Consider the following 56,029-nt stretch of genomic DNA (forward strand, 5'->3'; position numbering starts at 1 on the left):
ATCGGGCAAGGCATGGCTGGCCTGATCCTCACGTACACCCGCACGCTGCGGGCCGGCGAGTTCGTGCGCATCGCCGACCATGAGGGCACGGTGATGGAAGTCGGCATGTTCACGACCACCATTCGCACAGGCCTTGGGGAGGTGCTGACCTTGCCCAACTCGATGATCACCGGCGCGGTGACCAAGAACTACTCGCGCATCGTCCAGGGCCAGGGCTATGTGGTCGATACGGTGGTCACCATCGGCTATGACACGCCTTGGCGTCAGGTCCACGCCATGTTGATCGAGGCCGCGCGGCGCACGCCGGGCATCGTCGAGCAGCCCAGCCCGCAGGTGTTCCAGACGGCGCTGAGCGACTTTTATCCCGAGTATCGCCTGGTCGCCCAGGCGATCCCCAGCGAACCCAGACCTCGGGCCGAACTGCTGAGCATGCTGCACGCCAATATCCAGGACGTGTTCAACGAGTACGGCGTACAGATCATGTCGCCGCACTACCTGGCGGACCCAGAGCAGGCCAAGTTCGTCCCCCCGGAGCGCTGGCATGCCGCACCTGCGACGCCCAGGCAGGATGAATAAAGCAGCAACGCGTATTGCCTTCACACACCTCATCACACGCATGAGTAAGGACGCCACGTGTATCTTCGCCTTCTGCTGTTATCGCTGTACCTGCTGGTGATCGGCCCCATGGCGGCCTGGGCCCAAGCTCCGGATACCGTTCCAGGGCTGGCCAAGGACCGGGAAGGTTATGCCGATGCGTCCAGTTGCAAGGGTTGCCATGCCCCACAGGCCGCGCAGTGGAAGGACTCCGATCACGCCTGGGCGATGCGCGAGGCCACCCCGGGCAATGTGCTTGGTGCTTTCGATGGCCGCAGCTTCGACGAGGCGGGGGTCAAGGCGCGCTTCTTGCGCAAGGGCGAGCATTACTACGTCAACACTGAGGGCGCTGACGGCAAGTCGGCGGACTTTCGTGTGCGCTACACCTTCGGCTATCGGCCTTTGCAGCAGTATCTGGTCGAGTTTCCCGGTGGGCGGCTGCAGGCCTTGACCCTTGCCTGGGACAGCCGCAGCAAACAGGACGGTGGACAGCGATGGTTCTCGCTCTACCCGGGCCAGCGCTTTGCGCCGGACGACGCCCTGCACTGGACCGGGCGCTACCAGAACTGGAACGGTATGTGCGCCGATTGCCACTCCACGCGCCTGCTCAAACACTACGATGACCAGCACGACCGCTACGCCACCACCTGGCAGGAGCAGACCGTGGGCTGCCAGGGCTGCCACGGCCCGGGGCAGGCCCATGTGGACTGGGCAAAGCAGGCGAACACCGACAAGCCCTACGCCACGGCAAGCGACATGCAACTGAGCGTGGACTTCAAGGCCCTGGATAGCAAAGGTCTGATCGAGCAATGCGCGTTCTGCCATAGCCGCAGGCAGTCCCTCGGCACAGGCCAACAACCGGGCAAGCCACAGCTCGACGCCTCGCTACCGGCGACCTTGCGTGAAGGGTTGTACCACGCCGATGGCCAGATCGATGGCGAGGTGTATGTCTATGGCTCCTTCACCCAAAGCAAGATGTACGCGGCCGGGGTCAGTTGCACCGACTGCCACGACCCTCACACCACCCGGGTGAAGCTTGAGGGCAACACGCTGTGCCAGCAATGCCACAACCCCCATCCGCCCACCAACCGCTTTCCCAGCCTGCAGGCTCGCAACTACGACACCCCCGAGCACCATCACCATGCCCAAGGCTCCCCAGGCGCCCAATGCGTCAACTGTCATATGCCCAGCAAGACCTACATGGTCGTAGACCCGCGTCGCGATCACAGCTTCCGCGTGCCGCGCCCGGACCTTGCGCAAAAGACGGCAAGCCCCGATGCCTGTACCGCCTGTCACACCGACAAGCAGCCGCAATGGGCCGCGACGGCCATCGAGGGCTGGTTCGGCACGCCAAAGCGCCCGGCCCATTACGGTGAGGCCTTCCATGCCGTCAGGGCCGGGCAGGGTGACCGGCTCAACCTGCTGACCGCCGTGATTGCCGACATCGGCAAACCTCCGATTGTCCGTGCCACCGCCGCCCAACAGCTCGCCGAGCTCGGGCCGCCTGCCATCACCCCGCTGGGGTGGGCGCTCAACGCCAAGGATGGGGCTGTGCGGGCCTATGCCGCCGCAGGTTTTGCCCGTCTCGACCCTCAAGCACGGGTCAGGCAGTTGCTGCCTTTGCTGGACGACCCGCTGCTGGCCGTGCGCGACGAGGCGCTGCGCGCGCTGGCCGACGTCCCCCTCGACGCGTTGCCTGCCGAGCGACGCGAAGGCTTCCAGACGCAGTTGGCCGATTACGAGCGGCGTCTGCGCGAGAATGCCGATTTGCCGGGCGGGCGGCTCAACCTGGCCGTGCTGCTGCAGCGCGAGGGCCGGGAGCAGGAAGCGATCGCCCAGTACCAACAGGCCCTGCGCCTGGATGCCCATTTCACGCCTGCCCGGGTGAACCTGGTGACGCTCTACTCCAACACAGGACAGCTCGATGCCGCCCAGCGACAACTGCGCGAGGGCCTGGCACTTGAGGGAACACCTGCGGGCGATCATGGCAACCTCGCCTACATGCTGGCCTTGCTGCTGGTCGAGCAAGGCCAGGCCCAGGAAAGCGTGAAATGGCTGAACGTGGCGGCCAGGGAAATGCCGGGCAACGCGCGGGTTTTCTACAACCAGGGGCTGTTGTTGGCGCAGTTGGATCGCCGTGATGAAGCCTTGCAGGCGTTGCATCAGGGGCTGGCCTCGTCACCGGACAATGCCGACCTGCTCTATGCCTTGATCTACCTGCACTCCAAAGCAGGAGAACTGGATCAGGTCGAACAGTATGTGGAGCGCATGCGCAAGGCGGTGCCGGACGACCCAAGGCTGCCGCCGGTCCGGCAGTGAAGGGGTGGCATAGGCTTTACGCGACAGGCATTGGCAGGCTTTTCAATGGCGAACAATGGCCCGTGGACTAGAGTTACCAGCGATTCACTGGAGTGATTGCCAGGGCGTCAAGGAGAGCGACCGTGACCATGCGTGACGAGATTGCCGAGCTGCAGGCTCGGGTCGGCCAGCAAGTACTCGGCCAGGAGCAGACCATCGGCCATATCATGCTGGCGTTGCTGGCCAACGGGCACGTGCTGCTCGAGAGCCTGCCCGGGCTTGCCAAGACGCGCACGGTGAAGGCCCTGGCCACCCATCTGGATGCGCGCATGAGCCGTATCCAGTTCACACCGGACTTGCTGCCGTCCGATATCACCGGTGGCGAGATCCTCCAGCAGACCGACAGCGGCAACCAGCTTCGCTTCCAGCCAGGGCCTCTGTTTGGCAATGTGATTCTGGCGGACGAGATCAACCGGGCGCCGGCCAAGGTGCAGGCGGCTTTGCTGGAGGCCATGGAGGAGCGCCAGATCACTGTTTCTGGCCAGACCCACCCGATGTCCGGGCTGTTCATGGTGCTGGCGACCCAGAACCCCATCGAGCAGGAAGGCACGTATCCATTGCCGGAGGCGCAGATGGACCGCTTCCTGATGAAGCTGCTGATCGACTACCCCAAGGTAGAGGATGAAGCCCAGGTGCTACGCATGGTGCGTGGCGAGGATTCGCACAGCGGCTCCCCGGGCGAGGCGGCACCGATGGCCCAGGAGACGATCTTCGCCGCACGCCGCGAGGTCGGTGGCGTGCATGTGTCCGAGGCCATCGACCGGTATGTGGTGGACCTGATCAATGCCACCCGCCATCCCGCCGACTATGACAGCGACCTGGCGCGCTGGATCAAGGTCGGGGCCAGTCCGCGGGGAGGCATCAGCCTGGACCGGGTCTCACGGGCGCATGCCTGGCTGCAAGGCAACGACTACGTGACGCCGGACGATGTGCGCACAGTGCTGCACCCGGTGTTGCGTCACCGGCTGCTGCTCTCCTATGACGCCGTGGCCGATGGCATTGGCGCTGACCAGGTACTGGACCGCTTGCTGGACAAGGTCGCGGTCCCGGCGTGACAGGAGGCTGACATGGCTGGGCCGGTGGTCGCCGAGGGTTCGGTGTATGTATCGCTCGAACAGCTGATGCTGTTGGAACATCGCGTGCGCGACCTGAGTTTTCTCTCGCGACAGCCGTTGTCCAGCGTGCTGTCCGGCAGCCATGCAGCGCGCTTGCGCGGGCGTGGGCTGAGCTTCGACGAGCTGCGTCAATACACGCCTGGGGACGACCTGCGCCATCTCGATTGGCGGGCGTCGCTGCGCTACAGCAAGCCGTTCGTACGCAGTTACACCGAAGAGCGCGACCGTCCGACACTGCTGCTGGTCGACCAGCGCATGAGCATGTATTTCGGCTCGCGACAGTGCTTCAAATCCGTCACTGCCGCGCAATTGGGGGCGATTGGCGCGTGGATGGCGTTTCATGCCGGGGACCGGGTGGGCGGGTTGGTGTTCAACGACCAGCAGATCGAAACGATTCGTCCTTTGCGCAGTCGAGCCCGTGTCGAGGCGCTGTGTTCGGCCGTGGTTCGTCACAACCAGGCACTGCATGCCAGCCACGTCGACGACGAGCAGCCGGAGCAGCTCGATCGCGTGTTGCGTCAGTGCCTGGGCATTGCCGGGCACGATCACCTGATCGTGATCATCAGCGATTTTTCCGGCGTGACTGACCACACCTTGCAGCTGCTGCGCCAGCTGCGTGCCCATAACGACGTGCTGGCCTTGCAGGTGTTCGACCCCATTGCCTTGCAACTGCCTGAACAAGGCAGGGTGATGGTGACCCAGGGAGAGTTGCAGGTAGAGCTGGAAATCGCTCGTCGCCAGGTTCATCGGCCCTTGGGTGAGTTCCTCAGTGCAAGGCTCAAGGCGGTAGCCGCCTTGCTGCGCCGCAGTCAGGTCCCCTTGATGATGTTCAGCACCGGTCGCGACAGCCTGGTGCAACTCAGGGCGGAGCTGGGCCGGTTATCGGCGGTGCCGCGATGAGCCGCGCACCGAGCCCCAGCATCGACCAGTTGCGCGAGCTTGCGCTGCCGGCCGTGCCCATCAGCTATTGGCCCCAGACCTGGGGTTGGTTGGCGCTGCTGGGGGGGATGTTGCTGTTGCTCGGCGCCTTGGCCATCTGGCGTTACCGGCGGTGGCGGCGCAATCGCTACCGGCGTGAAGCGCTGGCCCGCCTGGCGGCCTTGGCGCTGAACCTGGAAGACCCGGCGCAGCGCCTGGCGGCCTTGCGCGAGGTCCCTGAACTGCTCAAACGGGTTGCGTTGTCGATGCCTGATGGGGCGCGCGCTGCCAGTTTGCGCGACGCCCAATGGCAGGCATTTTTGCAACGGCACAGCGCCACGCCACTGCCTGCGACCTTCGCCCAACACCTGGCACTGCTGGCCTATGCGCCGGCCGATCGCCTGATGGCCTTGGCTGACGAAGAGGTCCAGGCGTTGCTCAAGACCTGCCGTCAGTGGATCGAGGTGCACCATGTGGCAGCTTGAATACCCCTGGCTGTTGCTGTTGCTGCCGGCGCCCTGGCTGGCCTACCGCTACCTGCCGGCCTACCGTGAGTCGCGCAGCGCGATGCGGGTGCCGTTCTTCGCCGCCATGAGCCGTGCCGTGGGCCAGGAACCCGGGCGCGTCACCGCCGGTAGCGGGCGCTGGCAGTTGCTCATGGCCTGGTTGGTCTGGGCCCTGGTGTTGCTGGCCTGTACCCGACCCGTCTGGGTGGAAAAGCCCATCGTGCGAGAGCAGCCGGTCCGCGATCTGATGCTCGCGATCGACATTTCCCAGTCCATGGCAACCACCGACTACAGCACCCCAGAGGGACAACGGGTCGACCGTCTTCACGCGGTGAAGGACGTGGTGCGCGACTTCATCCAGCGCCGCAAGGACGATCGCATCGGGCTGATCGTCTTCGGCACTGGGGCCTACCCTCAGGCCCCGCTGACCCTCGATCATGCCAGCCTTGGCATTCTGCTCGACGAGGTGGGCATCGGCATGGCCGGCCCCAATACCGCCTTGGGCGATGCCATCGGTCTTTCCATCAAGTTGTTCGACGGCGCCACGGAACAGGAAAAAGTGCTGATCCTGCTGACCGACGGCAATGACACCAGTAGCGCAATCACCCCGGGCCACGCCGCAGCCATGGCCCACGACCGGGGTATCGTGGTGCACACCATCGGCATTGGCGATCCTGAGGCCAGCGGTGAGGCCAAGGTCGACCTGCAGGCCCTGCAGGACATTGCCCGGGTGACCGGTGGGCAGTTCTTCCGCGCCGACGACAGCGATGCGTTGCGACAGGTGTATGCCACGCTCGATCGCATCACTGCGCATCGGGTCAAGACCTTGAGTCATCAACCCAAGCGTGATCTGTTCTGGCTACCGCTGGGGGCTGCGCTGCTGCTCTTGCTGCTCACGCACGGCGTGTCGGCATTGGCGGGCGTGCGCGGCGCCGGTCACCGATCCGATGCACAGGCGCAAGGCTGACATGAACATCGACCTGGCAGCCTTCCATTTTCTGCGCCCGCTGTGGCTGCTGTTGATCATCCCAGGCGTGGCACTGCCTGTGCTGTGGGCGCGACGCCATGACCTTGCCCGGCAGCTTGACGGCATCATCGCAGCGCATTTGGTTGAGCACTTGGTGATCACACCGCAGGAGCGTCATCGCCTGCACCCGATCCATCTGCTCGGTGCGATGCTGGTGCTCGGCGCGGTGGCGGCCGCCGGGCCGACTTGGGAGCAGGATACGCCGGCATTCCTGGACAACCGCGCACCGCTCATCCTGGCGGTGGACCTGTCGCCTTCGATGGCGGCGAACGATGTGCCGCCGTCGCGTCTGGCGGCGGCCCGGCACACCTTGCACGATCTGATCCAGCGCCGTGCTGGCAGTCGCGTGGCGTTGATCGCCTACGCCGGCAGCGCCCACCTGGTGCTGCCACCGACCGATGATCCGGCATTGCTCGACAGCTTTCTCCAGGCATTGTCGAGTGGCTTGATCGAGCGCTCGGGCAAGGATGCCCTCGGGGCGATCGTGCTGGCCAAGCGCTTGCTGGCTGCTGAGCAAGTACCCGGGACACTGGTGTTGGTGACCGATGGCGCCGATGCGACTCAGTTCGACGCCATCGGCAAAGCGTTGCAAGGCAGCGATTTGCAGGTATTGGTGCTCGCGGTGGGCAGCCAGGACGGGGGGGTGGTGCAGGATGCCCAGGGCCGGCCATTGACCGACGCGCATGGCCAGACCCTGCGGGCGTCGTTCGACCGCGAAGGCCTCGAAGGCCTGGCCAAGGCGGCGGATGCGCCGCTGGGTAGCCTGACCCTGAGCGATGAGGATCTGGACTGGATCGAGTTGCACGCCCAGCGACATTTCCAGGCCGTGCAAGAGGCCGGGCAGCCGCCGCATTGGAAAGACGCCGGCTACTGGCTGTGCTGGCCGCTGCTGGTACTGGCGTTGCTGAGTGTGCGCCGCGGTTGGCGGGTTCACTGGCTGGGCGGGTGGCTGTTGGCGCTGCTGATCGGCTCGGCCGGCCAAACCGCGCAGGCCGGCCCCCTGGCCGACGCGTTCTTCACACCCGACCAGCAGGGGCGTTGGGCCTTCGAGCACGGCCACTATCCCGACGCTGCTCGCCATTTCAGCGACCCCTACTGGAAAGGCCTGGCGGCCTACCGCGCGGCGCAGTTCGATGTCGCGCTGGCGCAGTTCGCCCGGTTGGACACAGCGCCTGCGTATTTCTATCTGGGCAATACCTATGTGCGCCTGTCCCGGTTCGACCAGGCGATTGCCGCCTACCAGCAGGCGCTGAAACGTCAGGCGACGTTTCCCGAGGCCAGCGCCAACCTTGCCCTGGCCCAGGCCCTGTTGAAGGACCGCGACGAGCAACAGCAAGCCGGGCCGCCGGACGAGAAGGCAGACAAGATCGACTTCGACAACCCCTCCGGCAAGGGCAAGACGATCCAGCGCAGCGCCGGGCAGGCCAGCGCCGATCAAGTGTGGTTGAACAACCTCACGACCTCGCCCGCCCAATTTCTCAGGCGCAAGTTCCTTCTGCAGGAGGCCGCCAGGGAGGCCACACCATGAAGTACCTGTTGCTGGTCATGTTGTTGCCCCTGCTGGTCCACGCCACTGAGCCGCAGGTCAAGGTTCGCAGCCAACTGCTCCCGTCGGAAAAGGTGCTGGTTGGCGGCACGGTGGTCCTGCAGATCGACTTGCTGGTCGATACCTGGTTCAACGCAGCCCCTCGCTTGCCGACGCTGACGTTGGACGGGGCGGTGGTTTCCGCCCCCAGTGGTGAAGCCACGCATTTGAACGAGCAGATCGATGGCAAGGCATTCTTCGGCCTGCGCCTCAATTACCAGATCATCCCCGCGCAGGCGCGGGGGTATGACATCCCGCCCTTGGCCATCGAAGTGCAACCCGGACAGGGCAGTGGGCCGCTCACGGTCCATAGCCAGGCGTTGCACTTGGGGCGAATAGAGAAAACGGAAAAAATCGTACGCTAAGGTTTTCCGGGCAGCCTTAGCGGCCGAAACTTCCCGTCCTCCAGCCTGCGGCTCTGCCGCCAGACATAATCGCCGGTCAGATTGATGTGCTCCCACCCCAGCGGCGACAGGTATTGCAGCAGCTCACCATCCACCGACTTCCCCGCATCGCCCATCGCCTGGGTGGCGCGCTCCAAGTACACCGTGTTCCACAACACGATGGCGGCCGTCACCAGGTTGAGGCCACTGGCCCGGTAGCGCTGCTGCTCGAAGCTCCGATCCCTGATCTCGCCGAGGCGGTTGAAGAACACCGCCCTGGCCAGGGAGTTGCGGGCTTCGCCCTTGTTCAGTCCAGCATGCACGCGCCGGCGCAGCTCGACGCTTTGCAACCAATCGAGGATGAAAAGCGTGCGCTCGATCCGGCCCAGCTCGCGCAGGGCCACGGCCAGGCCGTTCTGGCGCGGATAGCTGCCGAGCTTGCGCAGCATCAGCGAGGCGGTGACCGTGCCCTGCTTGATCGAGCTGGCCAGGCGCAGGATGTCGTCCCAATGGGCGCGGACGTGCTTGATGTTCAGGGTGCCGCCAACCATTGGGCGCAATGTCGGGTAGTCCTGGACGCTATTCGGAACATACAGCTTGGTTTCTCCGAGGTCGCGGATGCGCGGTGCGAAGCGGAAGCCCAGCAGGTGCATCAGGGCGAAGACATGATCGGTGAAGCCAGCCGTGTCAGTGTAGTGCTCCTCGATCCGCAAGTCGGACTCGTGGTACAGCAGACCGTCGAGCACATAGGTAGAGTCGCGCACGCCGACATTCACCACGCGGGTGCTGAACGGTGCGTACTGGTCGGAGATGTGGGTGTAGAACAGCCGCCCCGGCTCGCTGCCGTACTTCGGGTTGACGTGGCCGGTGCTTTCGCCTCGACCACCCGCCCGGAAGCGCTGGCCATCGGAAGAAGAGGTCGTGCCGTCGCCCCAGTGAGCGGCGAAGGTATGACGGTACTGGTGGTTGACCAGCTCGGCCAGGGCCGCCGAGTAGGTTTCGTCTCGGATGTGCCAGGCTTGCAGCCAGGACAGCTTGGCGTAGGTCAGGCCGGGGCTCGACTCGGCCATCTTGGTCAGCCCGAGGTTGATTGCATCGCCCAGGATCGCTGACAGCAGCAATGTCCGGTCTTTGGCCTCGGCACCGTCCTTCAGGTGTGTGAAGTGGCGGCTGAAGCCCGTCCAGTCGTCCACGTCCATCAGCAGTTCGGTGATCTTGATGCGCGGCAGCAAATGGCTGGTCTGGTCGATCAGCGCCTGCGCGGTATTGGGCACCGCGGAATCCAGCGGGGTGATCTTCAGCCCGGACTCGGTGAGGATGGCATCGGGCAGCTCGTTGTCCTTGGCCAGGCGGGTGACGGTGGCCAGCTGCTCGTCCAGCAGCTGCAAGCGCTCTTCCAGGTACTGGTTGCTGTTCGGGTTGATCGCCAGGGGCAGAGCCTGCGCATGCTTGAGCGCGGCGAACCTCTCTGCCGGCAGCAGGTAGTCGTCGAAGTCGCGGAACTGCCGCGAGCCCTTGACCCAGATGTCACCGGAGCGCAGCGCGTTCTTCAGCTCGGACAGGGCGCAGATTTCGTAGAAGCGCCGGTCGAGGCCTTCCGGGGTTATCACTAGCGGCTTCCAGCGCGGCTTGATGAAGGCGGTGGGCGCATCGGCCGGCACCTTGCGCAGGTTGTAGGCGTTCATCTCGCTCAGGGTCTGCACGGCTGCCAGCACGCCTTGCGCAGCCGGGGCAGCGCGCAGTTCCAGCACCTCCAGCAAGGCCGGCGTGTAACGGCGCAGAGTGGCGAAGTTCTCGCCGACCAGGTGCAGATGGTCGAAGCCTTCCGGCCGGGCCAGCAGCTCGGCCTCGCTGACGCTCTCGGTGAACTCGTCCCAGGGAATCACCGCCTCAATGGCGGCATAGGGATCGCTACCGCTTTCCTTGGCTTCCAGCAGAGCCTGGCCGATCTTCGAGTACAGGCGCACCTTGTCGTTGATCGCCTTGCCCTGCTTCTGGAACTGCTGCTGATGCTTGTGCTTCGCGCTGCTGAACAGCTTGACCAGGATACGGTCGTGCAGATCGACCAACTCATCAATCACCGTCGCGGTGCTCTCCAGCACCACGGCGGCCAGGGTCGCGTAGCGTCGCTGCGGCTCGAACTTGCCGAGGTCTTTGGGCGTCATCTGCCCACCCTCGCGGGCCAGCTTGAGCAGGCGGTTCTGGTGGATGTGTCGGCCCAGGCCTTCGGGCAAGTCCACCAGCTGAAATGTCTTCAGCCGCTCGATGTGTTCGAGCATGTGGCGGGAGTTCGGTTTCAGCGGTGCCTGTCGCAGCCAGGTCAACCAGGTGATGCTGCTGCCGGCCTTGAGCTTCAACAGCTCGTCCAGCTTGGCCCGATGCGAGTCCGTGAGTGGTTCGACCAGGGCGCGGTAGACTCGGCGATTGGCCCGCGCAATGGCCTCCGAACAAGCTCGATCAATTACGCTCAACGCCGGCAGAATGCGCCGCTTCTGTCGCAGGCTCTCCAGGGCCTGACCGGCCAGCAGTAAGCCCTTGTCGGTCTGCTGGGCCAACTCGGTCAGCTCGCGCACCAGGGCGCGGAAGTCGGACAGGCCGAACGGGGCCAGTTGTAGGTAGGTGCGCAGTTCCTGGGCGTGCTCGCGGCGAGTCACGTCGCGTTCGCCGTACTTCAACCAACTCGCCGGGTCGGCCTGAACTTGCTTGGCCACCCACTGGATGACCGGCTCGGGCGGCTCGCTGTCGGTGCCCAACGCATAGCCGGGGTAGCGCAGCAGGCTGAGCTGCACCGCGAAGCCCAGGCGGTTGGCGTCGCCGCGCCGCTGGCGGATCAGCGACAGGTCGGAGTCGTTGAAGGTGTAGTAGCGGATCAGGTCATCCTGGCTTTCCGGCAACGCAAGCAAGGTGTCGCGCTCCGTAGCCGAGAGAATCGAGCGACGCGGCATGGTTCAGTCGTCCTTGCGAAGGTACTGATAGAGGGTTTCTCGGCTGATGCCGAACTCGCGGGCGAGCTGCGCCTTCGGCTCGCCCGCAGCGGCCCGCTGCCGCAGCGTGATGGCTTGCTCGTCGGAGAGGGCTTTCTTGCGGCCCCGGTAGGCACCGCGCTGCTTGGCCAGGGCGATGCCCTCGCGCTGCCGCTCGCGAATCAGGGCGCGCTCAAACTCGGCAAAGGCCCCCATGACCGACAGCATCAGGTTGGCCATCGGCGAGTCCTCGCCGGTGAACACCAGGCCTTCCTTCAAGAACTCGATGCGCACACCGCGCTGGGTCAGCTTCTGCACCAGGCGGCGCAAATCATCGAGGTTTCGTGCCAGGCGATCCATGCTGTGCACCACCACGGTGTCGCCTTCGCGAACGAAACCGAGCATGGCCTCCAGCTGGGGACGCTGGGTGTCCTTGCCCGAGGCTTTGTCGGTGAACAGCTTGCCGACCTCGACCTGTTCAAGTTGGCGTTCCGGGTTCTGGTCGAAGCTGCTGACCCGGACGTAACCGATGCGTTGTCCCTGCAAGATGCCTCCATGGGCTGGATGGGCGGCAGGGCTTGCGTTGGTTTTTGGTTCCATTGCGCCCGAAGCCTTGAATTTGTCAGGCTGAAATCTATGACCTTGGCAAGCATGTGTCAAAGAATGTGAAAGCGGACTCTATTCTGACGGCGTGATGCGCCTTGCCTGACATCCAGTTTGTCGTTTTCAGAAGACGGCTGCACTGAACGTCAGAAGCCGACTGCACTATAGCAGCGGAGGGGTTGGATCCATCAGGCAACGACGGGCTGCTGCCGGCCATCAGCGGACGCAGGGAGGACTTTCCGCAACCGGCCGTTCGATGCGGCACCGATGGCCTTCGCGCAGGGGTAGTGAATCCGCCAGGATTGACTTGCGCTGCCCTACCTCTCACTAGTGAGGGGCGGCAGCGCATCAAGCGGTGAGCGCACTCCGGCACCGCCAACTTTCAGCACATGCGTGTAAATCATCGTCGTAGAGACGTCGGAATGGCCGAGCAGATCCTGCACGGTTCGAATGTCGTAACCGCTGCGGAGCAAGGCCGTCGCGAACGAGTGGCGGAGGGTGTGCGGTGTGGCGGGCTTCGTGATGCCTGCTTGTTCTACGGGGCACTGTTGCAAATAGTCGGTGGTGATAAACTTATCATCCCCTTTTGCTGATGGAGCTGCACATGAACCCATTCAAAGGCCGGCATTTTCAGCGTGACATCATTCTGTGGGCCGTACGCTGGTACTGCAAATACGGCATCAGTTACCGTGAGCTGCAGGAGATGCTGGCTGAACGCGGAGTGAATGTCGATCACTCCACGATTTACCGCTGGGTTCAGCGTTATGCGCCTGAAATGGAAAAACGGCTGCGCTGGTACTGGCGTAACCCTTCCGATCTTTGCCCGTGGCACATGGATGAAACCTACGTGAAGGTCAATGGCCGCTGGGCGTATCTGTACCGGGCCGTCGACAGCCGGGGCCGCACTGTCGATTTTTATCTCTCCTCCCGTCGTAACAGCAAAGCTGCATACCGGTTTCTGGGTAAAATCCTCAACAACGTGAAGAAGTGGCAGATCCCGCGATTCATCAACACGGATAAAGCGCCCGCCTATGGTCGCGCGCTTGCTCTGCTCAAACGCGAAGGCCGGTGCCCGTCTGACGTTGAACACCGACAGATTAAGTACCGGAACAACGTGATTGAATGCGATCATGGCAAACTGAAACGGATAATCGGCGCCACGCTGGGATTTAAATCCATGAAGACGGCTTACGCCACCATCAAAGGTATTGAGGTGATGCGTGCACTACGCAAAGGCCAGGCCTCAGCATTTTATTATGGTGATCCCCTGGGCGAAATGCGCCTGGTAAGCAGAGTTTTTGAAATGTAAGGCCTTTGAATAAGACAAAAGGCTGCCTCATCGCTAACTTTGCAACAGTGCCCCTGCGTGCGCTGCTGCCATGTCCACTACCTGACGCCGGTGATGGTGATGGCCTCGCCGGAGCGGGAATTTCTTAACCTCGACGAATTTAGACGATCGGCGGGCGAGGGGATGTCGTGGCAAGGTCCGCCTTGCGCTGCTCCGCAAGGGCGACACCAGCGGGTTCGTCGGCGGCCACGCCTAGCGCGACCGCAACCAAGCGTCGAAAAAGTATACGCTCGTCACCCGCCGTCTCCTGTGCTGAGAGTCTCAGGCCGATCGGCCGGCAGGGCTCAATGTCAGCAAACGCGTGATGAGCGGTGGCCTTCAACAGTGATAAGGCGGCACCAGAGAAAAATCACTCAGGGTCAATGCCAGCGCTTCGTTAATACAGATGTAGGTGTTCCACAGGGTAGCCAGCAGCATCCTGCGATGCAGATCCGGAACATAATGGTGCAGGGCGCTGACTTCCGGTGCCAGCAGATATTTTGGCAGTTTGCCTTGGATCAGAGCCATCTGACGCAGGGCTAGTGCAGCCGGATAGTCAATAGCTACCGGCAGCGGTGCGGACTGTTGTAACTCAGCATAAGAAATGAGGCCGCTCATGGCGTTGACTCTCAGTCATAGTATCGTGGTATCACCGGTTGGTTCCACTCTCTGTTGCGGGCAACTTCAGCAGCACGTAGGGGACTTCCGCGTTTCCAGACTTTACGAAACACGGAAACCGAAGACCATTCATGTTGTTGCTCAGGTCGCAGACGTTTTGCAGCAGCAGTCGCTTCACGTTCGCTCGCGTATCGGTGATTCATTCTGCTAACCAGTAAGGCAACCCCGCCAGCCTAGCCGGGTCCTCAACGACAGGAGCACGATCATGCGCACCCGTGGCCAGGACCCAACGCTGCCCGAGATGCGCCGCGTGCGGCTGCTGGAGATGGCGGACGCGATGGATATGTTCTGCCAAGGGTTGGTTTGCGCATTCACAGTTCTCCGCAAGAATTGATTGGCTCCAATTCTTGGAGTGGTGAATCCGTTAGCGAGGTGCCGCCGGCTTCCATTCAGGTCGAGGTGGCCCGGCTCCATGCACCGCGACGCAACGCGGGGAGGCAGACAAGGTATAGGGCGGCGCCTACAATCCATGCCAACCCGTTCCATGTGCTCGCCGAGGCGGCATAAATCGCCGTGACGATCAGCGGTCCAATGATCGAAGTTAGGCTGGTAAGAGCCGCGAGCGATCCTTGAAGCTGTCCCTGATGGTCGTCATCTACCTGCCTGGACAGCATGGCCTGCAACGCGGGCATCCCGATGCCGCCGGAAGCGAGAAGAATCATAATGGGGAAGGCCATCCAGCCTCGCGTCGCGAACGCCAGCAAGACGTAGCCCAGCGCGTCGGCCGCCATGCCGGCGATAATGGCCTGCTTCTCGCCGAAACGTTTGGTGGCGGGACCAGTGACGAAGGCTTGAGCGAGGGCGTGCAAGATTCCGAATACCGCAAGCGACAGGCCGATCATCGTCGCGCTCCAGCGAAAGCGGTCCTCGCCGAAAATGACCCAGAGCGCTGCCGGCACCTGTCCTACGAGTTGCATGATAAAGAAGACAGTCATAAGTGCGGCGACGATAGTCATGCCCCGCGCCCACCGGAAGGAGCTGACTGGGTTGAAGGCTCTCAAGGGCATCGGTCGACGCTCTCCCTTATGCGACTCCTGCATTAGGAAGCAGCCCAGTAGTAGGTTGAGGCCGTTGAGCACCGCCGCCGCAAGGAATGGTGCATGCAAGGAGATGGCGCCCAACAGTCCCCCGGCCACGGGGCCTGCCACCATACCCACGCCGAAACAAGCGCTCATGAGCCCGAAGTGGCGAGCCCGATCTTCCCCATCGGTGATGTCGGCGATATAGGCGCCAGCAACCGCACCTGTGGCGCCGGTGATGCCGGCCACGATGCGTCCGGCGTAGAGGATCCACAGGACGGGTGTGGTCGCCATGATCGCGTAGTCGATAGTGGCTCCAAGTAGCGAAGCGAGCAGGACTGGGCGGCGGCCAAAGCGGTCGGACAGTGCTCCGAGAACGGGTGCGCATAGAAATTGCATCAACGCATATAGCGCTAGCAGCACGCCATAGTGACTGGCGATGCTGTCGGAATGGACGATATCCCGCAAGAGGCCCGGCAGTACCGGCATAACCAAGCCTATGCCTACAGCATCCAGGGTGACGGTGCCGAGGATGACGATGAGCGCATTGTTAGATTTCATACACGGTGCCTGACTGCGTTAGCAATTTAACTGTGATAAACTACCGCATTAAAGCTTATCGATGATAAGCTGTCAAACATGAGAATTCGCGAATGAACAAGCTCCAACGCGAGGCCGTGATCCGAACCGCGCTCGAACTGCTTAACGACGTGGGCATGGAAGGTCTAACGACGCGCCGACTGGCTGAGCGCCTCGGGGTGCAACAGCCAGCGCTCTACTGGCATTTCAAGAACAAGCGTGCGTTGCTCGACGCACTTGCCGAAGCCATGCTGACGATAAATCACACGCATTCGACGCCAAGGGATGACGACGACTGGCGTTCGTTCCTGAAGGGCAATGCATGCAGTTTTCGACGGGCGTTGCTCGCTTATCGCGATGGCGCGCGTATTCATGCCGGGACGCGGCCAGCCGCGCCGCAGATGGAAAAAGCCGACGCGCAGCTTCGCTTCCTTTGCGATGCTGGCTTTTCGGCAGGTGACGCGACCTATGCGTTGATGGCAATCAGCTACTTCACCGTCGGCGCTGTTCTTGAGCAGCAAGCTAGCGAGGCAGACGCCGAGGAGCGGGGCGAAGATCAGTTGACCACCTCAGCGTCTACGATGCCGGCGCGCCTACAGAGCGCGATGAAAATCGTCTACGAAGGCGGTCCGGACGCGGCATTCGAGCGAGGCCTGGCTCTCATCATCGGCGGTCTTGAAAAAATGAGGCTCACTACGAACGACATTGAGGTGCTGAAGAATGTTGACGAATGACAGGGGGCGGCAGGTGCGGAGGGCGCGGTTGCTTCGTCATATGAAGCAAAGTCACCTAGCTGAATTAATGGGTGTGGATCAGGCAACCGTGTCGCGCTGGGAGCGGGGCACCCTTGCATTGTCGGATGGGAGGTGGTCAGCGGTTCTTCAATTGCTTACCGGGCCTTCCGATTCATCGTACGACGCTGCGCTGAAGCGTCTGGTGCAATCCTCCGCCCACAAAGTCCATCTGGTAGCGACCGGACACATTGTTTGCTCGCGGCATCTCCGGCCAGGCAAAGGGAATTGCGGATTGACCTAGCCGAACTCCTTGGTAAATCGCTGCGTGTTTATGCGTCCCCGAGATAGTTGCGGCCGACTCTGCGCTTAATGGGCTCGGTTGGCATGAGGGGCGGCTGGGGTCACTCGAGGTGGATACCGGCCCGAACTGGAGCGAGGAACTTCCATACTGCCAAGGCGAATGCTGTGGGAGCGCATCATGCTCGCTGATGGTAGCCCGGCACTACTTGTTACCACCACAGCTTAATGCGAAGGGTGCTCCTGTTCTTGTGCATATTTTATGCGCTGCTGATTGTGCATCGAACTGATAACCTCAACGGGTCTGCTTTGTAGTTCACCACACCCCTGACGCGCGCGTGCCGGATAAGCAGAACTATGGTGCCGATGGATGTCAGGAACACTCGGCCTGGTTCGTAACTAGGTCGTCCTGCGCGATCCTGCGGCTAGGGCCGGAATCGTGCTCGCCAGTCAGGCGCTGATGAAGCCTATGGGCACTGTTGCAAATAGTCGGTGGTGATAAACTTATCATCCCCTTTTGCTGATGGAGCTGCACATGAACCCATTCAAAGGCCGGCATTTTCAGCGTGACATCATTCTGTGGGCCGTACGCTGGTACTGCAAATACGGCATCAGTTACCGTGAGCTGCAGGAGATGCTGGCTGAACGCGGAGTGAATGTCGATCACTCCACGATTTACCGCTGGGTTCAGCGTTATGCGCCTGAAATGGAAAAACGGCTGCGCTGGTACTGGCGTAACCCTTCCGATCTTTGCCCGTGGCACATGGATGAAACCTACGTGAAGGTCAATGGCCGCTGGGCGTATCTGTACCGGGCCGTCGACAGCCGGGGCCGCACTGTCGATTTTTATCTCTCCTCCCGTCGTAACAGCAAAGCTGCATACCGGTTTCTGGGTAAAATCCTCAACAACGTGAAGAAGTGGCAGATCCCGCGATTCATCAACACGGATAAAGCGCCCGCCTATGGTCGCGCGCTTGCTCTGCTCAAACGCGAAGGCCGGTGCCCGTCTGACGTTGAACACCGACAGATTAAGTACCGGAACAACGTGATTGAATGCGATCATGGCAAACTGAAACGGATAATCGGCGCCACGCTGGGATTTAAATCCATGAAGACGGCTTACGCCACCATCAAAGGTATTGAGGTGATGCGTGCACTACGCAAAGGCCAGGCCTCAGCATTTTATTATGGTGATCCCCTGGGCGAAATGCGCCTGGTAAGCAGAGTTTTTGAAATGTAAGGCCTTTGAATAAGACAAAAGGCTGCCTCATCGCTAACTTTGCAACAGTGCCTTCTACGGCACGTTTGAAGGCGCGCTGAAAGGTCTGGTCATACATGTGATGGCGACGCACGACACCGCTCCGTGGATCGGTCGAATGCGTGTGCTGCGCAAAAACCCAGAACCACGGCCAGGAATGCCCGGCGCGCGGATACTTCCGCTCAAGGGCGTCGGGAAGCGCAACGCCGCTGCGGCCCTCGGCCTGGTCCTTCAGCCACCATGCCCGTGCACGCGACAGCTGCTCGCGCAGGCTGGGTGCCAAGCTCTCGGGTAACATCAAGGCCCGATCCTTGGAGCCCTTGCCCTCCCGCACGATGATCGTGCCGTGATCGAAATCCAGATCCTTGACCCGCAGTTGCAAACCCTCACTGATCCGCATGCCCGTTCCATACAGAAGCTGGGCGAACAAACGATGCTCGCCTTCCAGAAAACCGAGGATGCGAACCACTTCATCCGGGGTCAGCACCACCGGCAAGCGCCGCGACGGCCGAGGTCTTCCGATCTCCTGAAGCCAGGGCAGATCCGTGCACAGCACCTTGCCGTAGAAGAACAGCAAGGCCGCCAATGCCTGACGATGCGTGGAGACCGAAACCTTGCGCTCGTTCGCCAGCCAGGACAGAAATGCCTCGACTTCGCTGCTGCCCAAGGTTGCCGGGTGACGCACACCGTGGAAACGGATGAAGGCACGAACCCAGTGGACATAAGCCTGTTCGGTTCGTAAACTGTAATGCAAGTAGCGTATGCGCTCACGCAACTGGTCCAGAACCTTGACCGAACGCAGCGGTGGTAACGGCGCAGTGGCGGTTTTCATGGCTTGTTATGACTGTTTTTTTGTACAGTCTATGCCTCGGGCATCCAAGCAGCAAGCGCGTTACGCCGTGGGTCGATGTTTGATGTTATGGAGCAGCAACGATGTTACGCAGCAGGGCAGTCGCCCTAAAACAAAGTTAGACATCATGAGGGTAGCGGTGACCATCGAAATTTCGAACCAACTATCAGAGGTGCTAAGCGTCATTGAGCGCCATCTGGAATCAACGTTGCTGGCCGTGCATTTGTACGGCTCCGCAGTGGATGGCGGCCTGAAGCCATACAGCGATATTGATTTGTTGGTTACTGTGGCCGTAAAGCTTGATGAAACGACGCGGCGAGCATTGCTCAATGACCTTATGGAGGCTTCGGCTTTCCCTGGCGAGAGCGAGACGCTCCGCGCTATAGAAGTCACCCTTGTCGTGCATGACGACATCATCCCGTGGCGTTATCCGGCTAAGCGCGAGCTGCAATTTGGAGAATGGCAGCGCAATGACATTCTTGCGGGTATCTTCGAGCCAGCCATGATCGACATTGATCTAGCTATCCTGCTTACAAAAGCAAGAGAACATAGCGTTGCCTTGGTAGGTCCGGCAGCGGAGGAATTCTTTGACCCGGTTCCTGAACAGGATCTATTCGAGGCGCTGAGGGAAACCTTGAAGCTATGGAACTCGCAGCCCGACTGGGCCGGCGATGAGCGAAATGTAGTGCTTACGTTGTCCCGCATTTGGTACAGCGCAATAACCGGCAAAATCGCGCCGAAGGATGTCGCTGCCGACTGGGCAATAAAACGCCTACCTGCCCAGTATCAGCCCGTCTTACTTGAAGCTAAGCAAGCTTATCTGGGACAAAAAGAAGATCACTTGGCCTCACGCGCAGATCACTTGGAAGAATTTATTCGCTTTGTGAAAGGCGAGATCATCAAGTCAGTTGGTAAATGATGTCTAACAATTCGTTCAAGCCGACCGCGCTACGCGCGGCGGCTTAACTCCGGCGTTAGATGCACTAAGCACATAATTGCTCACAGCCAAACTATCAGGTCAAGTCTGCTTTTATTATTTTTAAGCGTGCATAATAAGCCCTACACAAATTGGGAGATATATCATGAAAGGCTGGCTTTTTCTTGTTATCGCAATAGTTGGCGAAGTAATCGCAACATCCGCATTAAAATCTAGCGAGGGCTTTACTAAGCTTGCCCCTTCCGCCGTTGTCATAATCGGTTATGGCATCGCATTTTATTTTCTTTCTCTGGTTCTGAAATCCATCCCTGTCGGTGTTGCTTATGCAGTCTGGTCGGGACTCGGCGTCGTCATAATTACAGCCATTGCCTGGTTGCTTCATGGGCAAAAGCTTGATGCGTGGGGCTTTGTAGGTATGGGGCTCATAATTGCTGCCTTTTTGCTCGCCCGATCCCCATCGTGGAAGTCGCTGCGGAGGCCGACGCCATGGTGACGGTGTTCGGCATTCTGAATCTCACCGAGGACTCCTTCTTCGATGAGAGCCGGCGGCTAGACCCCGCCGGCGCTGTCACCGCGGCGATCGAAATGCTGCGAGTCGGATCAGACGTCGTGGATGTCGGACCGGCCGCCAGCCATCCGGACGCGAGGCCTGTATCGCCGGCCGATGAGATCAGACGTATTGCGCCGCTCTTAGACGCCCTGTCCGATCAGATGCACCGTGTTTCAATCGACAGCTTCCAACCGGAAACCCAGCGCTATGCGCTCAAGCGCGGCGTGGGCTACCTGAACGATATCCAAGGATTTCCTGACCCTGCGCTCTATCCCGATATTGCTGAGGCGGACTGCAGGCTGGTGGTTATGCACTCAGCGCAGCGGGATGGCATCGCCACCCGCACCGGTCACCTTCGACCCGAAGACGCGCTCGACGAGATTGTGCGGTTCTTCGAGGCGCGGGTTTCCGCCTTGCGACGGAGCGGGGTCGCTGCCGACCGGCTCATCCTCGATCCGGGGATGGGATTTTTCTTGAGCCCCGCACCGGAAACATCGCTGCACGTGCTGTCGAACCTTCAAAAGCTGAAGTCGGCGTTGGGGCTTCCGCTATTGGTCTCGGTGTCGCGGAAATCCTTCTTGGGCGCCACCGTTGGCCTTCCTGTAAAGGATCTGGGTCCAGCGAGCCTTGCGGCGGAACTTCACGCGATCGGCAATGGCGCTGACTACGTCCGCACCCACGCGCCTGGAGATCTGCGAAGCGCAATCACCTTCTCGGAAACCCTCGCGAAATTTCGCAGTCGCGACGCCAGAGACCGAGGGTTAGATCATGCCTAGCATTCACCTTCCGGCCGCCCGCTAGCGGACCCTGGTCAGGTTCCGCGAAGGTGGGCGCAGAGGCTCTGTTGCAAAAATCGTGAAGCTTGAGCATGCTTGGCGGAGATTGGACGGACGGAACGATGACGGATTTCAAGTGGCGCCATTTCCAGGGTGATGTGATCCTGTGGGCGGTGCGCTGGTATTGTCGCTATCCGATCAGCTATCGCGACCTTGAGGAAATGCTGGCGGAACGCGGCATTTCGGTCGACCATACGACGATCTATCGCTGGGTCCAGTGCTACGCCCCGGAGATGGAGAAGCGGCTGCGCTGGTTCTGGCGGCGTGGCTTTGATCCGAGCTGGCGCCTGGATGAAACCTACGTCAAGGTGCGGGGCAAGTGGACCTACCTGTACCGGGCAGTCGACAAGCGGGGCGACACGATCGATTTCTACCTGTCGCCGACCCGCAGCGCCAAGGCAGCGAAGCGGTTCCTGGGCAAGGCCCTGCGAGGCCTGAAGCACTGGGAAAAGCCTGCCACGCTCAATACCGACAAAGCGCCGAGCTATGGTGCAGCGATCACCGAATTGAAGCGCGAAGGAAAGCTGGACCGGGAGACGGCCCACCGGCAGGTGAAGTATCTCAATAACGTGATCGAGGCCGATCACGGAAAGCTCAAGATACTGATCAAGCCGGTGCGCGGTTTCAAATCGATCCCCACGGCCTATGCCACGATCAAGGGATTCGAAGTCATGCGAGCCCTGCGCAAAGGACAGGCTCGCCCCTGGTGCCTGCAGCCCGGCATCAGGGGCGAGGTGCGCCTTGTGGAGAGAGCTTTTGGCATTGGGCCCTCGGCGCTGACGGAGGCCATGGGCATGCTCAACCACCATTTCGCAGCAGCCGCCTGATCGGCGCAGAGCGACAGCCTACCTCTGACTGCCGCCAATCTTTGCAACAGAGCCTCCGTCGCCATGCTCACCTCGCTTTGGTGCACACGAGTATTGAGCATAGTCGAGATTGGTGCAGATCACTTCTGATATTGAACTGTCAGGAGCTGGCTGCACAACAGCCATTACGCCCAATCAACTGGTGCAGTCGTCTTCTGAAAATGACACAGTTAGGGTATAGCTCAGGCTGACATCCAAACAGGACGCCCTAGTCCGGGGGTGACTCGCAGAAATTGCCCTCTTCCTGTAGACTGTTGCGGCCATTGAGTTACTAAAGACACTCGATAAGACCTCATGCTTACCCTGCAAAACATGATCTGGCTGCCTACGCCGCCATAGCGCTTCGCCCCCCCGCATCATCTGTGACTGCTTGCTCTGCCAGCGGTCGCTTTCTGCTGTGCTTTAGGTTTTAACACCCGCCACAGCTCCTCTACATCCGACATTTGACCTCGTATCGACCAGCTGCACTTGGCCTGCGCCATGCTGTGCTGCGCGATCCATTGCCTTGGGAATTCTGATGCTCCACTCGTTAAAACAAACCTGGTTATCCAACATCCGTGGCGACATCCTCGCCGGTCTTGTGGTCGCACTGGCCCTAATCCCTGAAGCCATCGCCTTCTCGATCATTGCTGGCGTTGACCCTAAGGTCGGCCTTTACGCCTCTTTCTGTATCGCTGTGGTGATCGCCTTTGTCGGTGGCCGCCCAGGCATGATTTCGGCCGCAACGGGTGCCATGGCACTGCTGATGGTGACTCTGGTCAAGAACCATGGTCTTGAATATCTGCTGGCCGCCACGCTGCTATGTGGCGTGCTACAAATTGCTGCTGGCTACCTGAAGCTCGGATCGCTGATGCGCTTCGTCTCGCGCTCGGTGGTGACCGGTTTTGTCAATGCACTGGCGATCCTGATTTTCATGGCTCAGCTGCCCGAGCTGACTAATGTCACCTGGCACGTCTACGCCATGACAGCCGCAGGCCTCGGCATCATCTATCTGTTCCCCTATGTCCCCAAGATCGGCAAGCTCATCCCATCGCCGCTGGTGTGCATCATCGTGCTGACCGCCGTCGCCATGTCGGTTGGTCTGGATATCCGCACGGTCGGTGATATGGGTGAACTGCCGGATACGCTACCGATCTTCCTCTGGCCTGATGTGCCGCTGACATTCGAGACGCTGGCCATCATCTTTCCTTATTCGGCAGCACTGGCTGTGGTCGGTCTGTTGGAGTCGATGATGACCGCGACCATTGTCGACGACCTGACCGACACCCCGAGTGACAAGAACCGCGAGTGCAAGGGCCAGGGCGTGGCCAACATTGCTTCGGGTCTGATCGGCGGTATGGCTGGCTGCGCGATGATTGGTCAGTCGATCATTAACGTGAAATCCGGCGGTCGTTCTCGCCTGTCGTCTCTTGCCGCAGGCGTATTTCTGCTGCTGATGGTGGTTTTCCTCGGCGACTGGCTGAAGCAGATCCCAATGGCTGCGCTGGTGGCAGTGATGATCATGGTGTCCATCGGCACCTTCAGTTGGGATTCGCTGCGCAACCTGAAGAAGCATCCGTTGTCGACCAACATTGTCATGGTCGTCACCGTGGTGGTCGTGGTGGCCACCCACAACCTGGCCTTCGGCGTGTTAGCCGGCGTGCTACTGGCTGCGATGTTCTTCGCCAACAAGGTTGGCCATTACATGGCGATCAGTTCTTCGCTGGACGAAGCCGGCGAGCATCGTAGCTATAACGTCACCGGTCAGGTGTTCTTCAGCTCGGCTGACAAGTTCGTCGCAGCCTTCGACTTCAAGGAAGCCCTGAACAAGGTAACCATCGACCTGAATCGTGCACACTTCTGGGATATCACCGCTGTTGCAGCCCTGGACAAGGTAGTCATTAAGTTCCGCCGTGAAGGTACTGAAGTCGAAGTGCTGGGCTTAAACGAGGCCAGCGCCACTATCGTGGATCGCTTTGGTGTTCACGATAAACCTGACGCCATTGATCAACTCATGGGCCACTGAGAAGGAGAACAACAATGACCCACGTAATTGCCTGTATCGACGGTTCCACCTCGGCTCCAGCTGTTTGCGACTACGCGGCCTGGGCCAGTCTGAGCCTGGAAGCGCCGCTGACCTTCCTGCATGTGCTGGATCAGCGCCAGTATCCGGTTGCAGCAGATTTGAGTGGCAACATTGGCCTTGGCAGCCGCGAGCACCTGCTTGATGAGCTTGCTTCCCTGGATGAACAGCGCGGCAAGTTGGCCCTTGAACAAGGGCGAATCATGCTTGCAGCCGCGAAAGAACGGGCCGTGAATGATGGTGTGCGCGCACCGGAGTCCAAGCAGCGACATGGCGATTTACTGGAGAGCTTGCAAGAGCTGCAAAGTGAAACGCGCTTGCTGGTTATCGGTCGCCAGGGCGAGTCTAGTGGCGGTCTGAGTCAGCATGTCGGAAGCCAGCTGGAAAGCGTTATTCGTATCATGCACCGGCCAATCCTGGTCACCCCGGCCAACTTCCAAAAGCCCAAGAGCGCGATGCTGGCATTCGATGGCGGCGCTACAACCCGCAAGGGTGTGGAGATGCTGGCAGCCAGCCCGCTGCTGAAGGGGCTGCCGATCCATCTGGTCATGGTTGGGCCCGTGAACGACGAAGCGTCCGCGCAGCTGGACTGGGCGCAGAAAGTGCTGATCAACGCCGGATTTACCGTTCGCGCTGAGACTCGGAGCGGTGAAATAGAACGTACCCTGCACGCCTATCAGAAAGAGCATGGCATCGATCTGCTAGTGATGGGGGCTTATGGACACTCACGTATCCGGCAGTTCCTGGTCGGCAGCACCACTACCAGCATGCTCCGTACCACCACCAGTCCGCTGTTACTGCTGCGCTAATGAGCCTGGACGACGCCCTCGATCTTGCCCATTTCAAGACCCTACTGGAACAGCGGGCTGCCGAGCTGGATCGATTGCTGGGAGACGCTGAGTCTCGCTCGCAATCGGTAGAGCTGGATCAAAGCAAGGTGGGGCGTCTATCGAGAATGGACGCACTCCAGCAACAAGCGATGAACGATGCGATCCGCAGTCGTGCACGGCATGAACGTGTCCGTCTCCAACTGGCCCTCAAGCGCTGGCACGAGGGCGACTATGGCTGGTGTAACCAATGCGGCGAGTTGATCGCCTCGGGCCGTCTGGAGTTCGATCCGGCCACGCCGTTGTGTATCACCTGTGCCAGCCGCGCCGAGTCGGGTTGAAACCATCACGGCTCGTGGCGTCAGTCTGATTTAACGAGGCTTCTAATGTATTTGATGGCTAAAAACTGGCTGGGCCGAACACGGAAAGTAAGTGTTTGGATGTGGGCGCTTGTATGCCTTGTGTTGCTCACCGTATTCCAAGTACGTACTCATCACCTTGATGATCGTCTGTACTTTTGGATCAAGACCCACTGGCACACAGACGATTGGCAGGAGCGCTCTGTGTGGCTGCCTGGCTATCGGGTTGAGCTGGATGCTAAGGCGGTTCCCGGTGTGGACAACAACCTTTCGGGCCTGACCTTCGATCCTGACCTAAATCTGCTGTGGGCGGTTACCAATGGCCCGAACGAGCTGCTGGCCCTCAGTCGTGACGGTGACGTGGAGCGACGTTACAGCCTGGATGGCTTCCACGACGTGGAAGCGGTGTCCTATGCCGGCAACGGTCAACTGGTCATTGCCGAAGAGCGGCGGCAGAGCCTGGTTATCGTGGATATCCCCATCGACGAATACGGTAAGCTTTCTCCTGATCGACCATTGAGCCTAGACCAGTATTCAGCGCTAACCTTGGCGCTTGGCAAGGAGGACAACAAAGGCCTTGAAGGGCTCGCCTACGACCTAAAAGGTGATCGTTTGTTTGTGACCAAGGAGCGTGACCCCCGGCAATTACTGGAAGTGAGCGGCCTTCGTGCCAGCCTGGAAGGAGGCGTTTCCCTGCACGTCCGCGACATGTCCAACCTAGTAAAAGACAAGGTGTTTGCCACTGACTTGTCTTCGGTTGTATTCGATCAACAGAGCGGCCATCTGATCCTGCTCAGCGACGAGTCGAAACTGCTGATTGAAATGACCGACGAGGGCAAGGTGGTGAGTTTCCGCTCCTTGGCGAGGGGGTTTGCTGGTTTGCTGAAAGGTATACCCCAAGCCGAAGGCGTAACCATCGACGATGAAGGGTATTTGTACGTGGTCAGCGAGCCGAACTTGTTCTATCGCTTTACCCGCGAGACAGATTGACCAGTCAACAAGCTACAGTCAGGCGTGGCCGGGACGCTTGAACTGTTAGCGTACGATTTTTTCCGAATTCTGCGGGCTCCCCCACTTCGTCGCACGCCAGCCTGCCGGCAACGCCCAGCAACAACATCTGGTGGCGAGCCAGGTGCAATTCAGCCAGACGCTGGAACCCTCACACACGCCCTTGCGGGTGGGTGACAGCGTCACCCGGCACCTGCACGTGCAGGCCCTGGCGGCCCAAGCGATGTTGATCCCGCCGCCGGCGTTTGCCCAGGTCGACGGGCTCAAGCGTTACCCTCAAACGCCTGTGGTCAAGCCGTTGAGCGATGGGCGAGGCGGGGTCAGTGGTGGGCAGCGGGAGGACGCTGTGACCTACGTGGTGACACGCTCTGGTCGCTTCCAGCTGCCGGCCATCGAGCTGCACTGGTGGGAGGCCGCCACGGCACAAGCACGGACCGCCACGGTGCCCGCCCTGGCGCTGGAGGCGACGGGCGACGCCGCCTACCAAGCGCCATTTTCGATCAGCGATGACCTGCTCGCCTTGGGGCAAAAGGCTCAGATACACGTCGCTGACCACTGGCTGCTGGCACTCTCGGCCCTGGCTCTGGTCGCAGGGCTGGGCTACCTCGGACGCGGCTGGGCAGTGGCGCTGCGCAGCCGCTGGCGCAAGTGGTCGCAGCAGCGCGAGCAGGCTCGACTGGCCTCGGCCGACTACGCCTGGCGCCAGGTCGCCGGGCAGTTGTCCCAGGATCCACCCCAGCTCGGCGCCTTGTATGTCTGGCACCGTCGAGCGACGGGATGTCGTGAAATGAGAACGGCTTCCCGTCCATTACCCCTTGCTGTTTCCAAATGTTTGCTAGCTTTCTTCAGATCACGTTACGGCAGCGGCGCGTCGGACCCGCGCGCAACCGCCGAGTTTGCCCAGGTGTTGCCTGAGCTGCGCCGCGCCGTCGAGCCGCCGCATCGCACCTCGCCTGATCGACACGCCCTGAAACCACTGAACCCCTGAGACGTCCCAGGTCCTGCATTCATCAAGGAAGTCATATGCATCTGAAGACCCCCTCGCGTTCGATGCACTGGTTGCTCACCCTGGCCCTGTTGCTGCCGGTACTGGCACGCGCCGCGGATCCGTTGCCGTCATGGAACGACGGCCCATCGCGCGAGGCGATCATCGGTTTTGTCGAGGCGGTGAGCGACGAGCACAGCAAGGACTATGTAGCCCCGGCACAACGCATCGCAGTGTTCGACAACGACGGCACCCTGTGGAGCGAGCAGCCGCTTTACTTCCAGGTGCTGTTCGCCATGGCCGAGGTCAAGCGCTTGGCACCGCAGCACCCGCAGTGGAAGGACCAACAGCCGTTCAAGGCCGTGCTGGAAAACGACCAGAAAACCTTGGCCGCCAGTGGCATGAAAGGCTTTATGCAGATCGTCACGGCCACCCATACCGGCATGAGCACAGACACCTTCGCGCAGAACGCTCGGCGTTGGCTCGCCAGCAACGTTCATCCGCGCACCCACAGGCCCTACACCGAGATGGTCTTCCAGCCCATGCTGGAGCTGCTCGCCTACCTGCGTGCCAATGGCTTCAAGACCTACATCGTCTCCGGCGGCGAAGTGGCGTTCATGCGCACCTTCGCCGAGGAGGTGTATGGCATCCCGCCTGAGCAGGTCATCGGCACCACCTTCGCCAGCCGCTTCCAGGACCTCGATGGCGAGCTGAACATCCAGCGCCTCGCGCCACTGACCCACAATGACGATGGCCCAGGCAAACCCGAGAGCATCGAGGCCTATATCGGCCGACGGCCGATCCTTGCCTTCGGCAACTCCGACGGCGACCTGCAGATGCTGCAGTGGACCATGGCCGGGCCGGGCCGTCGGCTGGCGGGCCTGGTGCACCACACCGACGCGGGCCGGGAGTGGGCCTACGACCGGCAAAGCGGGGTGGGTCGGCTGGACAAAGCCCTCGATGAGGCCAGACACAAGCAGTGGCTGGTCGTGGACATGGCCAAGGAATGGAATCGGATATACCCCTTCGATCAGGAAACACACCCATAAGCCAATACACATAACCACAGCAGGCAACGAGAAAACCTGTCAGGCCGTCGGCGTCTCGATGCTCAGGTAGTCGTGGAACACGACAAGCAACCAGAACGGAGAAGCACCAATGAAGCGCACAGGACGGTGGTTATCGCGTCTCGCCCTGACGGCGAGCGCGATAGTGGGATGCTCAATGGCCTCGGCAGCGGAAAAACCGAACATCCTGGTGATTTTCGGCGATGACATCGGGCAGACCAATATCAGCGCATACGCGCACGGCGTGGTCGGCTACCAGACCCCCAACATCGACCGCATCGCCAAGGAAGGGATGATGTTCACCGACTATTACGCCGAGAACAGTTGCACGGCGGGGCGGTCGACCTTCATCACGGGCCAGTCCGCGTTGCGTACCGGCCTCTCCAAGGTCGGCATGCCCGGCGTCAAGGTCGGCTTGCAGGATCGCGACGTGACCATCGCCCAGGCGCTCAAGGCCCTGGGATACGCCACCGGCCAGTTCGGCAAGAACCACCTGGGCGACCGCGACGAGCACCTGCCGACCAACCATGGCTTCGACGAATTCTTCGGCAACCTCTACCACCTCAACGCCGAAGAAGAGCCCGAGCGCCCCTACTGGCCGAAAGACCCCAACGACCCCTTCGTCAAGGCCGCGTCCCCACGCGGGGTGATCCATTCGACGGCCGACGGCAAGATCGAAGACACCGGCGCGCTGAACAGCAAGCGCATGGAAACCATCGACGACGACACCACCCAGGCCGCCATCAACTTCATCGACAAGCAGGCCAAGGCCGACAAACCGTTCTTCGTGTGGATGAACACCACGCGCATGCACGCCTTCACCCACGTACGCGAGGCGATGAAAGGGCAGAGCGGCATGGTCGGCAACGAGTATGCCGACGGCATGCTCGAGCATGACGGCGATGTCGGCAAACTGCTCAAGGCGCTGGACGACCTCAAGCTGACCGACAACACCATCGTCGTCTACACCACCGACAACGGGCCGAACCAGTGGTCCTGGCCGGATGCGGCGACCACGCCGTTCCGCAACGAGAAGAACTCCAACTGGGAGGGCGCCTACCGGGTTCCGGCCATGGTGCGCTGGCCGGGCAAGATCAAGGCGGGCGAAGTGACGACGCAGATGTTCTCGGGGCTGGACTGGTTCCCCACCTTGCTGGCGGCTGCGGGCAGCGCGGACATCAAGGAACGCCTGCTCAAAGGGGCTGATGTGGGCGGCAAGAACTTCAAGGTGCATCTGGACGGCTATAACCAGCTGGACTTCCTGACCGGCAAGAAAGACAAGAGCGCCCGCGAGGAATTCTATTACTTCAGCGATGACGGCGACCTGGTGGCCATGCGTTACAACGACTGGAAGCTGGTGTTCTGCGAACAGCGCGCGCCGGGCGGTTTCAAGGTCTGGAGCGAGCCGTTCACCTGCCTGCGGGTGCCGAAGCTGTTCAACCTGCGCATGGACCCGTATGAGCGGGCCGATGTGGTCTCGGATCAATACTTCGATTGGCTGGCGAAGAACGACTACTTGATCTTCGAGGGCACCCGCAGAGCGGCAGCCTTCCTGCAGACCTTCGTCGACTATCCGCCAAGCCAGCGCCCGGCCAGCTTCAGCATCGACCAGATTCGGGCCGATGTGGACAAGCAGATCGAGGCCAAGATGAGCAAAGGCGCCAAGTAGGCGTCAATCGGGACCGGGTGCAGGCATAGCCTGCGTCCGCCTTCCGGCCCGCGACGATGTTTCGGCGCGGGCCTCCCTCGTACGATAAGGCGTTCCAATGCCCTCAGCCGTCCGCTCGTCTCGTTCGCACACGCCTCGCCCGGTTGCCACGCAGGCACGCGCCCAGGCGCGTCTTCAGCTGTGGATGCCGGCCTTGCTGATGTTTCTGTCCGGCGGTGCGGCGCTGGTGTACCAAGTGCTGTGGGTCAAGCAATTGTCTTTGGTGGTCGGGGTCGAGGTGTATGCCATCACCACGGCCATCAGTGCGTTTTTTGCCGGGCTGGCCTTCGGCGGCCTGGCCTTTGGGCGCTGGGCTGACCGTTTGCGCCGGCCGGTGATGCTCTATGCCGGGCTGGAGCTGCTGGTTGCGGCGCTCGGCGTTGGCGCGACGCTTTGCCTGGGGCAGGCCGCAGGCGCGTTTGCCCGGTTAGAGGCCAGCGTTGGCGCATGGGCCTGGATGCTGCCTTTTGTTCTCGTGGGCTTGCCGGCTTTTTTCATGGGCGGAACATTGCCGGTGCTGGTCAGGGCTTTGGCTCCCGACATTGGCCAGATGGGGCGTGCCGGCGGCGGGCTGTATGCAGCCAACACCGCAGGGGCTATCGCGGGAACCCTCGGCGCAGCATTCCTCCTGTTGCCTGGCCTGGGCGTGCTGGCCAGTGCCTGTGTCGCGGCGCTGCTCAATGTCCTGGCAGCCATCGTCGCGCTGCGCGTGGTGCGGTCGAGCGTCACGCCTGCGCCGCGTTCGGCCACGGCCAGCCGCGCCCATAGCGGCCCGGCACGCTTGGCCATCGCCTTGTACTGCATCGCGGGAGGTGTGGCGCTCGGCTATGAAGTGGTCTGGACTCAATCGATCGTGCAGTTCATGAGCACGCGCGCTTTCGCTTTTGCCGTGGTGCTGGCCACGTATCTGTGTGGTCTGGTGATCGGTAGCGCGCTGTATGCCCGGCACGCCGATCGGATTCGTGACCCGTGGGGGGTGTTTGGCCTGCTGATCGCCACCGCCGGACTGCTTGCGATCCTGCAGATCGCAGGCCTTGGGCAATGGTTGATCGGTGCGCAGAGCCTGGCCGAACACGGGGTGCGCAACCTTGGCGGCAGCGAGCTGGCGGGCATGTCGGCGCGTTTCGCGGTCGCAGGGCTGTGCGTGGTGTTCCTGCCAACCACGTTATTGGGGGCGGCGTTTCCCTTGGCCCTGCGTTTGACGGTCGACAGCGATCACGTGGGGCGCGATGTGGGCCTGGTGGTCGCGCTCAATACCCTGGGCGGTATCCTCGGCGTGATGCTGACAGGGTTCGTGCTGGTGCCGGCGCTTGGTCTGGTACGGAGTCTGGCCGTGCTGGCGATGCTCGCAGCCGTGGTGGGTGGAGTGGCGGTGTGGCGGGGCATAGCGGTGAGCCGCAGGATGCGCGTGGGCGTCGGCGTGATGGCGCTGGCGACTCTGGCCTGCGGGATACTCACCTCACCCCAGCACCTGGCACATCTGATGCCTGCAACCCGCAGTGGCGAGCTAGCGTTCTATCAGGAGGGGCGAGGTGGCACCGTGGCGGTGGTGCGTCAAGGCACGGGGCAACGGCAGTTCAGTCGGCTGTACATCCAGGGGGTGTCCAACACCGGGGATGCCATGCCATCGCTGCGCTACATGCGCCTGCAGGCCTTGCTGCCGCTGCTGATCCACCGGGGCGAGCCGCGTTCGGCATTGGTCATCGGCTTTGGCACCGGCATCACCGCAGGTGCAATGCTGCGCTACCGCGAGCTGCAACACCCGGTGGTGGCCGAGTTGTTGCCGGAAGTGCTCAAGGCTGCGCCTCACTTCAGTGGCACCTTCGACGCTATCAACGACCCTCGCCTGGATATCCGCTTGCGCGATGGCCGCCGCGAATTGCTGCGTAGCAGCAGTCACTACGACATGATCACCCTGGAGCCGCCACCGCCGTCGGCGGCGGGCGTAGTGAACCTGTATTCGCGGGACTTCTACCAGCTGGCCGCCAGTCGGCTGGCCGAAAACGGGCTCGTCGCCCAATGGCTGCCACTGCCGACTCAGAACGACGAAGACAGCCGTTCGCTGGTGCGCAGCTTCATCGATGTCTTTCCTTACGCATCGCTGTGGACCACCGAGTTCCACGAGATGCTGCTGATCGGCTCGTTGCAACCTCTGGAACTCGACGCGTCGCGCATCCAGGCGCGTTTCGCTCAGCCGCAGGTGGCAGGGGCCTTGGGCGAAGTCGGGATCGATTCCCCGGCAGCCCTGCTCGCGACTTGGATCACCGACCGCCAGGGCCTGGAAACCTATGCCGGCGGTGCACGCCCCGTGACCGACGACCAACCGCGTATCGAGTATGCCCCCTGGGTTAGGGCCAAGGAGATCACCCGGGTACTGCCTGCGCTCTTGGCGTTGCGGCGGGATCCCCCTTTGCTCAATGCACCGCCTTCGCTGCAGGCGCAGGTCAATGATCAATGGAAGCGTCTGAGGCGCTTCTATGATGTGAGCCTGCTGGCCTACCGGGGTGACCGACAGGGCTGGGCCAGGGAAGTGCGCGCGGTCGTCCGGGAAGACGGTGATAACCCTTATTACCGTTGGTTTATCGGCAATCCACGCTGATCCGTCGAGCAGGAGGCTTTGATGTCATTACGCAAGCGATTGCTTTGGCTCCTGGCGCCGCCTCTGGTGGTGGCGCTGGTGCTGATCTACCTCCTGGCCCATGGCTTGCTGCTGGGCCGGCTGGACCAGGAAGATGAGCAACGTTTGATTGCCCAGGCCGCGCAGATACGCGCGCTGCTCAACAACCAGTTCGAGCGTGACCACGACCGGTTGCAGAGTTTTGTGCAGGCCCTGGCGCCCGAGGCCGCAACCGGCGCAATCCTGCCGGTGCCCGACGGGACTTTGGGTCGGATGAACGTCGACTTTCTGGTACGCCTCGATGCGCAAGGCCGAGTCAGCGCCGCGCAGTGGCTACCGGTAGAAATGGCGTCATTGGTGTATCTGGATACAGCGCTGCGCCCAAGCCAGCGGACATTGCGCGACGACGTGCTGGACAGGGTCGAACGCCTGGGGCAAGCCGGTGAGGTCCTGTCCGGGCCTGGGCAACTGCTGGCCGTGCAGGGGGGGCCGATGATACTGGTCGGCGTACCGCTCGATCCGGCCCGTTCGACGAGCGCAGGCGTGCTGTATGCCGGGCACTTTCTCAATGGCACCCGCATTGCCGACTTGCAGCGCCAGCTCGACGGCGTACTCCGTTTGTTGCCTTACCAACCGGTGGACGGCGCGCAACAGATCGCCATCAGTCCGCGCCAGGTGCTCGATGACGCCCGCCAGCGCATCTTTTTGCTGTTCAACAATGGCACCGGCAAACGTCGGCCTGCGCTGGAGCTGACACGCGATCGTTACCTGTACAAAGAAGGCAAGGCGCAGATCAATCTGTTCTTCGGCGCGTCGGCACTGCTCGCGGTACTGGCCTGGTTGCTGATCTACCTAGGGCTGGAGCGGTTGGTACTGCGCAGGATCTCGCGCATGCACCAACAGTTCGTGCGTATCGGCCCGGACACAGCCGGACAGCGCTTGAGCGATCGCGGCCAGGATGAGCTGGGGTTGCTCGCGCAGGAGGCCAACCGCATGCTCGATCGTCTCGAACAAAGCGAAGCCCGCGACCGCGCCATCCTGCGGGCCATGCAAGAGGGCTACTTCGAACTCGATACCCATGGGCGACTGCAATCTGCGAACCCTGCGTTCTGCCGGTTGTTGGGGCTGGCACCGCAGAGCATCACCGGGCGCAACGCCAGTGAATGGCTGCAGGCCTGCGACGAAGCGCAACTGCGCACGCTGTTCGAGACCTGCGAGCAGGGTGAAGCCCCGGCGTTCGCAGGCCGCATACAACGCGCCGACGGCAGTGTTGGCCATTACGAAACGCACTTGTCGGTCATCCTGGACCACCAGGCGCAGGTGCAGGGCTATCGCGGCATCCTGCATGACGTCAGTGACCACGTCGAATACCAGAACCAGTTGTACGACATGGCCTATTGCGACGCCCTGACCGGGCTGGGCAACCGCAAAGCCTTCTACGAGCATCTAAAGCGCAGCCTGGCCGATGCCAAAGGTCCGGTGGCGCTGCTGTTCATCGACCTGGATCGCTTCAAGCAGGTCAATGACCGCTTTGGCCATGACGTGGGCGACGGTTTGTTGGTGCACATGGCCAACCGCTTGCGCGATGCGGTGCGCAAGCCTGATCGCGCGTATCGGCTGGGTGGGGATGAGTTCACGTTGATCCTGCCAGGGACAGGCGAACAGGATGCCGAGCGGCTGGCGCAGCGGTTGCTGCAAGTGCTGGGCGAGCCTGTGCAGCTCGATGAACAGGTGATCGACTTCGTCACCCCTAGCATCGGCATCGCGCTGTATCCGCAGCATGCGCAAGATCTCGATTCGCTGGTCAAGGCCGCTGACCAGGCGATGTACGAGGCCAAGCGTCAGCGTAATCAGGTCTATTTGTCCGAGTCCGGGCCCGTGGGGGACGCTATCGAGCCGGCGCAGGAACAGCGATCCCCGTAGCGGGTGTTGGCATGCGTGTCTCGCTGCAGAAGGGCAGGGTTGATTGTCGCTGTGGATAACGGCAAAATTCGTACGCAATTACGTGGTATGTACCACGGTATGAATCGTAGAGGCAGCGATGGCACGGGTCGGTATCAACAAGGTGGTGGTGCAGCAGGCGCGCCAAGCACTGCTTGCGCGGGGTGAACACCCCAGTATCGATGCAGTCCGTATCGAGCTAGGCAATACCGGCTCCAAGACCACCATCCATCGCTATCTCAAGGAACTGGAGGTGCAACCACCAGCCCCTTTGGATACGGCAAGCCTGAGTACACAGCTGAGCGGACTCGTGGAGCAACTGGCCGAGCAGTTGAACGACGAAGCCCAAACGCGCATCCGTGATGCCGAAGCCGACTTCGAGGCGCAGCGCGAGCAACTGCAGGCGCAGCTGCAGTTGGCGCAACAGACGCTGGCGGCAGCGCATCATCAGTTGCAGATCCAGGCGAGCGCGTTGCAGGCCGAATCCGAAAAACTGCTGACCACCCAAAGCACCCTGCAGGCCGAACAATTGCGCAGCGCCAGCCTCAACCAAGCGCTGGGCGAGGTGCAGTTGCGCCTGGCCGACAAGGACGCACAGGTGCAGCAACTGCAGGTGGAGCTGCGCCAATTGCAGCAGGGCATGCTGGTGCGCCAGGAGGAGGCCACGGGCCTTCACCGGGACAACGAGCGGTTGATCGGGGAGCATCGGCAGGCGATGGAGCAGCGCACAGCGCTGGAGGCACAACTGGAGCAACGTGATGCCCAGGTTCAGGGGCTGCGCTCGATCCTGGCCCAGGCCCAAGGCGCAAGCGACGAAATGCGCCGACAACTGCAGAACCAGACAACGCAACTGGAGCACAAGCGCGAGCTGTGCGGCGACCAGGTCCGCCAGCTGGAGCGCTTGCAAGGCCTGCTCGATGCCCGGACCGCAGCGCTGGCAGTCTGCGAAGCGCGCCTGGCGCAGGTGGATGGCGGGCCCTCAGCCGCTGGACACCAGAGCGGGTAGATGAATCAAACTTATGCGCGGCGATGGGTTCTTCCATAGACACTCGTCTGGAGACTTGCCATGAATCAATCTGACCCGCGCAAACCCGACCAAGGGCCGCATTCCTCCGAACACGCCACTCACCCGAACGACCTGGGCTTTGACCCGGACTCACCTGATCTCGAAGACCCGCAAGTCGATCCCCAAGGGCCGGCCAAGCCGCCCAGGGATGACGAAAAGAAAGCCTGAGCGCAAAGGGCCGCAATGCGGCCCCAGCGGGTTATCGGTCTATCTTCTTGGCTTGCTCGACCCCAGCGGACGACAGCTTGATCGGATAGGCGACGCTCAGTTGGTGCTCGGCGTCGACCTCGACACTGCCATCCTGGATGAGCCCTTGGTCCTGTAGGGTCTTGAGCATTCCGGCTACGGCCTTTTCGCCGCGGTAGTTGTCCAGCAGCTCCTTGCCCAACCCTTGCGGATGGGCATGGAGCAGACGGGTGAGGATCTCTGATCGCAATGCATCGTTACTCATGACGCGCCTCACGTTCGTTGCAGGTCATTTGCCATATTTGGCCTGGAGTTGCTTGGCCTGTTCCAGGTGATGCTCGAGCTTGGGCAGGGTCTCGCTGGCGAAAGACTTGAGCTCGGGCTTGTCGGAGGTGCTGGCCTCGCTCTTGAACAGCTTCACGGCTTTTTCATGGGCGTCGACCTGGTTGTTGATGTAGGACTTGTCGAAGGACTCGTCGCGCCATTCCAGGATCACTTTCTTGACCTTGTCGGTCAGCGCGGCTTCATCCGGTGTGCTCAGGTCCAGGGAACGGGCGATGTCGCCGAGCTTCTGGTTGGCTTTGGTGTGGTCGGTGACCATTTGCTGAGCGAAGGCCTTGATTTCAGGGCTTTTGCTCTTTTCCTGGGCCAGGTTGCCGGCCACGACTTCAGCGATGCCGGCCTCGGTGGCCTCATCGACGAAGTCGTTGGAACTGGCGGCCAGCACCTGCATCGACGCCATGCCGAGTGCGACGGTCAACCCGACGCGCTTGAGGAACAGATTGCTCATGTGTCACTCCTTATCCATTGGCGCGACCTCTATGTCGCGTACGGTTGAGCGCGACCTGTGGGCAAAGGTTTGATTTTTTGCGCGCTGCCAAGGCGAACGGTCATTGGTTTGAACATTGGCGCGGCACAAGGCTCAGAGATTCAAAGGTCGCATCGAGGAGCCGCCCATGAGCATCGAACGCAGCATTCCCGAGCTTGAGGCGTGGTACGCCCAGTACGACGATGCGAGCTATCGCCGCGAATCGCCGGACGCCTATCATCATGAGCTGGTCCGTACTGCCGAAGCGCTGCGTGACGACGGCGCGATCGACTGGGACGACTGGCTGGCGCTCAAGGCCCTGGCCGACCAGGCCCATGTGCGCGCCCTCGCGGAAGCCGTGCAGGCCCATGTGGACGACCCTGACGCATGAAGACGCTGAAAATAGCCACGTTCAACATCAATGGCATCCGTAGCCGACTGCCAGGGCTGCTGGCCTGGCTGGCGCGCGAGCAGCCCGACATCGCCTGCCTCCAGGAACTCAAGGCCGCGGACAAGGATTTCCCGCGCGAAGCTTTGGAAGCGGCGGGCTATGGCTGCCTGTACCACGGCCAAGCGTCGTGGAACGGTGTGGCGATCCTGGCCCGCGGTAGCGAGCCGCTCGAGGTGCGTCGGGGGTTGCCGGGCATGGACGACGACAGCCAGAGCCGCTACCTGGAGGCAGCAGTGCAGGGCGTCTTGATAGCATGCCTGTACCTGCCCAATGGCAACCCTCAGCCGGGCCCCAAGTTCGATTACAAGTTGCGCTGGTTCGAGTGCCTGATCACTCATGCCAAGACCTTACTCGACAGCGCTCACCCCACGGTGCTGGCGGGGGATTTCAACGTGGTGCCCACCGACCAGGACATCTACAACACCCGCTCCTGGCTCAAGGACGCGTTGCTCCAGCCAGAATCCCGGGCGTGCTACCAGCGCCTGCTGGAGCAAGGCTGGAGCGATGCGATCCGCCAGCTGCATCCTGATGCGCAGGTCTACACGTTCTGGGACTACTTTCGCAATCACTGGCCCCGAAACGCGGGCCTGCGCATCGATCACTTGTTGCTCAGCCCCGAACTTTCGCCACGGCTCAAGGCCGCCGGCGTGCATGCCTGGGTACGCAACGAACCCAAGGCCAGCGACCATGCGCCGGCCTGGATCGAGTTGTCCGCGCCCCCGCGTCACTGATCTATAGTCAAGGGCGGTGAGTGCTGGACACAAGGGACTGTAATGGCTGCAAGCAGGAGGCAGGACGAGGAGGGGGTGTTCGCCGTGACCGGCGAGGGCCGCGCCGTTGCCTTGTTCCGCCTGGTTCTGAGCTTCATGGCGGTGGTGATGCTGGCCTTCGTGCTGATCGAAGGCTGGCGGATCTGGCGTGACTACCGGCATGCCTTCGTCAATGCCGAAGATGCGGTGACCAACCTGGCCAGGGGCACCGCCCAGCATGCCGAAGACGCCATTCGTCAGGTCGATGCGATCACCTCCGCCCTGGCCGAGCGCATCGAGGGCGACGGCTTCGAGCACCTGGATCGGCCTCGACTGCACGCCTTGCTCAAGCAACAGAAAGCGATCATGCCGCAGCTGCATGGCTTGTTCGTTTATGGCGCCGATGGCCGCTGGATCGTCACCGATCAACCGACGATCGCGCCGCGGGCGAACAATGCCGATCGCGATTACTTCATCTATCACCGCACCCATGCCGACCGAGACGTGCGCATCGGCTCGGTGGTGCGCAGCCGCTCCACGGGCGACTTGATCATTCCCATCTCACGGCGGCTGAACAACCCCGACGGTAGCTTCGCCGGGGTCCTGCTGGGTTCGATCAAAGTGGATTGGTTCGTGCGTTACTACGGCGACTTCAAGATCGACGAGCGCGGCGCGCTGGTACTGGCCAAACGCGATGGCACCATTCTCGTGCGCCGGCCCTTCGTCGAGCAGGTCGTGGGGCGCAGCCTGGCCGACAGCGATATCTTTCGCAATCACCTGCCTTACGCCGATCAGGGTGTGGTGGAGGCGGTCGCGGTGGTCGACGGGACGCCACGCCTGTACGCCTACCGGGCCTTGGCCCATTACCCACTGGTGGTTGAAGCGGGCTTGTCGCGCGAATCGATCATCGCGCCTTGGCGCCACGACATGCTCAAGTCGATCGCGGTATTGCTGCTGTTGTTGTCGGGACTGGCGGCCTTTGGTTGGGTGGTGCTGCGCCAGTTGCGCGAGCGCATCGCCATCGAGCGCGCCTTGCACCAGGCGCATCAGACGCTCAAATCCTTGGCCTTGACCGACAGCCTGACCGGCCTTGGCAATCGTCGCCGGCTGGACGGGGTGTTCGAAGCAGAGATACGCCGGGCACGGCGCCAGGGTTATCCCTTGGCCCTGGTGATGATCGACCTGGACTACTTCAAGGCCTACAACGACCGTTACGGCCACCCGGCAGGCGACCAATGCCTGCGGCGCTTCGGCGAACTGCTTGGCCATGCACTGAAGCGCCCGGGCGACCTGGCGGTACGCTACGGCGGCGAAGAGTTCACGCTGTTGCTGCCCAACACCGACGCCCAGGGCGCGGTGGCGATCGTGCAGGAGATATTGATGCTGCTGCGCCGCCTGGTGATCGAGCATGCCGGCAGTCCGTTGGGGCAGGTATCTGCCAGTGCCGGGATCGCAGTGGGCTATCCAGGACCGGAAGACACCACGCCGGAAAGCCTGACGGCTGCCGCCGATGCCGCCCTGTACGAGGCCAAGCGTCAGGGGCGGGACCGCTACAGCCTGGCGAGCAGTGCGCTAGCCAATTGCTAGCCGCATGGCGCAACGCCCAGACAAGCCATGCGCCTGCTCATCGCGCAAGATGCCTCGCAGGCGCTCATCCAACTGCGCAGGCGTCAGGGTCGTGAAACCGAGGCGGGCGTAGAACGGCGCATTCCAGGGCACATCGGCGAAGGTGGTCAGCGTGACCGCTTGCAGACCACGGCTGCGCGCAGCGTCGATGGCCTCGCGCAAAAGGCGCCGGCCCAACCCTTTGCCCTGGGCGCGTTCATGCACCGAGAGCTCATGGATGTGCAATTCGCTTCCTGCCGTCTGCGCGCAGAGGAAGCCGATCGGCCGGTCGTCATCATCCACAGCAACCCAGCTATCGCCCCGCGCCAGAAAGGCCTGATGAGCGGCGTGATCGAGCACATCGCTGGAGGCCAACCAAGCAAGGCCTGGTAACTCGGTGAATGCCTGTGCGGCCGAACGCTCCACTTCAGGGAGCAGCGGCAGGTCGCGGGGAAGAGCAGGGCGTATGCGCATCGGGCGGTCCTTGGCCAAAGCGTCCAGTCTATTAGCCTCTAGATAAGGTGCAAGGTGGTCTCAGGGCGGAGGTGGCGCTCATCCTTTCATGGAAAAGCCCTCCGAATGGTCGAGCGGCGATGGTACCCTTGCGGCCTTCGTTGCTATCTCGGACCGTTACATGTTGTTCAATCTCGCCATCCTGTTCGGCACCCTGGTGGCCATGGAGGGCGTCGGCACGCTGGCTCACAAGTACATCATGCATGGCTGGGGCTGGTGGCTGCACCGCTCGCACCATGAGCCACACCTGGGCATGCTGGAAACCAACGACGTCTACCTGGTAGCCCTGGCGCTGATTGCGGCGGGGCTGGTGGCGTTGGGCAAGGCAGGCTACGCGCCTGTGCAATGGATCGGCGGCGGTGTGGCGGGGTATGGCGTGCTGTATGTGCTGGCCCATGATGGCTTCTTTCATCGCCACTGGCCCCGCGCGCCCAAACCGGTGAACCGCTACCTCAAGCGCCTGTACCGGGCGCATCGGTTGCACCATGCAATCGCTGGGCGCAAGGGGAGTGTGTCGTTCGGGTTCTTCTACGCGCCGCCGCTGCGTGTACTCAAGCGTCAGGTCCAAGCCCGCCGGCGTCACTAGAGTCAGGCTTTGCGGCGCAACAACACGATGAAGAACAGCCCGCCGATGGCCGCCGTGGCAATGCCGATGGGCAGATCCTGAGGCGCGATCAGCGTACGTGCGCCGATATCCACCCATACCACGAACAACGCGCCCAGCAGGGCGCAGGCAGGCAGCAGTCGGCGGTGTTCGGCCCCGACCAGTCGACGGGCGACGTGAGGCAGCATCAGTCCGACAAAACCAATGGCGCCTGAGAGCGACACCAGCACGCCGGTCAACAGGGCGCAGCCAACGAACACCTGCGCCCGCACTCGGCGCGGCTCGAAGCCAAGGCTCACGGCCGTCTGCTCACCGCTCATCAAGCCGTTCAACGCCCGTGCCAGGCTCATCAGCAGCGCGAACCCCGCCAACACGCACAGCGCCGGCAGCCAGAGCAGAGGCCACTGTGCCAGGCCCAGGCCACCCAGCATCCAGAACATCACCGAGCTCGCCGCGTGGGGATCGCCGGTGTACAGCAGCAAATTGGCCAGCGCCATGATCACGAAGGACACCGCCACCCCGGCCAACAGCAGCCTGTCGCTGTCCAGTCGACCACGCCGGCTGGCCACCGCCAGGACCAGCAACATGCTGCCCAAGGCACCGACGAAGGCCGCGAGGGGCAGGCTGAAGGGGCCGGCGAAAGTGCCGAGGAACAGCACCACCAGCACCGCCCCCAGCACCGCGCCGGAACTGACGCCCAGCAGGTGCGGATCGGCCAGCGGGTTACGGGTGACGGCTTGCAAGGCGCCGCCAACCAAGGCCAGGCCTGCCCCCACCAAGGCCCCTAGCAGGACCCGTGGGGCGCGGATCTGCCAGACAATCTGCGCCTGTCCCCGGCTCCACTCGCCCATTTCAGTGGCGCCCAATTGATGCATCAGGATGCCCCACACCTTGGCCAGCGGTACGTGGGCCGCACCAAAACCCAAGGACAACAGGCAGGAGAACAATACACCGGCCACCAACAGCGACATCAGCAGGCGATACCCCCCGGGGCTGCGCACCGGCATCAATGCGCTGCCTCGGCGAACAGCTGCGGATGCAGGGCCGAGGCCAATTGCTCGATGGCGCCTGCGTTGTCCACCGAGGGGGTGACCTGCAGGTACGACAGCACCACGAAGCGGCGCTCGCGAATGGCCTTAACCTCGCTCAAAGCGGGGTTATTGAGTAGAAAGTCGCGTTTTTGCGCCCAACTCGTCGGGCCATAGTCGACGATGACGATCACCTCCGGGTCGCGCTCTACCACGCTCTCCCAATTGACTTCGGTCCAACTGGCGCTCACATCGGCCATCACGTTGTCGGCACCGGCAGCCTCGAGCAGTGCCTGGGGCATGCCGAGCCGGCCGGAGGTGGTAGGACGGTCCTCGCCACTGTCGTAGAGAAAGACACGGGGTTTGTGCTGCACCTGGGCCAACTGCTCGTGTACCCGCGCGATGCGCTGCTTAAGCTGCCCGACGAGCTCGTCGGCACGGGGTTGAACATCGAAGATCCGCCCCAGATTTTTCAGGTCCCGGTACAGGTCCTCCAGGCTTGCGCGGCGCTGGGGCATGATCCAAGAGCAGGATTCGCTCAGCTCATACACCGGGATACCCAGCGGTGCCAAGGTTTGCGGTGTGAGCGGGCCACCTACGTTCATGCCGTAGCCCCAACCGGCGAACAGGAAATCGGCCTGGACATCGAGGAGGTTTTCCGGCGATGGGTAGCGCGGCGCAAGTTCAGGAAGGCCTACCAAGGCGTCACGCAGGGATGGGTCGAGGGTCTTCCAGCCACTGACACCGCTGTAGCCGATCATCCGCTCGCGCAGACCCAGGGCCAGCAGCATCCCCGTGAGGTTGATGTCGTGACTCACCGCTCGCTGCGGCGCCTGGTTGAAGGTGACGTCACGCTCGCAGCTGCGCACGGTGACGGGGTAGCTGTCGGCCCAGGCTGCAAAGGGCAGGGCGGTGAGCAGGGCAAGGTAAGTCAGGCGTCGCTTCATGCGGGGCTGATCCAGGTAATACGTGGGTGGGACGCCAATGGGTGGCGATCGACCAGGGCGCGAACACCAAAGACCTGCGCCAGGCGCTGCTCGGTCAGCACGTGCTCCGGCGTGCCTTGGGCGACGATGCGCCCGGCATCGATGACATAAAGGCGGTCACAGAAGGCCGCGGCCAGGTTCAGATCGTGAAAGCTTGCCAACAGGCCTAGACCAGTGCCACGCAAGTGTTCGAGCAAGGCCAGTTGGTAACGCGGGTCGAGATGATTGGTCGGCTCATCCAAGATCAACAAGCGCGGTTGCTGCACCAATGCCCGAGCCAGCAGCACACGCTGTTTCTCGCCTCCCGACAGCGGTGCAAAGCCTTGGTCGGCGCGGGTGTGCAGGCCTAGTCGCTGCAGGCAGGCGTCGATCAATGCCTGGTCGTCTTGGCTGTCGAACCAGCCTTGGTGCGGAGTTCGGCCCATGGCGACCACATCGCGCACACTGAGGCCGAAATCCTCGGGGAACTCCTGCAGCATCACCGCCACGCGCTGGGCAACCCAGCGAGGGGAGCGCTGCCAGATATCTTCGTTCTCCAGCAGCACGCGCCCGCCATCGGGCCGGGTAAAGCGATAAGCGCAGCGCAACAGGCTGGTCTTGCCGCTGCCGTTCGGGCCGATCAGGCCGACGAACTCACCCGCGTGGACGTGCAGATCGATACCGTCGAGCAGCCGCAGACCGCCGGGCGAGGGGGCCCAGTGCAAGCTTTCCAGACGTAGGGTAGGGGATGACATGCAGACCAACCGTACCGGGGTGAATGAAACCCGACAGGTGAAGGCGCGCAAGGGCATCGCGGGCAGGCTGCTGCCCCAAGACCGGCCCGCGCCCGCCCACCGCGGGTGTTGCCAAAGGAGGTGACAGGCCGGTCTCCGGGCTTGCGAGGGGCTTGAAGCATTCACCTTCCCATGCCGGCGGCACAGTGGTGTGTCGAATGCATCGCTCGCTTACCGTTGCGGGGGCAGCACCGGACTGATCGCACAAGGCGACGCACCGGCTTCCCGTTTAATCCCCGGCGCGGCGGCAGGGGACACCTGAAACTGGGGCGCATCTGAGCATTAATGGGCGGGTCAGTCAACCAAACGGGGCGGTCCTTTGCGGTCGCGTGGCTGATTGTTACGCGATGTTACCCATTGCCCCAGTTCCGCTGCCGCCTTCTGGCTGCAAAGGGCCTTTTTGAGGGAAGAAGGCAGGGCATGGTGTTTGCATTGCTCAGGCCACGAACCTCAACTGGAATAGACCATGAGTTCTCCACTGCATTGCTGCACCGTCTCGCCAGTCGCGGGCAACCTCGGCGTCCTGTCGGCTGCTGCCAGTGGCCTGGAGGGGTTCGTCACAGGTGTTGGAGGCGACATTGACCTGATACTGGGGCGCGCGGGGGTCAATCCCGAGAGCCTGCGCCAACCCACGCTGAGCCTGCCGCTCACCAATTACTGCCAGGTGCTGGAGGAGGCCGCCCGCCAGTCTCACTGCGATAACTTCGGTTTGCACTACGGCCTGCAGTTTCAGCCGCAAGCCTTGGGATTGCTCGGTTATGTCGGGTTGTTTTCCTACACGTTGGAGGAGGCTCTGCGCAACTTCGCGGCTGCGTTTCCTTACCACCAGCACGACACCTTGATACGGCTGGTCGACTGCGGCGAACGCTATCGCTTCGATTATCAAGTGCAGCACAGCGCCATTCTGGAGCGTCGACAGGACGCCGAACTGACCATGGGCATGGCGCTTAACCTGATACGCCACGTGCTGGGCAAAGACTGGGCGCCAGTCGCGGTCAGCTTCGAGCACGCTCGCCCACAGGACTGGCAGGTACATCAGCAGGCGTTCGGCGCGCCTGTCTATTTTGGGCGCGGGTGCAACTCGATGCTCGTCCCCAAGGCCGACCTCAAAGATCGGCGGATGCCAGAGCACGATGCCAACTTGCTGTTTCTGGTTCAGGACGTGCTCCAGCGTCTTGGGGCGCACGATCAGCGGCGCAACCTGTTGGATGAGGCGGACGCCCAGGTGCGCCTTGCCCTGAGCGGCGGAGAGCCGTGCCTGGAGAAGATCGCGCAGGCGCTGGAACTCAGTTCGGCCGGATTGCAGCGCCACTTGCGCGAGGCAGGCCTGAGCTTCAGCCAGCTGGTCGAAAGGGTCCGCCGGGAACTGGCGGTGCACTACCTGCGACAGCCCAAACGGCCGGTGTCTGACCTGGCGGGGTTGCTCGGGTATTCCGAGGCGAGTGCCTTCTCCCGTGCTTTTCGCCGTTGGTTTGGTGTAAGCCCGCGGCAATGGCGCAGCGAGGATCACTGAACCGAAAATTGACTTTGCATGTTGAACTCGCTCGTGCAGGGTCAAGTCTTGGTCTAGACCACGATATAAGATCAAGTTCGCAAGCTCCGGATACCTCCCGGCAGGCGCCTTGATCGAGCAGAGCAGGGGTGCCAGGCCTACGTCGCGGTAATCAACAGAGGACAACAACATGTACAAGAGTCCTGAGAACGCCCGCCATTACTGGAAATCCCTTCAACGCTGGCGCGTTCAGATATTCATCATCACGTGGCTGGCCTATGCCGCGTTCTATTTCACCCGCAAGGCCTTTTCGGTTGCCAAGCTGGGTATCGCCGAAGACCCCAGCTTTACGCTCGACAAAGCGGCCATGGCCAACCTCGACGCGCTGTATCTGGCCGCGTACGCCGTAGGCCAATTCGCCTGGGGAGTTTTCGCCGACCGTTACGGTACCCGCGTCGTCGTGCTCGGTGGGCTCGTGGTGTCGGCACTGGCCGCACTGGCCATGGGCACCTTCGCGACCTTGCCAATCTTCGCCAGTTGCATGGTGATCCAGGGGCTGGCGCAATCCACAGGCTGGTCAGGGCTGTGCAAGAACATTGGATGCTTCTTCGCCACCCGCGAGCGCGGGCGCGTGCTGGGCTACTGGAGCACCTGCTACGCCTTCGGCGGCCTGGTCGCAACGCCGTTCGCTGGATGGTGGGCGTACCAGATCTCTCATGATTGGCGCATGGCGTTCATTTCCTCGGCGGGCGTCGTGCTCGTGGTTGCCGTGCTGTTCTTCCTGTTGCAACGTAATCGCCCGCAGGATGTAGGTTTGCCTGCTGTCGAAGACGAGGACCGATCGGCCGGGCGAACCGACGCCCCCCGAGAGAATTACTGGGCGGCGCTGCGCAAGGTGTTGGCCAACCGTACGGTCTTGGTGCTTGGGGTCGCGTATTTCCTGCTCAAGCCAGCCCTCTATGCAATCCTGATGTGGGGGCCGGTGATCGTCTATGAGCGGATGCCGAGTATCGGCAAAGTGGCCTCGGCCATAGTGCCGTCCGCATTCGAAGTCGCGGGGCTGGTCGGCCCGATTCTGATCGGTATCGTCTCCGACAAGCTGTTTGGTGCTCGGCGCATGCCGGCCTGCGTGATCAGCCTGATGGCGCTGACCCTGTGGCTGATTCTGTTCGTGCCGACAATGCAAAGCGGCAACATCTACCTGGTCGTCGGCTTGCTGTTCATGATGGGCATCACGCTGTATGGCCCTGACTCGATGATCAGCGGTGCCGCCGCCATCGACTTCGGCACCAGCGAGTCCGCGGGCACAGCCACAGGCTTCGTCAACGGGTGCGGCTCTGTGGGTGCGATCCTCGGCGGGCTGCTGCCGGGCTATTTCGACACCATCACCGTGTTCTTCGTCTTCACCGGCGCAGCCTTGCTCGCCAGTTTGCTGTTGGTGCCTTTCTGGAACAGCCGCCCAGCAAGTCAAGCGCCTATCAGCGAGTACGAGACGACGCCTGGCGCTGTCGCCACATCCACGCAAAGCACTCGCTGATCCCACTGTCATTTCATCGCGCGAAGGTTGAAAAGGCCTTCGCCTCTCGACACTGCACCCTGGAGGTGGCCGATGGCCCTCGCACTGTTTGACCTGGACGACACCCTTATCGATGGCGACTGTGCCAGCTTGTGGAGCGGCCATATGGCCGCACTCGGCTGGGTCGACGGGCCGAGCTTCATCGAGCGCGACCGCGAACTCATGGCGCTCTATGCGCAAGGCAAGTTGGCCATGGAGGCGTACATGACCTTCAGCCTGTCGCCTTTGGTGGGCCGCACGATAGAGGAGGTGGCCGAAGCGGTTGACCCCTTCGTCGAAGACGTCATCACCCCGCGCATACATGAGGACGCCATTGCCTGCCTGGCGCGACATCGCGAAGAGGGTGACCGTCTGCTGATCATTTCAGCGTCGGCGCACTTTTTGGTGAGCCGTATCGCCGAGCAGTTGGGTGTAGAAGAAGTGCTGGCGATTGACCTTGAACACCAGCAGGGCGCTTATACCGGCAATACCCGCGGGACATTGACCTACCGGGAAGGCAAAGTGACGCGACTTCACAGCTGGTTGCAGGAGCAGGGTGAAGGGTTGGAAGGCGCCTACTTCTACTCGGATTCGCGCAATGACCTGCCGTTGCTTTCTCTGGTTGCCAAACCGCATACGGTCAATCCTGATCCTGTATTGCGGGCGCATGCTGATGCGACGGGATGGCCGGTTTTACAGTGGCAGTGATAGTTGCTAAAGAGCAAGATAAGGAGAGTGTTTTATATAACTAAACAAAATAGTTATTTAGTGTAGTTATTCTAACTAGTCATATAAGAGCAGGGTGGCTCACCGGTGATCGCTAACGCTCATGAGCTGGGGTAGTTCACTTGGTGAGCTACCTTCGGCGTCATCGACCATCGAGGATTACCACTCAATGACTCATTTTCCAGGCTGGATGCTTGAAAGCGCACATAGCTACCTCAAGGCGGCCGAACTTCTACATGCCCAAAACCTTCCACAGGTCGCCATTGTGAATGCAGCGCTCGGCATGGAAATCTTGCTGAAAACCTTCATTTCCGTGCCAGATCAACACCAAGGTACGTCCGGTGAAACCTACAAGCTTGACGTAGATGCACTCAAAGAGGCTCACCAGTACCTTCAGTCAGTTGGCAAAGCGAGGACTCAGCGCCGTGATGGTCACGATCTGCTGACATTGTTTCATGCTGTGCCTGCGGAGATCCGTCAAAGCTTGGCCCTGGACAGCCAAGAAGGATTGTTCGAGCGGTATCGCGATGTGTTCACCAACAGCCGATATCAGTATGAGTCAGTCAGCTGGAAATTTTCCGATCCAGTACTGATGGAGTTGCTACGGTGGACGTTGGCCAACGTGGTTGGCTACTACAAAGAGCGAGGCTCGCAGGATCCGTTCGTGCTGGGTTACATCGCTGAGGTCCAAGCTCGATCTGCTGCGCAGTGATCTAGGCCAGGGGCCTGGCTTCAAATCTGCCCACTCACGGCCCAGGTAGCTCCATACGAAGATACGCATAATGCGTATTATGTTAAATATTGTTTCTGTCACATGTGCTTACGCAGCCTTTACCCACGCATTTTGTCCCGTTGAGTGATTTCATCCCAGAATGACCGAGGTCGACGCCATGAAAAAAGACAGCTTCCAACCCATGCCTTGCCTGTAGCCCGCGTGCTAGGCTCTGTCTGAAATTCGGAGAAACCCAACTCCCGAGCCGCGAGCGCTGAGATTTTATTAGGCCGCAGTCGCGGTGGCCTCACCACCAAGATTTATATGCTCTGCGACGCCAACGGCGTGCCATTGCGCTTTCTCCTTTCTGGTGGTCAAGCCAGCGATATTAGCTACGCGCAGCCATTGCTGGACGCTGTCTGCATTCCGACGAGCAAACGTGGGCGACCTCGCAAGCGCTGCCGCTGGCTTTTGGCTGATAAGGGCTACGATGCGGAGGCGCTACGGCGTTTTTGTGACCGCTACCGCATGCAGCCGGTTTTTCCTTTGCGTGCAATGACGCGCAAACCCAAGCCCGGATTACCCCGCCTGTACGACAAGCTCGCAAAAAGTTATGGCGCGATGGTTTCGCTGGCTTGTGTCATGCGGTGTCTACGACAACTTTTTTCAGACAGAGCCTAGGTACCACGGGCCGATTATAACCCTGATACATTTTCTCACCTGAGTGTATTGCGGCCTGCTCAATCAGAGCAAATTTCGCCAGATGTCATACCCCGCATATAGCAGCATCGATCCGAAAAATACGCCTGTGATGACTGTCAGTCTTTTCAGATGACGCTGGCTGGATAAGAGCTGCGCCGCTAAATCCGCATTCTGCTCGGTCAGCAGCGCGACCAGTGCGCTTTGCTCGCCCCTGGACGCTGCCAAGAATTGTTGCACAACGCGTTGGTTTTCAGCCGCCACGGCCTCGACCTGCGTCGACAGCCGGGTCAATAAACCTGCCACGTCCGTGCCCAGGGTGCTGACTTGCGCCGCCAAGGCCGTGTTGATCCTCTTGCTGAACTCCCGGTTCAACACAATTTCTTTCAAGACCTTTTCCACCACCTCGACCTTGGCCGCTTGCTCTTCACGCCCCAGTGTTTGCAGCCCTGCCAGGAGGGTTTCCTGCGAAGCTTGCTGCTGCTCGGCGATGCGAACGCCGACGCCAATGACCGCGGCGTTGAAATCAGCGATACTTGAGCTAAGCGATGACGACAGCTGGCGCGACACTTCAGCGGCCGAACTTTCGATGTGCGGACGCAGCGCTTCGATCGACTCCGCCAGCTCCCCCTGCTGCCGGGTCGCCCCAGCGAGCGCATCGAGCAGCACGGCCTCAGTCGAGCTCACGCTAGAGGTGTGGACGGCCGTAGAGTGCTCGAGCAAGGCCTCGACTGCACGAGCGTCACTCGCGCTCTGCTCGGTGATGTGTTTCTGAAACTTGGTGAGCAACGAAGGGACGTCTTCTTCGCGGATCTTGCGCAACGCCTGCAGCAACGACTTCGTGGCTTTTTCCGCATCGTCCGCGGAGGCGCCCAAGGTGTCGTTGATCTCGGTGATAGAATCTCGTGTGTCCGCAAGGTCTCCACTCAGTGCCTTGATCGAGGCTTCGAGTGGGTTGAGAGGCTCCTTCAGGATCTTAACCATCAGCTCGGCAAGGGTCTTTTCTTTGTTGTGAATCTCTGTAGCTGTACTCATTTTTCAGGCCCGGCCATCTTGGCTTAGTCTCATCAGTTCTACCCGCTGGTTGCTCAATTGCATACAGGCCAGCAGTTGCAGTAACGCGTCACAATCATCTTGCTCGTTCATCGCCAAGCTCATCCGCTGGCTGAGTTCGGCAAGGTACTCCTCATTGAGCAAGTGAACGAAGCGTTCGCACCGCTCAAGGTCTTGTTGCGAGGTTTGGGCAATGCGCTGCAACTCGCCGTGCTTGAGGGCGATTTCGTGCTCGACTCGCTCCCGCTGCTTGATCAGAAGCATCTGCTCGTGGCGCTGCAGTTCGAGGTTGGCTTCTAGCGCCTTCATGTCGCGCTGGAACGCTTGGTCAAGCGCCGTCAATGCCCCGAGCCAATGTCTTTTCCACAGGCGGACCAATTCGTGCCGGGCTTCGCTGCCTGCGCTGTGAACCCTCCTCAAATCCTCTTGATAGTTTGATGAGAACAGATAGGTATCGAAGGTGTAGTCCGCGAGTGTGTAGCGAATGGAACTGAACGCGTCGTCGATAATATCCTCGATCACCCGCAAGCCAGGCTCATTCACGAGCCTGCGCACGCCTTCCCAATACACGCAGGACTTCGACAATCGGGGATTGCTCTTGACCTCCAGGCGCATCCCCTTGAGCAGCCTGTAATAGTCATTAACCAACGTCCTGAGCGTCTCGCAGTCATCCTTGACCACGCCCTCCTTGGGAGGATAGCTACCAGAGACAGTGAATACCGGGCTCACGGCGGCTTGCTCAATCAACTCCATGCCATCTGCCAATGTATGGGTCTGCAAGTCTTGCAAAGCAGTACTCAACTTACCCTGCTCCTTCTTGATCGCTGCAGTCCAGATGGCGATCTCGCCCAGAAGCCTCTTATTTTTGCGTTCCAGTTGCTCAATGGTCTGCTCAACCGCCTCGGTCTTCTTGTTCTGGATATACCTGACGCCCAAGTGGCTATCGAGCGTACTGCGCAGACGGCCAACAGGACTTGTGGATTGCGAGATCTGCTCCAGCAACTCGCTGCGCAGTCCGGCAATCAACGGCGCGATCCGGGCATGCAGTTCCGGCTCATTCTTTTGCATGCTCATCCAACTGGTGCCGAACTCCAATGGAAAATACAGGTGCTCACTCTGGGCCTGATCGCTCAGGCGACCGAAGAGCTCGATCTGCTGGATTAGACGGCGCCGAGACTTCGAAGCATCGAACTTGGCATCCTCGCGAGCTGCGTCCTTTATCGACTGTGCGAAGTACGAATAGGTTGTGACAATGCGAAAACGGTGCGGCATGGCCTGCCAGTCTTCGATTCCAGGCAGCGTCAGCGCCTCAGGCCGCAGGAAGCCCAGGTCATCGCCCCGGCCAACCAGCAACACCAAGTCAGCGAAGGGGAGATAAGTCTTCGCCATATGGTTCACATGCGCCTGCTCTGCCGCGTTGGCAGGGTTGTCGCCTGGCAGGTCCAGAATGCGGATGCTCGGCCACTCGGCAGCCTGGCTGGCAAAGAAAGACGATGGGATATGCACCACACAGGGCGATTCGGCAACCAGTCGTCCGCCCTCCATGTCTTCCCTGAGCCGGCCAAGCGCCCGAGTAACGTCGGCTTCGGCCTCGAACCAGCGCGTTTTCGAGCGCAGAGTCAGTCCCCAGCGGCCGTTGGCCGAGCGGCAATACTCCATGGCGGTGGCCGTCGCCGACTTGCCCGCCTCGCGCCCGCCGCGCATGACCTGTGAGACCCTCCCCAACTGGGCCGGGTCGATCCCCATCAGGTCGAGCAGCAGCGTGGTCTTACCGACCTGGGTCTTACCGAATATGACCACATAGGGCTCGGCGACTTCCTCCTTGAGTTGCAACTTTTCCTGGACGTCCTTGCTCAATGTCTTGATCAAACGCGCATAGGCACGAAACGCCCAGTCCGACTGATGTGCTTGCAGAGCGTGCCAATGGTCCATCACGGCTTGCTTGGCCATGTCAGACACCACGGTCAGCGATGAAAAGTTGCAGGCCTGAAGCCGACGAGTCCAACTCGTAGCGCAAGTCACTGGTGATCGAGGTGACATCGGCGATGGCTTTGGCAAGCCGGTCTTTGCGCATCAGCATTTCGTCCATGCGGTAGCGGGCACGCAGCCTCGTGCAGACGCGCGCGCGCGCCACGGCCATGGTCTCATCAAAGGACGTGCGAAGATTTTCAACATGGTGGTCATGAACCGTGCCGAGCATGACCCTCGCCTGGGCGCTTGCTGCTTTCTCGATGCTGCGAATCCGCGTTACCGCCACGCCAGTCAGATACGCAGCCGCGACAACTGCGGTGGCCGCCACTGCAGCGGGGTGCAGGGTGAGCGGCATCGGGAGCTTGGTCTCCGATCCTGAACTGCCTGAATCGCCCGCATCCCCTGTGTCCTCCGCATCCGCGCCAGCCGTCTGGCCGAAGAGCGCGCCTAATATGTCGGAGTCTCCATCGCTGACCACGTCTACCGCCAGCACGGTGGCGAGCGAACGAATAGCAGTCTTGCCAAGCTCGACGCCTGTCCTGAGGTTCTCGATACTCGCTGAGACAGCATTGGCGCCAGACGTGCTGTCGATGGGTACGAAGTCCTGCTTGACGCCAACGACCTCAGGCACAGCAAAGAGAAGCCGGGTGTATTCCAGCGACATAGCAGGTATTAGCTCGGCACTGGCACCCACCTGTTTGCTGACATCCTGGTTAGCCTGCCATTCCTCCCGGCGGCCATTGCCCAGAAGGATACTGATATCACTGACCGCTTCAGGGTTTAGCTTCTCGAATCGAACGGGTTGACCCGATGCGTGCACAAAGCCCATCTGGATCAGATTCTGGGATTTCGCCTGTGGCAAACGCGCACCCGAGCCCTCCCCCGCTTTCTCTACGGTCACTCGCTCAAGCTTGCTCGCCGTTAACGACGATACGCCTTGCGAGTAGTTGTGAAAAAACGCCGGCGCCGCTTCGCGCCAGGATCTCTGGACGAGATCCTGCATCTTCACCCTGGTCTGGCTGGTGGTATCGAAGGCATTCGACAACCAATTGCCGAAGCCCTCGTGATCGGCAATGAGCCGACGGTTCATTGCATCGGACGCTTTGGTAAAGGCCTCCCCAGCAAGCTTGCTCACAAGCTTATTATGCTGGCTCCGAAGCTCCGCTGCTGCCTCATCGAACCTGCCCAAAACCTCTTCCAGCACTTCAGCGCCATCAACCCCACTCGCCTTGTCGCTCGTGAAATACAGCCGTGCCTTGCTGCGGATCGCATTCAACACACGTGTCAAATCCTTGCCCACAATCTCAGAGAGATGACTCATCTGGAAGTGGCGATCCGATTCCCCGGTGAAATTGAGGTCGTCTATTGCGCGACGCAGGTGGGGCATCCACTGTTCCATGTACTCGGCATCGTCGGTGCCGCTCAGAATGATATTTCGTTCGGCCAACTCGGGCGCCACCTGGAACGTCGCCTGGGCGCTTGAGCGCAGATCGGCCTGCCGCTTGGAATCGTTGCGATGGGCCTCGGTCTTGGAGACCACGATATACGGCTTACAGCCCTTGAGCTCGTTCTCCAGCATGTCTCTGACGATCTCGAGCTGCTGCTGGTTGGCCATGCGCGTCTCGTCGGTCACGATGATGCACCCACCTGCCGCGACCATCGCTTGGCGCATCAGTTCTTGCCAGGCGCGGTTATCGCGCTCCTGCTTCTCGTATCCCGGAAGCAGCAGCCACGCCTGGTTATCGCGCTTGAAGTAGCGGCGAGGCACTTTCAGTACCGGCAGCAGATCCTCGGCATTAGGGTCGCAGATGGCTCGCTGAAACTGCGGAACATCCACCTCGAAGTCATCCAGCCTGTAGCCCTGCGACGTCGCGTCCGGAACCAGCCTGCGAACGTATCCCTGCGCGCGCTCGAGGCCCTCCACCTCAAGGATGAGTACCGGCATTTTCTCACCGCGGCCTTCATTGCTCTGCAGCCACCTCGGCCCATCGCCGCGCAGGTCGTAGATGCTCGCCATCAGCGTCGTCTTCCCTGCACCCTGAGAGCCGCCCATCACAACAATCCAGGTATTACCCAGCACCTCAGCGAGCAGCAGGCGTCGCATCACCTCAAGCAGTTTCTCGTCGACTTCCTCGTTACCAAGGTCGGTGCAGGCTCCGCGTAGACGACGCAGTGCCTTGTTCAGATCGGTCAGCAGGAGTGCAGGTGATTCCATCGCCATTGTTTCTTCCTCGGTTCATCTTTGAAGTTAGATGCCAGACCCTTGCGGCGGACATACGTCTGCCGCAAGGGTATCGGCGGACGCGCAAGAAGCTTGACTGGCAGAAGCTCCGAATCATAAAGGTGTGAACTTGTAAATTACGCAGGTCTCGCCCAGCGGATCGTTCGCATCTGGCACCAGCAAATCAGGTCAGGGAGAGCGCTATCGCAATATTCATAGAGAAAATCGACATGGACGCCCCTGAACTTCTAGCAGCAATGTCCGCATCTGCAGCGTTTAGTACCCTGGCGGGCTATACCAAGGCTTTTGATCTCTTCAAAGCCATGCGCATTACAACCAGGCGCTGAGCAAGATCCGGGAATGCCTTGAAGAGATCGATCGCGCTCTAGACCGTACCCTACTGGGACCGCGCTTGACCCTGACCCGCCAGAACGACCGCTACCAGGTGAACAACCCGACGCCCTACTACATCACGCTGATTGATGCGGCGCCCAACCTCAAGGCTGACGGCGTCACCGGTTTCAAGCCGCTGATGATCGCCCCCAAAGGCCAGCTCGACCTGGGCAATCGGCCCAGTTCCAAGTCACCGGCACCCTGCTTGAAAGCGCCTGCTACCTGGACCCCAGCTCCGCCTACCAGCACTTGTCGTTGGGCGAACTGAGCACCACTCGCCTATCGCACATGGGCGACCAAGGCACGCCCGTGGCCCTGCACCTGAGGCTGCAGGGCTGCGTGCGCAGCGACGGTGGTCGTCATGACGAGCAGCAAGGCTCGCTGGTCTGGAGCGCCATCGAGCCGGTGGCGGCAGTGACCTTCCAAGCGGTGGCCGACGCAGACACGCCCACGCTGATCAAGGTAGTCGGCGCCCAGGGTTTCGGCCTGCGCCTGCTCGATGTCCAGGGCAATGACGTGCGCCTGGGGGCTTTTCGCGCCAGCCTCAATGTGAACCTGGCCTATGACTGAGGCCCCCATCATGACTGTCGCACGTCCCGCGCTGCTGGCACTGCTGCTTGGCTGCAGCCCCTTGGCCCAGGCCGCCGAACAACTGGTGACGATCAAAGGTGTCATCTATGCGGCGATTCCCTGCGTGATCAACAGAAACGCACCCATCAGCGCCCCGTCCAATGATGTTCAGATTGCCGGTATCGATGGCCAGTACAAGACCATCTCCATCGACTACACGCTCGACTGCAGTCGCTCCGCCACCAATGAGCTGCGCATGCAAGTGCGCGGAAATTCGGCCTTCGACCGCACGATGCTGGAGATACCCGGCTATGACAACATCGGTATCGCCCTGAAGAAGGACGGCGAACGGTGGGCGCTCAACAGCTGGTCCAACTTCGATACGCGTAAAAAACCCGTGCTGCAAGCCGTGCTGGTCAAGCGCGAGGCCAGCGAAATCAAACCAGGCCCGTTCAAGGCCAGCGCAACCCTGGTGGTGGACTATCGATGAGCCTCCTGCATCGCACTTTCGCAATCCTGTCGATCGCTGCCCTGCCCTTGTCGTGCGTTGACGCGGGCAATCTGGAGTTCAGTGGGACGCTGTTGGCGCCGCCAGGTTGTACCGTCAGCGACAAAGGCGGACGTATCGACGTGCGCTTCACGCAAAACATTGCCGTCAACCGCATCGATGGCGAGCGCTATCGCCAGGCGATTCCCTATCAGATCGAATGCCCGGGGGCCGCCGATCACAACATCACCTGGCACATGCGCCTGACCCTCAAGGGGACACCCGCATCGTTCGACATCACTGCGCTGAAGACCTCGGAGAACGATCTGGGCATCAAGGTCCTGCTTGGCGGCACCGCATTGGCGCCCAACGAGCCGCGAGAGATCGATGTCAGCGCATCGACACCGCCTCTGCTGGAAGCCGTACCGGTAAAGCTGGCCGGCGCGGCGTTGCCCAGCACCGAATTTACCGCCTCGGCACTCTTGATGGCCGAGCTCTACTAGGAGGATCCATGGGCAAGTGGGCCATGACCCTGGGCGCCTGGGTTGCCGCCAGCTTCTGGTTGCCGGCGACCCCGCGCTCACCCTTTGTCCCATCCGGTTGGTGGTGAACAAAGGTCCAGGACCCTACAACTCGGTAGGTTATAACCCTGCCTTGTATTGGGAGGTCCCTATTCGTCGTGGCACCTGGCCCATCTATTACTTGATCACCGACCTGGAAAAAAAAGGTTTTCGAATCCCCTACAGTACCTCCGTTTTCGTTCCGCAGAAGGACGTTTCCGCTGACAATTGCATCACTTTCAGCTATGCGAGAATCGGTCCGGC

The 56,029-nt window shown here is 61.3% G+C and carries 51 protein-coding genes, 5 pseudogenes and 1 riboswitch (1 of these 57 running past the window's edge); of the genes and pseudogenes, 41 read left to right on the top strand and 15 right to left on the bottom strand.

Annotated elements, in window-relative coordinates:
• From ACNFCH_RS10740 to ACNFCH_RS10775, 8 genes are all read left to right on the top strand, one after another.
• On the top strand, window positions 1–576 hold the end of the coding sequence (locus ACNFCH_RS10740) for a mechanosensitive ion channel family protein (RefSeq protein WP_337157406.1). The gene continues 996 nt to the left of window position 1, outside the view; only the last 576 of its 1,572 coding nucleotides appear in the window; the start codon falls outside the window, past its left edge; the stop codon is at window positions 574–576.
• A gap of 108 nt (window positions 577–684) precedes the next feature.
• Window positions 685–2,913: a tetratricopeptide repeat protein gene (locus ACNFCH_RS10745; protein ID WP_337157407.1), complete on the top strand. Its 2,229-nt coding sequence runs from the start codon at window positions 685–687 to the stop codon at window positions 2,911–2,913.
• Window positions 2,914–3,035: 122 nt separating this feature from the next.
• Window positions 3,036–4,007: a MoxR family ATPase gene (locus ACNFCH_RS10750; protein WP_337157181.1), complete on the top strand. Its 972-nt coding sequence runs from the start codon at window positions 3,036–3,038 to the stop codon at window positions 4,005–4,007.
• 12 nt (window positions 4,008–4,019) lie between these two features.
• Window positions 4,020–4,967, top strand: a complete 948-nt coding sequence (locus tag ACNFCH_RS10755) for a DUF58 domain-containing protein (RefSeq protein ID WP_337157182.1) — start codon at window positions 4,020–4,022, stop codon at window positions 4,965–4,967.
• Complete coding sequence (locus ACNFCH_RS10760; protein WP_337157183.1) at window positions 4,964–5,470, top strand: DUF4381 domain-containing protein; 507 nt, start codon at window positions 4,964–4,966, stop codon at window positions 5,468–5,470. The genes ACNFCH_RS10755 and ACNFCH_RS10760 overlap by 4 nt, the downstream gene beginning before the upstream one ends.
• Window positions 5,457–6,458, top strand: a complete 1,002-nt coding sequence (locus ACNFCH_RS10765; RefSeq protein WP_337157184.1) for a VWA domain-containing protein — start codon at window positions 5,457–5,459, stop codon at window positions 6,456–6,458. The genes ACNFCH_RS10760 and ACNFCH_RS10765 overlap by 14 nt, the downstream gene beginning before the upstream one ends.
• 1 nt (window position 6,459) lies before the next feature.
• The gene (locus tag ACNFCH_RS10770; protein WP_337157185.1) at window positions 6,460–8,046 is read left to right on the top strand and encodes a VWA domain-containing protein; all 1,587 of its coding nucleotides are present in this window, start codon (window positions 6,460–6,462) and stop codon (window positions 8,044–8,046) included.
• Window positions 8,043–8,468: a hypothetical protein gene (locus ACNFCH_RS10775; RefSeq protein ID WP_416742752.1), complete on the top strand. Its 426-nt coding sequence runs from the start codon at window positions 8,043–8,045 to the stop codon at window positions 8,466–8,468. The genes ACNFCH_RS10770 and ACNFCH_RS10775 overlap by 4 nt, the downstream gene beginning before the upstream one ends.
• On the opposite strand, the gene ACNFCH_RS10780 is transcribed toward ACNFCH_RS10775, so the two are convergent.
• The 3 genes and pseudogenes from ACNFCH_RS10780 to ACNFCH_RS10790 all read right to left on the bottom strand — a co-directional run.
• Window positions 8,465–11,431 carry a Tn3 family transposase gene (locus tag ACNFCH_RS10780; RefSeq protein WP_003090772.1) on the bottom strand — a complete coding sequence of 989 codons (2,967 nt, stop codon included), beginning with the start codon at window positions 11,429–11,431 and terminating at the stop codon, window positions 8,465–8,467. The two genes, ACNFCH_RS10775 and ACNFCH_RS10780, sit on opposite strands and share 4 nt — an antisense overlap.
• A gap of 3 nt (window positions 11,432–11,434) precedes the next feature.
• The gene (locus ACNFCH_RS10785) at window positions 11,435–11,995 is read right to left on the bottom strand and encodes a recombinase family protein (RefSeq protein WP_003090771.1); all 561 of its coding nucleotides are present in this window, start codon (window positions 11,993–11,995) and stop codon (window positions 11,435–11,437) included.
• A gap of 374 nt (window positions 11,996–12,369) precedes the next feature.
• Window positions 12,370–12,591 (bottom strand): annotated as a pseudogene (locus ACNFCH_RS10790) (tyrosine-type recombinase/integrase); the annotation flags it as partial.
• A gap of 65 nt (window positions 12,592–12,656) precedes the next feature.
• On the opposite strand from ACNFCH_RS10790, the gene ACNFCH_RS10795 reads away from it, so the two are divergent.
• Window positions 12,657–13,361, top strand: a complete 705-nt coding sequence (locus ACNFCH_RS10795) for an IS6-like element IS26 family transposase (protein ID WP_001067855.1) — start codon at window positions 12,657–12,659, stop codon at window positions 13,359–13,361.
• A gap of 357 nt (window positions 13,362–13,718) precedes the next feature.
• Here ACNFCH_RS10795 and ACNFCH_RS10800 read toward each other — a convergent pair whose 3' ends face one another.
• Window positions 13,719–13,997 carry a resolvase gene (locus ACNFCH_RS10800; protein WP_416742793.1) on the bottom strand — a complete coding sequence of 93 codons (279 nt, stop codon included), beginning with the start codon at window positions 13,995–13,997 and terminating at the stop codon, window positions 13,719–13,721.
• Window positions 13,998–14,265: 268 nt separating this feature from the next.
• Here ACNFCH_RS10800 and ACNFCH_RS10805 point away from each other — a divergent pair.
• A pseudogene (locus ACNFCH_RS10805) lies at window positions 14,266–14,355 on the top strand (type VI secretion protein); the annotation flags it as partial.
• Between the two features lie 91 nt (window positions 14,356–14,446).
• On the opposite strand, the gene tet(C) reads toward ACNFCH_RS10805, so the two are convergent.
• Window positions 14,447–15,637, bottom strand: a complete 1,191-nt coding sequence (tet(C), locus tag ACNFCH_RS10810) for a tetracycline efflux MFS transporter Tet(C) (protein WP_001297013.1) — start codon at window positions 15,635–15,637, stop codon at window positions 14,447–14,449.
• 92 nt (window positions 15,638–15,729) lie between these two features.
• Here tet(C) and tetR(C) point away from each other — a divergent pair, with 92 nt between their 5' ends.
• The 3 genes from tetR(C) to ACNFCH_RS10825 all read left to right on the top strand — a co-directional run bounded on the left by tetR(C) (window position 15,730) and on the right by ACNFCH_RS10825 (window position 17,926).
• The gene (gene tetR(C) / locus ACNFCH_RS10815) at window positions 15,730–16,389 is read left to right on the top strand and encodes a tetracycline resistance transcriptional repressor TetR(C) (protein ID WP_001038045.1); all 660 of its coding nucleotides are present in this window, start codon (window positions 15,730–15,732) and stop codon (window positions 16,387–16,389) included.
• Window positions 16,376–16,690, top strand: coding sequence for a helix-turn-helix domain-containing protein (locus ACNFCH_RS10820; protein WP_061342203.1), 315 nt, complete (start codon window positions 16,376–16,378; stop codon window positions 16,688–16,690). Before tetR(C) ends, ACNFCH_RS10820 begins: the two co-directional genes overlap by 14 nt.
• 531 nt (window positions 16,691–17,221) lie before the next feature.
• On the top strand, window positions 17,222–17,926 hold the full coding sequence (locus ACNFCH_RS10825) for an IS6-like element IS26 family transposase (protein ID WP_001067855.1): 705 nt from the start codon (window positions 17,222–17,224) through the stop codon (window positions 17,924–17,926).
• A 52-nt stretch (window positions 17,927–17,978) separates the two neighbouring features.
• Here ACNFCH_RS10825 and intI1 read toward each other — a convergent pair.
• A pseudogene (intI1, locus tag ACNFCH_RS10830) lies at window positions 17,979–18,776 on the bottom strand (class 1 integron integrase IntI1); the annotation flags it as partial.
• 145 nt (window positions 18,777–18,921) lie between these two features.
• Between intI1 and ACNFCH_RS10835 the strand changes: the two are divergent.
• The 15 genes and pseudogenes from ACNFCH_RS10835 to ACNFCH_RS10905 all read left to right on the top strand — a co-directional run bounded on the left by ACNFCH_RS10835 (window position 18,922) and on the right by ACNFCH_RS10905 (window position 35,791).
• Window positions 18,922–19,760 (top strand): annotated as a pseudogene (locus ACNFCH_RS10835) (AadA family aminoglycoside 3''-O-nucleotidyltransferase).
• Window positions 19,761–19,876: 116 nt separating this feature from the next.
• Window positions 19,877–20,224: a quaternary ammonium compound efflux SMR transporter QacE delta 1 gene (locus ACNFCH_RS10840; protein ID WP_000679427.1), complete on the top strand. Its 348-nt coding sequence runs from the start codon at window positions 19,877–19,879 to the stop codon at window positions 20,222–20,224.
• The gene (gene sul1 / locus ACNFCH_RS10845; RefSeq protein ID WP_000259031.1) at window positions 20,218–21,057 is read left to right on the top strand and encodes a sulfonamide-resistant dihydropteroate synthase Sul1; all 840 of its coding nucleotides are present in this window, start codon (window positions 20,218–20,220) and stop codon (window positions 21,055–21,057) included. The genes ACNFCH_RS10840 and sul1 overlap by 7 nt, the downstream gene beginning before the upstream one ends.
• 122 nt (window positions 21,058–21,179) lie before the next feature.
• A complete protein-coding gene (locus ACNFCH_RS10850; RefSeq protein ID WP_001389365.1) occupies window positions 21,180–21,944 on the top strand; it encodes an IS6-like element IS6100 family transposase in 765 nt (254 codons plus the stop codon).
• A 556-nt stretch (window positions 21,945–22,500) separates the two neighbouring features.
• On the top strand, window positions 22,501–23,988 hold the full coding sequence (locus ACNFCH_RS10855) for a SulP family inorganic anion transporter (RefSeq protein WP_003090759.1): 1,488 nt from the start codon (window positions 22,501–22,503) through the stop codon (window positions 23,986–23,988).
• 14 nt (window positions 23,989–24,002) lie between these two features.
• Window positions 24,003–24,854 (top strand): universal stress protein, encoded by an 852-nt coding sequence (locus tag ACNFCH_RS10860; protein ID WP_003090760.1) that lies wholly within the window; start codon window positions 24,003–24,005, stop codon window positions 24,852–24,854.
• Complete coding sequence (locus ACNFCH_RS10865) at window positions 24,854–25,213, top strand: TraR/DksA family transcriptional regulator (protein WP_003090764.1); 360 nt, start codon at window positions 24,854–24,856, stop codon at window positions 25,211–25,213. Before ACNFCH_RS10860 ends, ACNFCH_RS10865 begins: the two co-directional genes overlap by 1 nt.
• Window positions 25,214–25,258: 45 nt before the next feature.
• Window positions 25,259–26,221: an SdiA-regulated domain-containing protein gene (locus ACNFCH_RS10870; RefSeq protein WP_010794530.1), complete on the top strand. Its 963-nt coding sequence runs from the start codon at window positions 25,259–25,261 to the stop codon at window positions 26,219–26,221.
• A gap of 142 nt (window positions 26,222–26,363) precedes the next feature.
• On the top strand, window positions 26,364–27,227 hold the full coding sequence (locus tag ACNFCH_RS10875; protein WP_416742754.1) for a hypothetical protein: 864 nt from the start codon (window positions 26,364–26,366) through the stop codon (window positions 27,225–27,227).
• Window positions 27,228–27,262: 35 nt separating this feature from the next.
• Window positions 27,263–28,273: an HAD family hydrolase gene (locus ACNFCH_RS10880; RefSeq protein WP_337157187.1), complete on the top strand. Its 1,011-nt coding sequence runs from the start codon at window positions 27,263–27,265 to the stop codon at window positions 28,271–28,273.
• A gap of 109 nt (window positions 28,274–28,382) precedes the next feature.
• A complete protein-coding gene (locus ACNFCH_RS10885; protein WP_416742755.1) occupies window positions 28,383–29,960 on the top strand; it encodes an arylsulfatase in 1,578 nt (525 codons plus the stop codon).
• A 97-nt stretch (window positions 29,961–30,057) separates the two neighbouring features.
• Entirely contained in the window at window positions 30,058–32,598 is a 2,541-nt protein-coding gene (locus ACNFCH_RS10890) for a fused MFS/spermidine synthase (protein WP_416742756.1), read from the top strand.
• A gap of 21 nt (window positions 32,599–32,619) precedes the next feature.
• The gene (locus ACNFCH_RS10895; protein WP_416742757.1) at window positions 32,620–34,539 is read left to right on the top strand and encodes a diguanylate cyclase domain-containing protein; all 1,920 of its coding nucleotides are present in this window, start codon (window positions 32,620–32,622) and stop codon (window positions 34,537–34,539) included.
• Window positions 34,540–34,657: 118 nt separating this feature from the next.
• A complete protein-coding gene (locus ACNFCH_RS10900; RefSeq protein ID WP_337157189.1) occupies window positions 34,658–35,563 on the top strand; it encodes a DNA-binding protein in 906 nt (301 codons plus the stop codon).
• A 60-nt stretch (window positions 35,564–35,623) separates the two neighbouring features.
• Window positions 35,624–35,791 carry a DUF6021 family protein gene (locus ACNFCH_RS10905; RefSeq protein ID WP_337157190.1) on the top strand — a complete coding sequence of 56 codons (168 nt, stop codon included), beginning with the start codon at window positions 35,624–35,626 and terminating at the stop codon, window positions 35,789–35,791.
• 31 nt (window positions 35,792–35,822) lie between these two features.
• Here ACNFCH_RS10905 and ACNFCH_RS10910 read toward each other — a convergent pair whose 3' ends face one another.
• Window positions 35,823–36,074 carry a hypothetical protein gene (locus ACNFCH_RS10910; protein WP_337157191.1) on the bottom strand — a complete coding sequence of 84 codons (252 nt, stop codon included), beginning with the start codon at window positions 36,072–36,074 and terminating at the stop codon, window positions 35,823–35,825.
• Window positions 36,075–36,098: 24 nt separating this feature from the next.
• A complete protein-coding gene (locus tag ACNFCH_RS10915) occupies window positions 36,099–36,599 on the bottom strand; it encodes a DUF4142 domain-containing protein (protein WP_337157192.1) in 501 nt (166 codons plus the stop codon).
• A 166-nt stretch (window positions 36,600–36,765) separates the two neighbouring features.
• On the opposite strand from ACNFCH_RS10915, the gene ACNFCH_RS10920 reads away from it, so the two are divergent.
• From ACNFCH_RS10920 to ACNFCH_RS10930, 3 genes are read left to right on the top strand one after another with little or no spacing between them, the layout of a single operon-like run.
• On the top strand, window positions 36,766–37,008 hold the full coding sequence (locus tag ACNFCH_RS10920; protein WP_337157193.1) for a hypothetical protein: 243 nt from the start codon (window positions 36,766–36,768) through the stop codon (window positions 37,006–37,008).
• On the top strand, window positions 37,005–37,799 hold the full coding sequence (gene xth, locus ACNFCH_RS10925; RefSeq protein WP_337157194.1) for an exodeoxyribonuclease III: 795 nt from the start codon (window positions 37,005–37,007) through the stop codon (window positions 37,797–37,799). Before ACNFCH_RS10920 ends, xth begins: the two co-directional genes overlap by 4 nt.
• Window positions 37,800–37,841: 42 nt before the next feature.
• Window positions 37,842–39,404 carry a sensor domain-containing diguanylate cyclase gene (locus tag ACNFCH_RS10930; protein ID WP_337157195.1) on the top strand — a complete coding sequence of 521 codons (1,563 nt, stop codon included), beginning with the start codon at window positions 37,842–37,844 and terminating at the stop codon, window positions 39,402–39,404.
• Here the strand turns inward: ACNFCH_RS10930 and ACNFCH_RS10935 are convergent.
• Complete coding sequence (locus ACNFCH_RS10935) at window positions 39,390–39,896, bottom strand: GNAT family N-acetyltransferase (protein ID WP_337157196.1); 507 nt, start codon at window positions 39,894–39,896, stop codon at window positions 39,390–39,392. The genes ACNFCH_RS10930 and ACNFCH_RS10935 overlap by 15 nt on opposite strands.
• A 160-nt stretch (window positions 39,897–40,056) precedes the next feature.
• Between ACNFCH_RS10935 and ACNFCH_RS10940 the strand changes: the two genes are divergently transcribed.
• Window positions 40,057–40,521, top strand: coding sequence for a sterol desaturase family protein (locus ACNFCH_RS10940; RefSeq protein ID WP_337157409.1), 465 nt, complete (start codon window positions 40,057–40,059; stop codon window positions 40,519–40,521).
• Between the two features lie 2 nt (window positions 40,522–40,523).
• Here the strand turns inward: ACNFCH_RS10940 and ACNFCH_RS10945 are convergent, their stop codons facing one another.
• Genes ACNFCH_RS10945 through ACNFCH_RS10955 form a run of 3 tightly spaced genes read right to left on the bottom strand, consistent with a single transcriptional unit; the run spans window position 40,524 to window position 43,287 of the window.
• Window positions 40,524–41,546 carry an iron ABC transporter permease gene (locus ACNFCH_RS10945; RefSeq protein ID WP_337157197.1) on the bottom strand — a complete coding sequence of 341 codons (1,023 nt, stop codon included), beginning with the start codon at window positions 41,544–41,546 and terminating at the stop codon, window positions 40,524–40,526.
• On the bottom strand, window positions 41,546–42,514 hold the full coding sequence (locus ACNFCH_RS10950) for an ABC transporter substrate-binding protein (protein ID WP_337157198.1): 969 nt from the start codon (window positions 42,512–42,514) through the stop codon (window positions 41,546–41,548). Before ACNFCH_RS10950 ends, ACNFCH_RS10945 begins: the two co-directional genes overlap by 1 nt.
• The gene (locus tag ACNFCH_RS10955; RefSeq protein WP_337157199.1) at window positions 42,511–43,287 is read right to left on the bottom strand and encodes an ABC transporter ATP-binding protein; all 777 of its coding nucleotides are present in this window, start codon (window positions 43,285–43,287) and stop codon (window positions 42,511–42,513) included. The genes ACNFCH_RS10950 and ACNFCH_RS10955 overlap by 4 nt, the downstream gene beginning before the upstream one ends.
• Before the next feature lie 108 nt (window positions 43,288–43,395).
• Window positions 43,396–43,603, bottom strand: a riboswitch (cobalamin riboswitch).
• A 189-nt stretch (window positions 43,604–43,792) separates the two neighbouring features.
• Here ACNFCH_RS10955 and ACNFCH_RS10960 point away from each other — a divergent pair.
• The 5 genes and pseudogenes from ACNFCH_RS10960 to ACNFCH_RS10980 all read left to right on the top strand — a co-directional run.
• Complete coding sequence (locus ACNFCH_RS10960; protein ID WP_337157200.1) at window positions 43,793–44,839, top strand: AraC family transcriptional regulator; 1,047 nt, start codon at window positions 43,793–43,795, stop codon at window positions 44,837–44,839.
• Between the two features lie 169 nt (window positions 44,840–45,008).
• Entirely contained in the window at window positions 45,009–46,355 is a 1,347-nt protein-coding gene (locus tag ACNFCH_RS10965; RefSeq protein WP_416742758.1) for an MFS transporter, read from the top strand.
• 72 nt (window positions 46,356–46,427) lie between these two features.
• Window positions 46,428–47,081, top strand: coding sequence for an HAD family hydrolase (locus ACNFCH_RS10970; protein ID WP_337157202.1), 654 nt, complete (start codon window positions 46,428–46,430; stop codon window positions 47,079–47,081).
• A gap of 187 nt (window positions 47,082–47,268) precedes the next feature.
• Window positions 47,269–47,811: a hypothetical protein gene (locus ACNFCH_RS10975; RefSeq protein ID WP_337157203.1), complete on the top strand. Its 543-nt coding sequence runs from the start codon at window positions 47,269–47,271 to the stop codon at window positions 47,809–47,811.
• 285 nt (window positions 47,812–48,096) lie between these two features.
• Window positions 48,097–48,492 (top strand): annotated as a pseudogene (locus ACNFCH_RS10980) (transposase); the annotation flags it as partial.
• Between the two features lie 63 nt (window positions 48,493–48,555).
• On the opposite strand, the gene ACNFCH_RS10985 reads toward ACNFCH_RS10980, so the two are convergent.
• The 3 genes from ACNFCH_RS10985 to ACNFCH_RS10995 are packed head-to-tail and all read right to left on the bottom strand — an operon-like array spanning window position 48,556 to window position 53,755.
• Entirely contained in the window at window positions 48,556–49,545 is a 990-nt protein-coding gene (locus ACNFCH_RS10985) for a hypothetical protein (RefSeq protein WP_337157204.1), read from the bottom strand.
• A gap of 3 nt (window positions 49,546–49,548) precedes the next feature.
• Window positions 49,549–51,513 carry a hypothetical protein gene (locus tag ACNFCH_RS10990; protein ID WP_337157205.1) on the bottom strand — a complete coding sequence of 655 codons (1,965 nt, stop codon included), beginning with the start codon at window positions 51,511–51,513 and terminating at the stop codon, window positions 49,549–49,551.
• Between the two features lies 1 nt (window position 51,514).
• Window positions 51,515–53,755 (bottom strand): sugar kinase, encoded by a 2,241-nt coding sequence (locus tag ACNFCH_RS10995; RefSeq protein ID WP_337157206.1) that lies wholly within the window; start codon window positions 53,753–53,755, stop codon window positions 51,515–51,517.
• 412 nt (window positions 53,756–54,167) lie between these two features.
• On the opposite strand from ACNFCH_RS10995, the gene ACNFCH_RS11000 reads away from it, so the two are divergent.
• From ACNFCH_RS11000 to ACNFCH_RS11015, 4 genes are read left to right on the top strand one after another with little or no spacing between them, the layout of a single operon-like run.
• Window positions 54,168–54,416, top strand: a complete 249-nt coding sequence (locus ACNFCH_RS11000) for a hypothetical protein (protein ID WP_337157207.1) — start codon at window positions 54,168–54,170, stop codon at window positions 54,414–54,416.
• Complete coding sequence (locus ACNFCH_RS11005; protein ID WP_416742759.1) at window positions 54,398–54,718, top strand: fimbrial protein; 321 nt, start codon at window positions 54,398–54,400, stop codon at window positions 54,716–54,718. Before ACNFCH_RS11000 ends, ACNFCH_RS11005 begins: the two co-directional genes overlap by 19 nt.
• Before the next feature lie 10 nt (window positions 54,719–54,728).
• A complete protein-coding gene (locus ACNFCH_RS11010) occupies window positions 54,729–55,208 on the top strand; it encodes a fimbrial protein (RefSeq protein ID WP_416742760.1) in 480 nt (159 codons plus the stop codon).
• Entirely contained in the window at window positions 55,205–55,708 is a 504-nt protein-coding gene (locus ACNFCH_RS11015) for a fimbrial protein (RefSeq protein WP_337157210.1), read from the top strand. The genes ACNFCH_RS11010 and ACNFCH_RS11015 overlap by 4 nt, the downstream gene beginning before the upstream one ends.
• Window positions 55,709–56,029: the final 321 nt, after the last annotated feature.

This window comes from Pseudomonas sp. NY15354, from assembly GCF_048068075.1.
Classification (GTDB): domain Bacteria; phylum Pseudomonadota; class Gammaproteobacteria; order Pseudomonadales; family Pseudomonadaceae; genus Aquipseudomonas; species Aquipseudomonas guariconensis_C.

What these genes read in the sequence shown, in the direction of transcription:
- ACNFCH_RS10745 (WP_337157407.1), top strand. Translation starts at nt 685, where the DNA reads ATGGCGGCCTGGGCCCAAGCTCCGGATACCGTTCCAGGGCTGGCCAAG.
- ACNFCH_RS10755 (WP_337157182.1), top strand. Translation starts at nt 4,020, where the DNA reads ATGGCTGGGCCGGTGGTCGCCGAGGGTTCGGTGTATGTATCGCTCGAA.
- ACNFCH_RS10760 (WP_337157183.1), top strand. Translation starts at nt 4,964, where the DNA reads ATGAGCCGCGCACCGAGCCCCAGCATCGACCAGTTGCGCGAGCTTGCG.
- ACNFCH_RS10765 (WP_337157184.1), top strand. Translation starts at nt 5,457, where the DNA reads ATGTGGCAGCTTGAATACCCCTGGCTGTTGCTGTTGCTGCCGGCGCCC.
- ACNFCH_RS10770 (WP_337157185.1), top strand. Translation starts at nt 6,460, where the DNA reads ATGAACATCGACCTGGCAGCCTTCCATTTTCTGCGCCCGCTGTGGCTG.
- ACNFCH_RS10775 (WP_416742752.1), top strand. Translation starts at nt 8,043, where the DNA reads ATGAAGTACCTGTTGCTGGTCATGTTGTTGCCCCTGCTGGTCCACGCC.
- ACNFCH_RS10780 (WP_003090772.1), bottom strand. Translation starts at nt 11,431, where the DNA reads ATGCCGCGTCGCTCGATTCTCTCGGCTACGGAGCGCGACACCTTGCTT.
- ACNFCH_RS10795 (WP_001067855.1), top strand. Translation starts at nt 12,657, where the DNA reads ATGAACCCATTCAAAGGCCGGCATTTTCAGCGTGACATCATTCTGTGG.
- ACNFCH_RS10800 (WP_416742793.1), bottom strand. Translation starts at nt 13,997, where the DNA reads ATGAGCGGCCTCATTTCTTATGCTGAGTTACAACAGTCCGCACCGCTG.
- ACNFCH_RS10820 (WP_061342203.1), top strand. Translation starts at nt 16,376, where the DNA reads ATGTTGACGAATGACAGGGGGCGGCAGGTGCGGAGGGCGCGGTTGCTT.
- ACNFCH_RS10825 (WP_001067855.1), top strand. Translation starts at nt 17,222, where the DNA reads ATGAACCCATTCAAAGGCCGGCATTTTCAGCGTGACATCATTCTGTGG.
- ACNFCH_RS10840 (WP_000679427.1), top strand. Translation starts at nt 19,877, where the DNA reads ATGAAAGGCTGGCTTTTTCTTGTTATCGCAATAGTTGGCGAAGTAATC.
- sul1 (WP_000259031.1), top strand. Translation starts at nt 20,218, where the DNA reads ATGGTGACGGTGTTCGGCATTCTGAATCTCACCGAGGACTCCTTCTTC.
- ACNFCH_RS10850 (WP_001389365.1), top strand. Translation starts at nt 21,180, where the DNA reads ATGACGGATTTCAAGTGGCGCCATTTCCAGGGTGATGTGATCCTGTGG.
- ACNFCH_RS10855 (WP_003090759.1), top strand. Translation starts at nt 22,501, where the DNA reads ATGCTCCACTCGTTAAAACAAACCTGGTTATCCAACATCCGTGGCGAC.
- ACNFCH_RS10860 (WP_003090760.1), top strand. Translation starts at nt 24,003, where the DNA reads ATGACCCACGTAATTGCCTGTATCGACGGTTCCACCTCGGCTCCAGCT.
- ACNFCH_RS10865 (WP_003090764.1), top strand. Translation starts at nt 24,854, where the DNA reads ATGAGCCTGGACGACGCCCTCGATCTTGCCCATTTCAAGACCCTACTG.
- ACNFCH_RS10870 (WP_010794530.1), top strand. Translation starts at nt 25,259, where the DNA reads ATGTATTTGATGGCTAAAAACTGGCTGGGCCGAACACGGAAAGTAAGT.
- ACNFCH_RS10880 (WP_337157187.1), top strand. Translation starts at nt 27,263, where the DNA reads ATGCATCTGAAGACCCCCTCGCGTTCGATGCACTGGTTGCTCACCCTG.
- ACNFCH_RS10885 (WP_416742755.1), top strand. Translation starts at nt 28,383, where the DNA reads ATGAAGCGCACAGGACGGTGGTTATCGCGTCTCGCCCTGACGGCGAGC.
- ACNFCH_RS10890 (WP_416742756.1), top strand. Translation starts at nt 30,058, where the DNA reads ATGCCCTCAGCCGTCCGCTCGTCTCGTTCGCACACGCCTCGCCCGGTT.
- ACNFCH_RS10895 (WP_416742757.1), top strand. Translation starts at nt 32,620, where the DNA reads ATGTCATTACGCAAGCGATTGCTTTGGCTCCTGGCGCCGCCTCTGGTG.
- ACNFCH_RS10900 (WP_337157189.1), top strand. Translation starts at nt 34,658, where the DNA reads ATGGCACGGGTCGGTATCAACAAGGTGGTGGTGCAGCAGGCGCGCCAA.
- ACNFCH_RS10905 (WP_337157190.1), top strand. Translation starts at nt 35,624, where the DNA reads ATGAATCAATCTGACCCGCGCAAACCCGACCAAGGGCCGCATTCCTCC.
- ACNFCH_RS10910 (WP_337157191.1), bottom strand. Translation starts at nt 36,074, where the DNA reads ATGAGTAACGATGCATTGCGATCAGAGATCCTCACCCGTCTGCTCCAT.
- ACNFCH_RS10915 (WP_337157192.1), bottom strand. Translation starts at nt 36,599, where the DNA reads ATGAGCAATCTGTTCCTCAAGCGCGTCGGGTTGACCGTCGCACTCGGC.
- ACNFCH_RS10920 (WP_337157193.1), top strand. Translation starts at nt 36,766, where the DNA reads ATGAGCATCGAACGCAGCATTCCCGAGCTTGAGGCGTGGTACGCCCAG.
- xth (WP_337157194.1), top strand. Translation starts at nt 37,005, where the DNA reads ATGAAGACGCTGAAAATAGCCACGTTCAACATCAATGGCATCCGTAGC.
- ACNFCH_RS10930 (WP_337157195.1), top strand. Translation starts at nt 37,842, where the DNA reads ATGGCTGCAAGCAGGAGGCAGGACGAGGAGGGGGTGTTCGCCGTGACC.
- ACNFCH_RS10935 (WP_337157196.1), bottom strand. Translation starts at nt 39,896, where the DNA reads ATGCGCATACGCCCTGCTCTTCCCCGCGACCTGCCGCTGCTCCCTGAA.
- ACNFCH_RS10940 (WP_337157409.1), top strand. Translation starts at nt 40,057, where the DNA reads ATGTTGTTCAATCTCGCCATCCTGTTCGGCACCCTGGTGGCCATGGAG.
- ACNFCH_RS10945 (WP_337157197.1), bottom strand. Translation starts at nt 41,546, where the DNA reads ATGCCGGTGCGCAGCCCCGGGGGGTATCGCCTGCTGATGTCGCTGTTG.
- ACNFCH_RS10950 (WP_337157198.1), bottom strand. Translation starts at nt 42,514, where the DNA reads ATGAAGCGACGCCTGACTTACCTTGCCCTGCTCACCGCCCTGCCCTTT.
- ACNFCH_RS10955 (WP_337157199.1), bottom strand. Translation starts at nt 43,287, where the DNA reads ATGTCATCCCCTACCCTACGTCTGGAAAGCTTGCACTGGGCCCCCTCG.
- ACNFCH_RS10960 (WP_337157200.1), top strand. Translation starts at nt 43,793, where the DNA reads ATGAGTTCTCCACTGCATTGCTGCACCGTCTCGCCAGTCGCGGGCAAC.
- ACNFCH_RS10965 (WP_416742758.1), top strand. Translation starts at nt 45,009, where the DNA reads ATGTACAAGAGTCCTGAGAACGCCCGCCATTACTGGAAATCCCTTCAA.
- ACNFCH_RS10970 (WP_337157202.1), top strand. Translation starts at nt 46,428, where the DNA reads ATGGCCCTCGCACTGTTTGACCTGGACGACACCCTTATCGATGGCGAC.
- ACNFCH_RS10975 (WP_337157203.1), top strand. Translation starts at nt 47,269, where the DNA reads ATGACTCATTTTCCAGGCTGGATGCTTGAAAGCGCACATAGCTACCTC.
- ACNFCH_RS10985 (WP_337157204.1), bottom strand. Translation starts at nt 49,545, where the DNA reads ATGAGTACAGCTACAGAGATTCACAACAAAGAAAAGACCCTTGCCGAG.
- ACNFCH_RS10990 (WP_337157205.1), bottom strand. Translation starts at nt 51,513, where the DNA reads ATGGCCAAGCAAGCCGTGATGGACCATTGGCACGCTCTGCAAGCACAT.
- ACNFCH_RS10995 (WP_337157206.1), bottom strand. Translation starts at nt 53,755, where the DNA reads ATGGCGATGGAATCACCTGCACTCCTGCTGACCGATCTGAACAAGGCA.
- ACNFCH_RS11010 (WP_416742760.1), top strand. Translation starts at nt 54,729, where the DNA reads ATGACTGTCGCACGTCCCGCGCTGCTGGCACTGCTGCTTGGCTGCAGC.
- ACNFCH_RS11015 (WP_337157210.1), top strand. Translation starts at nt 55,205, where the DNA reads ATGAGCCTCCTGCATCGCACTTTCGCAATCCTGTCGATCGCTGCCCTG.